The organism is Paenibacillus paridis (genome assembly GCF_006345825.1).
Taxonomy (GTDB): domain Bacteria; phylum Bacillota; class Bacilli; order Paenibacillales; family Paenibacillaceae; genus Pristimantibacillus; species Pristimantibacillus paridis.
In genome coordinates, this window is sequence record NZ_VCIX01000081.1 from 115,343 (window position 1) to 173,013 (window position 57,671).

The window sequence follows — 57,671 nt, forward strand, 5'->3', positions numbered from 1 at the left end:
TCGTACGCTAGCCGAGTGAAGGTCAGCCTGGGCAAGAAGGCGGATATTCCGGCTGATAGCTTGATCCGCGTTGGAGATAAGGAGTACAGCTTGTCTGTCCTTTGGGTTGCAGCTGATTAACGAAATGAAAGAGTTAGATTAGTCCCAGTGCAAAAACAGTGGCAACGATAGACGAGATAGGTCTTCGGTTGCCACTGTTTTTTTATTTAAAGCAACTAGACAATTTAAACTGGAGGGCAGGAAAGCGACGGAAGGAAAAGGGGCAGTATTTCTCCTTCTATACGGGGAATTGTTCACTTTTTCATTGGCTTTCCATATCTCACTAAAACATGCCAGAGTAATTTTAATTCTTGCAAAACTTCTTTGTAGGTTCCTCTATCGCTCCAATCACTTGGATTTCGTTTCAAGTCCATGGCTGCAGAGCCAATCATGTTTACATCAATATAATCACTATGCGCAATTCTTTTGGCAAGTGAAGGCATAGAAGGACCTCTAAAATCCATAGGAACCTCATCAACCAAAAGTGTAAATCCCATGTGCCAGTGGAGATCAATGGAATACGTTAAACACATCTGTTCTAAGATTCGTCCTGTAGGAGTTCCTTGTAAGGATGGATCGGCAACAAGCATCTTTACGTCTTTTTTAAGAGAAATGTCACCGTGAACCTGAGCTTCGATATAGTGGTCAAGATTTCGGTTGGGCTCTTGGGTTGATGGATTTTGGAGTGGTTTCTCAAGATTGACGAGCATATGGCTGATTAACTTTTGAACCGTCAGGTTACTTTCACCGATGGCAAAACCACTATAGTACGCATCCCTCATGAGAGCAGCCAAAATGAGGTCAAATTCCTCATATGTTCCCTTTTCTATGGGGTCTTGGTGAGAATCCAAATAAGTATACGTGCAACGACGAGAGACATCGGTGGATAAAAGGAAATAACATGAACCAAAACGTGGAGCAGGCCCATCGGGATGCAACATGACATTAATTGCGAAGCGTTTAATGAAGAAAACATTAGAATTGTCGTCTACATTAGTTTCTACCTACATGATTAATCTCGTATTCCACATCATCCTTATTATAGTTTGGGTATATTACTGCATTAATGTTCCGCTTGGCTGGGGGATTGAAACCTTACCTATTGGAGGAATTATATTAGGTTTAGGATCAATGGGTTTTAGTACAATAGCAATAACTATTGTTTTGCTTCTTTTAAGACGTAATTGGTTAAACAATGTAAATAAAAAATATGAATAGACTCAGCTAGCGGGCAGAATCGTTTCAATATATGGTGATATATGGAACTATAAATAGTTTATTTATGAGAATGTTACTTTAAGGTTGGAATAGCGTTTAAATCTCATTGATTGGAATCGAGACGTGATGTTAAACTACCGCATAACGATAGTAGAATACAGCTATCTTCATCAATTCATTTTTGGGAATTTTGGTCAAGAACCGACACATAGTCCGTGTGCAGGTCAGATTATCATCAGCTTCACCTACAAGTGTTGAATGGCGATCTTCAACAAGGGGGAATCATCAAAGGCATGTTTAGTTTTTTTAAGCACAAATACAAAGTTTCCAAGCCTTCGCAAGTCCGTATTTCGATTGAAGAGCAGTTCGAAGAATTAGATAAATTAGGGATTAAATTAAAAAGGGAAATGGAAATCAGAGAAATATTAGATATGAAAATCAGAGATTATGAGGAACGCCCTTACATTCATCTCCTAATGAGTATGGGGAGGGAAAGAGACCGCATAGAATCTAACATGGATTTCTACCCGACTAACGACGTTTGGTGCTTCGATCGCGAATGTATTGAGGATCACGGGGATTATATTCAAAGATTAAAACGGATTGCGGTTATGGTTGACCCGATAATAAGCGTTACCAATATTCAGGATTACGTGGATATTGAAGCCGGTTAGGTGTGGATTGCCTTTAAAGCTAACGGTACGAACCGTCGCTATTCGCTTTCCGCGCATAGCGATTGGCTGAGCCTCGAAATTTTCACGATCTTTTCTGATTTGCTTGCTGCGAGCGGCAGCAGAAAAAGATTCTTCTTCGCGGATACTGGTAATGAAATATTAGTCGTACTTATTGAACCGGACCAGTTTCAGCAGTTGAACAAGTTAATAAATATCTTCATTCCATTTACCTAAGCGTAGAAGATATGTTCATTGGAGAGCTCAACTAACGGGACATGTTATTTCAATGAATTAGCGACAGTCTAGGAAGCTAATACTTAGACTTTGGCTGTGGTTGTTTTAAAAGCAATAATTACACTTAATCTAATATTTTATTTTAAATAAATAAATGTTGACGAATTTATGATTTATACTATAAGATACATAATGCAATACTGTGATAATGATTATCATTAGCGATTATTATACGACGTTAAAAATTATCTGTTTCTAAGAGCGGTTTTTTTTTGGTCAATTAATGAGAATGATAATCATTAATGATTCTAATTGTCACCAGTATTTATTTTCTACATAAGGAGAGGTTAACCGAAATGTTGGGTAGTTTATTTGAAACAAATGTGAAACAAAAGGTTTCTATCGTGGTTTTGATCTCATTATTATTTTCTCTACTTTCAGGTTTTTCAGCAACGGTGCATGCAGCGCAGTTAGAGTTAACAGCTGTGACATTGAATTACGTCAAAAATTCGGACAAAAATGTATCGTATGACAGTACTGTAGGTAGCAACTACTACGATGCGAAAACCTATGAATTTAATGGACAGAAGTATTTGCGCGTAAGCGTACTGGAATCAACGATTAATTTAAAACTTGTCATTGACGGCGTAATTCCGACAGAAGTGTCCTCCATTTATAATGCTGAAGACGTCGTCATCGCAAAAGTGTTTGATTATGCCATCGATAGCTTTACCGCTCCAATCGTTGGTCGAATTACGTACAGTGCAGGCGGCTTCCAGGGTAATCACCCAACTTATATTATGATCAATCAAGATGCTACTGCTCAAACGAGAGCGGCATTAAAAGCTAAGCTAGTAGAAGCTAACGCTTTGGAGAACAAAAGCGATGCGCTAACCCAAGCCATTGCAGCAGCAAGTGAAGTCGACCATTTGCTATCGCGTGAAGCTGAACTTCAAGCGCAGCTAACGGCGCTAACTGCAGCCATTGCCAAAGAAACAATGGAACTAACCGCAGCGACGTTGAACTACGTGAAGTATTCGGACAAAAATGTATCGTATGACGGTACCGTAGGCAACAACTATTACGATGCAAAAACCTATGAATTTAATGGACAGAAGTATTTGCGCGTAAGCGTTGTGCAATCCTCGATTAATCTGAAGCTTGAAATGGACGGCGTAATTCCGACAGAAGTGTCCTCCATTTATAATGCTGAAGACGTCGTCATCGCAAAAGTGTTTGATTATGCCGTCGATAGCTTTACCGCTCCAATCATTGGTCGAATTACGTACAGTGCAGGCGGCTTCCAGGGTAACCACCCAACTTATATTATCATTAATCAAGATGCTACTGCTCAAACGAGAGCGGCATTAAAAGCTAAGCTAGTAGAAGCTAACGCTTTGGAGAACAAAAGCGTTGCGCTAACCCAAGCCATTGCAGCAGCAAGTGAAGTCGACCATTTGCTATCACGTGAAGCTGAGCTTCAAGCGCAGCTAACGGCGCTAACTGCAGCCATTGCCAAAGAAACAGTGGAACTAACCGCAGCGACGTTGAACTACGTGAAGTATTCGGACAAAAATGTATCGTATGACGGTACCGTAGGCAACAACTATTACGATGCAAAAACCTATGAATTTAATGGACAGAAGTATTTGCGCGTAAGCGTTGTGCAATCCTCGATTAATCTGAAGCTTGAAATGGACGGCGTAACTCCGACAGAAGTGTCCTCCATTTACAATGCTGAAGACGTCGTCATCGCAAAAGTGTTTGATTATGCCGTCGATAGCTTTACCGCTCCGATCGTTGGTCGAATTACGTACAGTGCAGGCGGCTTCCAGGGTAACCACCCAACTTATATTATGATCAATCAAGATGCTACTGCTCAAACGAGAGCGGCATTAAAAGCTAAGCTAGTAGAAGCTAACGCTTTGGAGAACAAAAGCGTTGCGCTAACCCAAGCCATTGCAGCAGCAAGTGAAGTTGATCATTTGCTATCGCGTGAAGCTGAGCTTCAAGCGCAGCTAACGGCGCTAACTACAGCCATTGCCAAAGAAACAGTGGAACTAACCGCAGCGACGTTGAACTACGTGAAGTATTCGGACAAAAATGTATCGTATGATGGTACCGTAGGCAACAACTATTACGATGCGAAAACCTATGAATTTAATGGACAGAAGTATTTACGCGTAAGCGTAGTGCAATCCTCGATTAATCTGAAGCTTGAAATGGACGGCGTAACTCCGACAGAAGTATCCTCCATTTATAATGCCGAAGACGTCATCATCGCAAAAGTGTTTGATTATGCCATCGATAGCTTTACCGCTCCGATCGTTGGTCGAATTACGTACAGTGCAGGCGGCCACCAGGGTAACCACCTAACTTATATTATGATCAATCAAGATGCTACTGCTCAAACGAGAGCGGCATTGAAAGCTAAGCTAGTAGAAGCTAACGCTTTGGAGAACAAAAGCGATGCGCTAACCCAAGCCATTGCAGCAGCAAGTGAAGTCGACCATTTGCTATCACGTGAAGCTGAGCTTCAAGCGCAGCTAATAGCTCTAACTACTGCAGTTACGGATGAAACAAATCCAGGAACTGATCCAGGAACAGATCCAGGAACAGATCCAGGAACAGATCCAGGAACAGATCCAGGAACCGACCCGGGTACAAACCCAGGAACTGATCCAGGAACCGACCCTGGCACTAATCCAGGACCAGGTTCAAGTACAGGCAACACAGGTGGAAATACCACAACTAATCCTGGTGAAGATTCTTCAAACAACGAAGAAAATCCAGGAGAGGTTAAACCAACTCCTACTTTTAATGATGTTAAAAGCCACTGGGCTGCAAGTGTGATTGAGCGTGCTGTATCTCTAGGGATAGCTAATGGTTATGCAGATGGCACATTTAAGCCGAATGCTTCTATTAACCGCGCTGAATTTACAACACTGATTGCTCGTGCTTTCAAGCTCGATAAGGCAACAGAAACCGTTACTTTTGCTGATGATAATAGTATCCCAGCTTGGGCTCAGTCATTGATTCAACAAGTTGTTGCAGCAGGAATTATTAGTGGTTATGAGGACAACACATTCAGAGCAGCCTCAAATATCTCACGTTCTGAAATGGTTGTAATGGTGGTTCGTGCTCTCGGACTTGAACTGGAGTCTGCGGATTCCTTAACGTTTAATGATTCACAAAACATTCCTCAATTTGCGAAAGCATATGTTGCTACAGCTCTGAAGCATGGTTTGATTAAGGGGAAAACCGAAAATGAATTCGGAGCAAATCTTGAAGCATCAAGAGCTGAAGCATTAACGCTAATTCTTCGTGCAATTGATTATGCTGCACCTGTCGAAAAATAAGCCACAAACAACACGAATATCGTTTGTATTAATAATAGATGAACAGTGTATATCGTAAAAAAGGAAGAGAGCAAATCATAACGCTCTCTTTCTTTTTTTACTAATAACAATGTGATAAGCATCGTCACGGTGGTGAGTTATTCGTACAAGAAGATGGCACAACAAATCATGAATATGGTAATATTTGCAACAAGTTTATATCTGCTCTGGGATGCCAATTTGGCATCCAGTTTGAATATTTTGGCATTCCTCGGTTCTTTTTTGCTCAAAAACAACCTCATTGATCTGAAATGCGCAACTATTTCCTATTATCGCCGTCTAAATGCTAGGCGGAAATAAGAGGAGGACATTCTTTTGAAAAGATTATACGCTGTTTTATTCGCGTTGCTGCTTGTTACTGCAGGCTGCGAAGCAAAATCAAACTTGAATATAGAATCCGATACGGATCAACATATAGAAACAACTAAGGCACCAAACAAAATGCCGAAGGACATGCCCAGCACATTTAATTTCATGGTTCGCTTTGGTATCGGGACGGTCAACAAAAACGAGATTAACACGTTTCAAGGAACGGTTACAAAGGATTTGATCGAGAATGGGACTGCATCAGCGAAAATTAAATTTACAAAAGAAGAGTTAAACAGCATATATTTGAAAATGAGAGACATCAACATTATGGCCATACAGAATCTTTCGCCAGCAGTGAGCGGCTGCGAACGTGTACCTTTTAGCGAAGACATGTGGGAAATTAGCATTAATGGAGAAACGAATACCTTTACGTGGACGGATAAACATTGCAATTTGACGGATGAAGCTGAGCAGGTACTAGAGCTGCGGAGGCTTATCCAAGATATCGTAGAGGAAAAGCCGGAATATATAAAGCTGCCTGAAGCGGAGGGCGGCTATCAATAACGAAAAGTACAGCGAAGATACCGGGTGTTACTTATCCTCAGGCTGGTTAGAAATCATGGAGAGGAGGGCTCATGATGGGATATATCCAAGAGCTTAGAAAACTCGTGGGTACAAGGCCGCTTATTATGGCAGGAGCCTGTATTTTGCTGTGCGACGAAAGATCTTTGCTCTTGCAGCGGAGGTCAGATAACGGTTTATGGGGCCTGCCCGGAGGAGCGATGGAGCCAGGGGAATCGTTAACTGAGGTGGCGAAAAGGGAGCTTTTTCAGGAAACGGGACTGATTGCAAACAAGCTGGCTCTGTTCGATGTTTTTTCGGGTATTGAGTTGTATTACAAATATCCTCATGGTGATGAGGTGTTTAATGTCGTTACAGCCTATGTTTGTGTGGACTTTGAAGGGACGCTTGCGGGAGATGGCGAAGAGGTTTTGGATTTGCGGTTCTTTGATTTTGATGACCTGCCAAGCGAGCTTAGTCCGCCAGATAAACCTGTGATTGTTCGTTTTCTTGATCATGTAAAAGCTTCAGGGATTGTTCCATTAAGGGGGGAGTAAGCTGGGAATTGTAATTATCATTTTATTAGTGTTCATTATTGTGCTGCTGCTCCGTATGAACTCGAAGCTACCGAGCCGCGATTTGGCCAAAGAGGCCATAGAGCGTTACGAGGCGAAAAAGAAACGGGATCGCTGAGCTGACAATAAGCTGTTTTTATTCGTTTTTCGAGTGGCTTATTGAGTTATACGTAGTGACCTTGATTTAGAAGGAATTCATCCTTCTAAAATGGATTTATTTTATATTTGTATAAAATAGAAGGATTTTTTCCTGTTCATTTAACCAATTTCGGTTGTATTCAGCTGATTTGGCATTATTAACAGGAGAAAATCCATCTAAATGTCTCTAAATTCGAAAAATCTTTAAAATAGTGGGAGAAATTCCATCTAAATCAAATGAACAGGAGCGATGATTCTATCCGATTCCATGCCATGCCTAATACTTCAGCTTCAATAGATTCCGCTCGGTCATGAAGGTTGTTGTGTTAAAGAGCAGCAGTACGTCTTTGATCCCGTTTTGCTCCATGTATTCGCTGATGCTGCCGTTGTAGTAGCGAATGTCGATGACGTGGATATCCTTTACGTGCTGCGTAAGGAAAGGCAGAAAGCTGTGCGCGTAGGAATCCTTGATGACCAGCAGCTTATCCAGATCGGTTTTCTCTGCGGGCAGCTCGCTGTGAAGCGTCATTAGGGCATGAACGCCGCCGAGAAAGTACGAGTATTTGTCTTTTTTGGCTAAGTTGCTCTCATCGTACATGCTTTCGTAAGTTTGATCGGTATCCGCGACATACATCTCCGTTGCCAGCTTGTTTTTGGCCTTGTAGGCTTGAATCGAATCGGGCTTTAAACCGCTGAACTGGCTGCGTGTATGGTAGCTGCCCAGAAAAGAATTCGTTACGGTCTCGATGTCGAAGTCCGTCTCGGCTGCAGGAGTCCATCCCATTTGCTTAGCATAGGCGTCATAAGCGAGATAAGCGCCATATGTGGACCAGTGATGATCGGTTTTGTAATAAATGGGCTTGGAGCCGCTAGCTGCTGCACCTAAGATATCAAAACCGTCCATAAAAGAAAGACTGCTATGCAACTGCTCGCCGATTATGCTGTTTACCTTCGTTTGCGGATAGGCTTCTGCGAGCCAAGGCAAACGCTCAGGATACAAACCGATCGAGGTAGGCGCTAGCAAAAAAGATATTTTCGCATCCAAATGATTGAGGGCGAATTTCTCAACTGCGGCCGTGTATTCTTCAAGCTCGGTATAGTTGGGCTCGTTAAATTTTTCGAACAAATAGCCGTCCGAGCCTTTGTAAATGCCGTTATTCTCCTGCTGCAGGCGGAGCTGCTCTAGCAATGATTTCGTTGCTACCCAGCCGTTCCGGAAGGGGAAATGGTCGGTCACATAGCTTTCCGATTCATCGGAAAAGGTCTTAGACCAGAGATTGTCCCAAGTTAGCTTGGGCGCTTTCTGAAGCGTGCGATTCTCTACGTCAGAGAACACCTGCACAGGCAGCACGAAAAACAATAACGACAAGGCAAATAGAATGCTGACGAAGCCCCATACAAAAACGCGGTCCGTTTTCTTGTTCACCTCTATCAGCCTCCTTCACATTTAAAAACGGAAATATAAAAATGGATTGAACGTTGCGTCAACCAAATAAGCGACCGACATCAAGAACAGCGCAGCATGCCAGCCAAGCTGAACGGACGGCCACAAGCCGCGGCCTTCTTTCCGCTTCGGCATAGACGCCGCAACGAGCAATAGGATTAATAGGGCATTCGTATATAACAGGTAAAATGATTCTTGATTCCACAATGAGTTAGCCCCAAACATGGCAGCAAAATAAGCACCCATTGCTGACAGCTCATCAAAGGCGAAAAAGACCCAGCCGATCAGAATGAGCAGCAGCGCATAGAGATGCCTTACTGCCGCTGGCATCCGTTCAAGCCAGCGCAAGCCGAGCCATTTCTCGAACACGAGAATCACCCCGAAATACAATCCCCACAGGAGAAAGTTCCAGCTAGCGCCATGCCAAATGCCGGTCAGCAGCCATACAATCATAATGTTACGGAGCTGCTTCCACGGTCCTTTACGATTGCCGCCAAGCGGAATGTACACATAATCGCGGAACCAGGTACTAAGCGAAATATGCCAGCGCCGCCAAAAGTCGGTGATGCTTTGTGCCGTATAGGGGCGGTTAAAGTTCTCGTTAAAACGAAAACCAAACATTAAGCCGAGACCGATAGCCATATCGGAATAGCCGCTGAAATCAAAGTAGATTTGAAAGGCAAAAGCGATAATGCCTAGCCAAGCAGTCAAGGCAGGCAGCGTATCGATGCTGGAGCTGGAAATCGTATGCCAGAGCAACCCGATGTTGTTGGCCAGCAGCACTTTTTTGGCGAGTCCAATAATGAATCTGCGCACGCCCTCCGCAAATAGCTCCGTGCTGACGGTGCGGTGGCGCAGCTGTTCCGCGATCGTCGAATATTGAACGATCGGCCCGGCAACAAGCTGCGGGAACAGGGCAACGAAGGTCGCGAAGTCAAGCCAGTTGCGCTGTGCTTTCGCGGTTCCTTTGTAAATATCAATAATGTAGGACATGGACTGAAACGTATAAAAAGAAATGCCGATAGGCAGCGCAAGCTCGGTTAACGGGATTTGCGTACCCAGCAGTCCATTAACGTTTTGTATAAGGAAATCAGCGTATTTAAAATAGCCGAGCAGCGTTAAATTAACGGCAATAGAGGCGACAACAATCCATTTTCGCTGCAGGCTGCTGCGCTTCGGATTGCTTAGCAGCAAGCCGAAGCCGTAGTCCGTAACCGTGGAAAGCAGCATGATCGCGATATATACGGGCTCGCCCCAAGCATAAAAAATGAGGCTTGTCACGAATAAGACGAGGTTTTTCAGTCTCCACGGGGATACGAAATAAAGCAGCAGCACAGCAGGCAGAAAGAGAAAAAGAAAGAGAAGGCTGCTGAATACCATACTCGTTATTTTTGCTCGAAGTAGGAGTCGAATTCAGTTACAAACTGGTCGGCACTTTCGGAAATAACAAAAAATACGTAATTGCCTTTGGTTACGAGCTTGTAGTTTTTGGCATTCTCATATTGGTCTTGGAGATACGTTTCGAACGTTTTTTGGATGTCCTCCGCACGCTTCTTAATGCCAGCCTCAACGGCAGCGATATCCTTGGCATCCTTGACTTTGAAAATAGCGACCTCGTTTGTCTTGACGTTCATCATCGGCGACATAATCGTATACTCCTCAAGCAAAGCGGGGTCGAAGTAATACATTTGCTTAACCATATCGCCTGTCATTTCGATTAACGCAGGCTGCTCAATTTTGGCAAGCATGCCGTCAACCATCTCTTTAGTTGTCTTCGATGTTGTAAATTGGTTTTCTTTATGGGCGGATGAATTGGAATTGGCATCGGAATTTTTGGACCCAGAGCATGCGGTTAGAACGAGCCCCAGCGCAATCACGAGCATAAAAGCAAAATAACTTTTTTTCAATGTAATCAATCTCCTCGGTGTTTATTATTTTGTTTTTCAAAAGGTAAAAACGGAAATTAGCCCGTTAATGTTGCAGTTTATATTATTATGGTAAAAAATAACGAGAGTAATGCATCGGCTATTTCCTCGTTTTTACATATCTAATTCATTGATCGATGCTGTTTCTTGATTTAGATCGTTTTAAATATGTGAACGATACACTGGGGCATTATGCCGGAGACTTATTGGTTCAGGAGGTTGCCAGCCGTTTGCAGGCGCAGGTAGGATTAGAGCAGTTTCTAGGCAGACGAGGCGGTGACGTCTGCTCAGACCATGAGGGGATATTTTGGTTGTGGTCAAGCTTTCGATATAAGCAATAAAATATGGATAGTAAAAATCTCAAACAAGGGGAGTAGCCTGTGTTGAGATTTTTTTTAGTTAAACTAGTAAAAAAACAAGGGTTGCTTAATTTGCTATGAGTTATAAGTTACAGGATATGATGGAGCTGAAACTAGCTGCTGCAGCTATGATGGGCAAGTTTGCGTGCCCGTGTAGCGACCTATTTGTCATGCGTGGAATAGCGAGCGTATTTCTGAAGGTTGAGTGATTAGTTACTCTTTTTGTCTGAGCATGCAAGGTAGCTGGGTTGTTGGTTAGAATTTGTGAAATAGATGGAATTTCTCCCGCTAAAATAGCAAAATTCACTCGAAAAATGAATTAGATGGAATTAGTCCTGTTAATCTAACCGTCATACGTCACTTTAGGGGGAATCCTGCGAAATAACGGGAGAAAATCCCGCTAAATGTCCCGAAAATCTAAAATCCATTGAAATAGCGGGAGGAATTCCTGCTAAATCAAATAGAGTGTATCGAAAAGTAAAGAAATATTTACATAAAGGTAATTTTGATTAAGTGCAGCAGCAGTTGCCGTAAGTTTCCTATACAAATTGAACTTAAAGAGTGAAGGGTTAGCGAAGGGCGAGGATCGTTTTGGAGAAACGTAATTTTCTAATCAGCTTATAAAGTTTCAGTCGTCAAATCATAAGTTACTATTTGAACATACATGGTTTCAGCAGATTTGAGCGTTATTAAGAAAATTGGGGCAGGGAGTGACCAATAAATAAAACATTTTCATCGTTTAGCCTGCTTCTCCTTGCGTTCGTTCCATGCATTCTATTTATTTTGATTGATTAACCGCTTACAGGGCTTTATATTATTTAGTAAACATAGTAAAAATACGAATCTGCTTAAGGGGCGTCAGGTGAACATGGTTAAGCAGTTTAAACGATTCGAATGGTTCAGGAATTTGTTAATCCGCAATAAAATCACGCTAGTTTATGTTCCGCTCATTATTATCCCGCTCTTTGTACTCGGCTTCGCGTCCCATCATATTTACACGAATGCGATTGTTGAGAAAACGGTAAAAAACGCTTCTGACAATTCCTCGCTCATTATTACGCAAATTAATGGGATTTTGACGAACGCGATAAGCTCGGCCAATATGCTGACGTTGAATTTAAATAAGGTGCTTGTAGAAGAACAGACGAGGGGTCAAGTGTCGGAGTTGCAGCAGTACACGAAGATTACGAACCAGCTCAGCTTTGCGCTGGTCGTCTTCCGGGATGTGGAATCGGCTGCTTTTATCGATCAGGAAAACCGGATCTATGGCTCGAATCTTGCAATGGAAAGCGAAGCAGAGCTGGCAGCCAGCAGCGCGATGCTGCAGCGGCTGAGGCAATCCAATGGCGCTAATTTGTGGTTTCCAATGGAGCGAAGAGAGTATTTGGTCACGGACAAAGGCGAGCCCGTCCTTACGCTTGGCAAACGAATCGTCAACATAAATACGGGAGCGCCGTTGGGCTATATTATTTTGAACATCCGTGAGAGCGCTTTATCCGCAGTGTATAGAGATATAGGCTCGATTAAGGAAGGGTCCTATTTTATAGCGGACGGAGAAGGGCGAATCGTTTCCTCACAAAATAAGGACGCGGTTTTGCAGCAGATTGAAGAACCGGGCCTGCGGAGCTGGGTCGTGGAAAGCGAGGAGCTAACCGCTGTTCACACCACAGAGCAAGGCAAGATGCTGCTGATCAGCACGGCGATTCCTAGCTTGAATGGACGGCTGATTTCGATGGCGCCTTATGCTTTGCTGACGGAGGATACTGGCAAAATTACAATATTGATTATATTAATCGGGCTTGTCTGTTTTGTCTTTGCCTTAATTGGAGCACGGCTCCTGTCCAATGTCATCGCGAAGCCGATTGTTCATTTGTCGCGGCATATGAAGAAGATTAAGGAAGGCAATTTGGATCAGCAGCTGGAGGTGGGCTCGGGGGATGAAATCGGTTTGCTGGCTTCAGGCTTCAATACGATGATGGGGCGCATCAAAGAGCTGCTTATGAACATAAACGCCGAGCAAAGGAAGAAGCGCGAGTACGAGCTGGCGCTTATGCAAGCACAGATTAAGCCGCATTTCCTATACAACACCTTGGATGTCATTTATACCTTATCGGAGATGGGACGGACGAGGGATGTGCAGCGGACGACAAAGGCACTGGCTGACTTTTACCGTGTGGCGCTAAGCCAAGGAAAAGACCAAATTCGGCTGGAGGATGAAATTCGCAGCGTAATGGATTATTTATCGATTCAGCGGATTCGGTATTCCGATGTGTTTGATTTTGAGATTAATGTGGGTCCTGATGTGTTGAATTGCACCATTCCGAAGCTGACGATTCAGCCGCTCGTCGAAAATGCGATCTACCACGGTTTGAAAAACAAACCGACCTTCGGCCAGCTTACCATCGAAGCAAGACGCGAGGAGCAGAAGGTTATTTTAACCGTTAAGGATGACGGTGCGGGCATTACGGAGGAGCGTCTCCTGCGGATTAAGGGAAGCTTGAATGATTCAAGCCAGCAGGTTGGCTATGGCATATGCAGCGTGAATGAACGAATCAAATTGTATTTCGGAGAGCAGTATGGCTTGCTCATCGATAGCGAGAGCGGGCATGGCTCCGTGGTAACCGTGGAGCTTCCATACCAGACGAGCGATTGAAGGGGACGAGGGAATAGATGCAAAAAGTAATGATCGTGGATGACGAGCTTATTTTTCGTGATTACTTGAGGACGGTGCTGGATTGGGAGACGCTTGGTTTCACAATCAGCAAGGAAGCAAGGAATGGAGTCGAAGCGCTTGCGCTCATTCATGAGGACTGCCCCGATATCGCCTTAATTGATATTACGATGCCGTTTATGGATGGTCTGGAGTTGTCGGAGAAGCTGAAAGAGCAATATCCCGAGGTGAGCATCGTGCTCATTACCGGTCATAACGAATTTGAATATGCCCGCAAGGCGCTCAAGCTCGGTGTCGAGGATTATATTTTGAAGCCCTTCTCCAAAGACGAGCTGCTGTTGACGCTGGTCAAGCTGCGTCAGCAATATCAGAAGGCGCAGGAGGAGAAGCTGACGCTGCGGGAAAATACGGAACTGATGAAGGAGAGCTTTCTTGGTCAATTGATTAGCCGTGAATACGCGCTGTCGGAGGAGGAGACGATCAGGCGGCTTCAGCAGCTCGGCTTTCAAGCGGAGCCCGGATTTTATGTGATCGCCTGCGTGGAGATTGATCATATGGACCGGAAGTGGGGCAAGGCAAGCGATCGGCTGCTTATGAAGTACGCGGTGACGAATGTCCTGAATGAAGCGATGGAAGAGAGCGGCAACCATTTGATTTTTAACGGTCCGGAAGGGCGCATTCTTTGTTTGGTTCGGCATCAGGGCGAGCAGGGGGATGTATTGCCTTCATTGGAAGGCTACAAGAAGCTTTGTTTTCTAATTAAAAAATATTTGAAATTTACGATTACGGTTGGCGTTGGGCGCAGCAAGGAGGGAATCAAGGGGGTTCACGCCTCCTATGGTGAAGCGCTCGAAGCGCTGCAAAACAAATTTGTGCTGGGGCATGACCGTGTGATTGCCTATGGCGAGCAGTTGCCAAACAGCGTCAATGAGCCTTTTTATCCTACCGAGGCTAATGAAGAGCTGCTTGTCCTGCTTCGGCTGAACAGCTGGGAGCAGCTCGAGCGCAAGTTGGATGATCTATTTCAAACGATACGCGAGCGGCGGCTGTCCATTGATTATATCTATGTCATATGTATGGGGCTTATATCGGTGAACCTCTCCTACTTCGAAGAGTCGGGCCATCCGATTGCAGATTGCTTTGGGGAGCAGTTTTATCCGTATAACGAGATTCGCAAATTCGAGTCGGCAGAGCTGACGTTTGATTGGATCAAGGAGCTGTTTCACAAAGCGGTTGTATATAACAGCAAGCATCGCAACACCCGCTCATCCAAAATAGCCAAGTCGGCGAAAGCGTATATCGAGCAGAATTACGCTGATCCGAGCCTACAGCTCGAGCAAATTGCGCAGCATGTGTTTATTAATGCGAGCTATTTGCGCGCGGTATTCAAGAAGGAGATCGGCATTACGGTTAGCGACTATTTAACCCAATACCGGATGCAGCAGGCTAAGGAGTTGCTCGCTCGCAACACGGTGCGGCTAACGGACATAGCGGAGAAGGTCGGATATAATGACCCAGGGTATTTTAGCAAAAGCTTCAAAAAGTTTTATGGATATTCGCCCAGCGAATACGAGAAGAGCCGCCAATAGCGGCTCTTTATTGGTTAAAAACTGCGGATTTTACCAAAAGTGCGCAGTTTCTTCATTATCTAATGCAGTGGAATTCTTTATACTCGGAAATGTAAAGAAACGCAGAACGAGCAAGCAGAGGCTTCTAATGTGAGCGTACAGAAAGCGTACAAAAAGCGTACAAAAGCGGTGTTTGCCAGACTAAACTTTAGGGGGAAAAGCAATGAAAAAGATGGCTATTTTTATGATGAGTCTTTGTTTGGTATTCGTGGCTGCCTGCGGCTCCGCGGGCAATAATGAGGCAGCTAACAACAAAACGACCGATGAAGGAAATAAAGAGACGGCGACGAATGCCGCACCGGAAGAGACGAAAGCGGAAGAGGCCAAACCGGTTAAGCTCCGTATTTACGCACAGTATGCGGATGACGACACGAAGCTTCCTTATGATTATGCAGTAGCAGAGTTAAAGAAGGAAATGCCAAACGTGGAGCTGGAGCTGGAAGTGCAGGCGCAGGATGACGGCCAAAAGCTGAAAACCTATGCGGCAACAGGCAACCTTCCTGACATTTACCAAGCGGGTCTGGATATCATTACGACGTTCAAAAAATCCGGCAATATTTTAGAACTGGATTCCTATGTAGATGAGCTGGGCTTCAGAGACAAAATGTATCCGAGCACGATGAACACGCTAGTGGCAGACGACGGCCACACGTATGCTTTCCCTTACGCGGGAAATGAATTTGTATTGCTTTATTACAACAAAGAGCTGTTTGAACAAAATGGCGTGAAAGTGCCAACGACTTACGATGAGCTGATGACGGCTGTCAAAGCGTTTAATGCAGCGGGCATTACGCCGATGTCTTTATTCGCCAAAGAAAAATGGCCAACGGTTGCCTTGTTCGATATGTTCGTGACCAGAAACGAGCCGCAAGGCATCTTGAAGCTTGATAAAGGCGAGGCAAGCGCAAGCGACCCTGCTTACAAAGAAGCTGCTGACAAAATTATTGAGCTTGTTAAAGCCGGCATGCTTCCGAAGGGCGCAACGAATCTAAACTATGACCAAGCAGCTGCTCTATTCCACCAAGGCAAAGCGGCCATGTTCCTGAACGGACAATGGGAAATCGCAGAATCAACGAAGCAGCTTGGCGACAAAGCTGGCTGGATGTACTTCCCAGGCAAAGATGCTGCGAACTACGAAGCTAGCAAATATGCGTTCAGCGGCGGCGGCGGTCCTGGCGGCTATGCGGTAAACCCGGATACGAAGGATAAAGATGTGGCAGCGAAGGTTGCAGCGTTCCTATCCCTGAAATATGCAGAGTACAAATATACGGAGCGCGGCAATCCGCTCGTATCGACGAAGGTTGATAAAGCGATCGTTACGGAATATCCGCCAATGATGAAGCAGTTGTCCGATGACATTGCTAAGATTACAAGCACTACTTCGTTTGCATGGGGCTTGTCGGATGCGAAGTTCAAAGCAGCGATCGAGGATGCGTCGCAAAGCTTGATGACTGGCGCATACAGCTCGGAGCAATTCATTGAGGATGTAAACAAAGCCATTCCGGCGGCAAAATAAACAACGGCTGCGGAATGCGGAATAGCGGTTAAGCGGGATAGAACTCACTCCAATTAGGGCATGGGGTGGGTTCTAGCTCTCTCTAGCCAAAGGACTGCGTCCAAACCAAGTCAGACTAGCAGAGGAAGTGATGGAATGAACAAATTTCTAGGAAACAAAACAGCAATTCTATTGTTTATATTGCCGGCTCTTCTTCTGTACACCGTCATGGTATTTTATCCGATTGTACAAACCTTTTTCCGCAGCATGTACGAATGGGATGGACTCTCGGAAGGCACTTTTATTTGGTTCGACAATTATACGAGGTTGTTCCAAGACAGCTTGTTTTTCACTTCACTCAAAAATGGCCTTATCTTCGCTGTCATTATTACGGTAACGCAAATTGGGATCGGTTCGATTCTTGCGTTCGCTGTTGCAGATGCTAAATTCAAGGGTCGCAAACTATTGCGCATCAGCTTTTTTATACCGGTGGTTCTTTCAATCACGGTTGTATGTCAGTTATGGCTATCCATTTATAACGGTGAGTATGGACTAATCAATAAGATCTTTGAAATGATTGGACTTGAATATAAGCAGGATTGGCTATCCAGCAGCAAGTCGGCGATTGTTGCGATTGCATTCGTCAACGCTTGGCAGTATATGGGCTATCATTTTGCCTTGCTGCTTGCAGGAGTGAAGTCTGTCCCTGAACAATATATGGAGGCTGCCCGCATCGACGGCGCTACTAAGCTGCAAGCCATATTGAAAATCAACATTCCGATGATGGCGGAAACCTATAAGTTTTGTCTCGTGTTTGCGATTACGGGTGGGCTTAACGCTTTTGCCAATATGTACATTATGACTAGCGGCGGTCCAGGAACATCGACGTATACGCTCACTTATCTCATGTATCGTTCGGCTTTCCGCGTAGGAGAGTTTGGTTACGGCAGTGCCGCGGCAGCGATTCTCGTCATCGAATGTCTCATTGCGACGCTGATTATTAACCGGCTGATTGCCAGGGAACGAATTTCTTACTAGAGGAGGTGGACAGAAATGACGTGGATGATGAAGTTAAGGAAAAGCAACCCAGGCATGCCCATCTTTTTGTGGCTGTACGCGATATTGTCCGTATACCCGCTCGTTTGGATGATCTTTTATTCCTTGAAAAACAATGATGAGATCTTTGTTACGAACCCGTTTGGTCCGCCTATGCATTTGCGGTTCGAAAATTATGTAGAAGCATGGTCGAAATACAATGTTCCCGTTTATTTCATGAACAGCCTGCTCGTAGCGGTGGCTACAGTTGCGGGAGCGATCCTGCTTGCGGTCATGTTCTCGTATGCGGCTGCGAGGCTGCGCTGGCGCTTCAGCAAGATTGCCCATACGTATATTCTCGTAGGCATGTTTATCCCGATTCAAGTGATTATGATTCCGCTGGCGATTTTGGTGAGGGACTTGAATTTGGCGAATACGTACGGCGCGTTAATTGTTCCGTACATCGCTTTTAATATTTCATTTGCATCTATGGTGTTCTATGGCTTCTTCCGGAGCATTCCGATTGAGATGGAAGAGTCGGCTTGCATTGACGGAGCGAGCATTTACCGAACGTTCTTCAGCATCATGCTGCCGATCATTAAGCCTGCGCTGGCGACAATGGTTATCTTTATTTTTCTAAACTCCTGGAATGAGTTCACGATGGCCGTGATCCTTATTACGAAAGAAACGTTAAAGACGCTGCCGCTTGGTTTGCTGTTTTTCCAGGGGCAATTTACGACGGATTGGGGCGCTATGGGGGCAGCGATGACCATTGCCAGCTTGCCCACAGTATTGATTTACATTCTGTTTAGCGAACAGGTTGAAAATGCGCTTACCGTAGGCTCGGCTGTAAAAGGCTAATGCTGGTCTTTGCTATTGGAATAAACGCGGTCCTCGGAGTTTCCGTTTACGAGCTCGCATAAGCCTGAGGCTGCCAGCTTGTCCAGATATGCCGCGACAGCGATGTATATGGCGGGTTTGCCCGTAGACATTCGCACATCCGCAGTAAGCTTCTGCTCGATCATGAAATTGGAGATGGCGAGCGTGCTGATTCTTCCGTATTTCAAAGCATCATCGACTACGCGCTGCGCCGATTGCGCCAGGTAGAATGGGCTTGAGCTCTTTGCTTGCGAGCCGCTGAGCTCCGCTTCTCGCAATGCGGCGGCTCCCAGCTTCTTGCCGGCCTCCTCAAAGGTGCGAGCATCGCGAGAAGCTGAGGCGGCCGCTGCTGGCGGCTCGGAAGAGGGCTCGCCAAACACAAACGCCCCTTGGCTTTCCTTAGCGTCATCGAATACGAACGCCCCCTGATTGTTTTCTGCCTCATCGAATACGAACGCTCCTTGTCCACCGCCGGTTTCCTCAAAGCTGAAGGCGCTTTGGGAAACGCTGGATGGATCAAAACGGAAGGAGCTTTGCGCAACATCAGCGTCATCAAAGGAAAAAGCACCTTGTGCTGCCTCAGGTTGATCAAAGAGGCTTCCGTCTTCGTAGGCGGGCTCAGGCTCATTGGGTTCAGGCAAGGGTGGCGCTTCTTGATTGTAATAAGTTAAAGCGGCTGCCAGCCGTTTTTTTCTGCTTGCGAGATCAAGCTCATGGAGCCTGCTGCGCATGCGGGCAACCTGACGATCAAGCAGCGGAAGCTTGGCGTCCATATGCGCCTGGATATCCGCAGGAATTTCGAGTTCCGCAGGGAGCGGCAAAAACAAATGCTGATCAAGCTGCCAGCCGCCCTGATATTTGCATAACATTTCATTTAGCTCGCCATCGAGCACGTCAAAGCCCTTCATAATGTCCGAAATCGCTTTTGCGTCGATGCCCGTATGGAGCTGTAAATGCTCGATGCCGAAATAACGGACGGTATTCGTTGGCAAATGAAGCACTTGATGCTGATAGCGCAAGGAGCGCCCGCATTCGCATTTCGTATGGGGCGACACCTCGCCGCTGTCTGTAAAGCCGATATAGTCCCATTCCTCTATGAAAGCGGCAATGTCCTCAAATTGAGCATCCTCAGGAATAAATTGGCATTTTTTTCTCGCAAGCTGCCTGGCAAACAACGTTCTTCTGCCCCTAACAAGCTCGTGATGCAGGAAATGCCGCTGGTCCTCCGTCAGAGTCCCCATGATATGGTCGCGCTGCTCCAGCGTGATATCGTATTTCATCTCGCACCTCGATTCTGTCCAATCACAAAATATTTGCTTAGTTGAATATTGAATTGTTTATCTGCTATTTCGAATCAATGATTTGGTTTATTCGGAGAGTAAACCTCCATTTATTCACATTATAGATGGGGAGCGGGAAGAAGTCATTAGCGATATCGAGCCATCTCCTAATTGCTTGTCATTTCCCCCGAACGAAGGCTGGAGGGCTATTATCTCATTTTATGAATTTGAGAGGAATGGGAATGTAAGGTATGATACGAAGTAGAGCATTTCTTACGATATTCAAAGGTTTCTTCCCACCGCTAAGGCTACTTCATTATAAAGGCAGGTTACCGAATCCTATGACCAGTAAAAGAGAGAAAATAGAGTCTCCCAAAATTCCGGACCAGCTCCAAGCCCTAGACGTCCCCGATTATGAGTGGTCGGATGATTATGAAATTAGCGACAGCATCATTCAGGATTGCGGCATTCACAATCAGTCGGCCTATAAGCCTTGCTTCGACCGGGTCGTGTTCAATAATGTGGTATTCCGGGGGACAAGCCTACGCAAAGCGGAGTTTACCGATGTCCGCTTTGAAAACTGCGATTTAGCCAATATCGAGCTAAGCGAGGCAATCATGCACCGCGTTTCCTTTCACAATTGCAAGCTGCTTGGCATGGATCTTACAGGAGCGACGCTCCGCAATGTTCGTTTTGATCAATGTATCGCCGATTATGCGGTCCTTCGGTTTGGGAATGCGAAAGGCGTTAAGCTGGAGAAAAGCTCATTTGCCAAAGCAGATATGTCTAATATGACCTTATCCAACTTTTACTTAACGGAGGTAAATATTGATCAAGCGCAGCTGTCTCAGACGAAGCTTGGCGGGATTGATATCAGTACCTGCGAGTTCAATGGTCTTGGAGCGTCGCTTGAGGATTTGCGCCGCTGCATCATATCGCCTGCACAGGCAATCACATTCGCAACGATTTTTGGGCTTGTGGTGAATGACGGCACGCTATCGTAAGCCGAGCCGCTCAACTGAAGCATGAAATGAAGATGACACTCGCAAAAAGGCGGCTGTCATCTTTTTTGCTTTCTAATGAGAGTTCGGAAGGAGTGCAATAAACAAACCTCAGTGAACATATCTGTACCGAAATCCCTGAGAATCAAGGCACTGCCTACAGTTCATTGCGGTTGTTATTGTTCAGTTGAAGAGGTGCGGCAACTCCGTTATCATTCGGGGTGACGTTCTACATACAAGGTTGAAAGCGTATTCAGGGATGGGCGATCAACAATTTTAAAGGAGGAGTATCTTTGTTTACAAAAAAGAAATGGTTGTCTATGATGCTATGCGGTACGCTGCTTGCATCGTTCCTAACTTCGCTAACGCCTGTCTATGCAGCGGACGGCGGAACGACAGTAGCATCAGGCGAATTTACGGAGCAGGAGTTGAAGAATAACGACTATATTCTGTATTTCGTCAATGCAGGTGACACTACGCCTGCGACGGTAGAGAGCGGCGATAAGCTCGGGTTATATAGCTCTGTGACGGAGCAGATGTATGGAGTGGATCCAAAAACGTCAAAATCTTGGGGCTTGGTCACGACCACTACTGGGACGAGCGTTCGCGATGCGGCTGCAAAGATGGGGTCACTGAGGTATTACAACGGGACACAAGTAAGAGACAAGGCGATTGCTTATAACTTCGAGCTGCCTTCAGGCGATTACGATGTGACCTTCGGTTTCAGCAACCCATGGAGCGGGAGAAGCGTGAATCTGCTGCTGGAAGGCAATAACGTATCCAAAGGAGACCTCGACATTGGAGCAGAGGGGGCGGAGAAGGTTGTCACCTATCGCAAAATAAGCGTCACAGACGGTCAGCTGAATGTCCGCATCCAAGGGCCGGCATCGGCAGCGCTGTCTAACTATAATGATCCGCTTATTAACTATTTGATCATTCGCTTGAACGTTACGGTTCCGCTCTCTGATCTGGAGAGTAAGCTTGCGGCAGCCAAAGCAGAGATCTTAAATCCAGACTATACGCCTTATAGCGTGGCTGAACTTAACGCCGTGATTAATGACGGAGAGGCGCTAGTCGAATCGCTTCGTAACAGCGGCGCGGATATTACGGAGCTTGCGGTTCAAGAGCAGATTATTGCAGCAATTGCAGCCTTGAACAAAGGGATATCAGAGCTTGCGGCGAGTGAGGTATATGATTCCTTTAAGCCGGGTGCGGTATGGAGAGATACGAATGGCGCACTGATCCAGGCGCATGGCGCAGGCATGATGTACGATGAGCAGACGGAAACCTATTACTGGTACGGCGAGGATAAAACCTACGGCTATTTGCCGGCTAGAGGCGTGCGCGTGTATGCGTCGAAGGATTTGTACAATTGGGAGGACAAGGGACTTGCGCTAACCGCGATTGCGTCTGCGGATTCTTTTGTCAATGACCCGCTTATTTCGGAGTTGTATCAAGGCAGAACGGACCAAGCGGATATTTTGAACGATATCGGCATCGATCGGATTATTGAACGCCCTAAAGTCATGTATAACGATAAAACGAAAAAATACGTCATGTGGATGCATACCGACGGTCCAAGTGCGACCTCGACGGCGAACTACGCCAAGGCAGAAGCGGGCTACGCGCTTAGCGATTCGCCTATCGGACCGTTTGTCTATCAAGAGAGCCACCGGATGGATCAAGCGCCGGCAGGCGCGACAGACAATGGCCAGCCAAGCCAGCCAGGTATGGCACGGGATATGACCTTATTCAAGGATGATGACGGCACCGGTTATTTGGTTTATTCAAGCGAAGAGAACCTGACGATGTACATTTCAAAGCTGAACGACTCCTATACGGATGTGGTCGGCTGGCACAAGGATGGCAATGAAGAGCGGGATACGGTTTACAAAGCAGTGCATGGCGTAGATTATGTACGCGTATTTCCACTAGCGCAGCGCGAGGCGCCAGCACTCTTTAAGTATCAAGGCAAATACTACATGATTACGTCCGGTGCAACCGGCTGGGACCCGAATGTAGGCAAATATACAGTGGCTGACAACATCATGGGCCCATGGAAGACGATGCGCGACGTTGCGCCGGAGAGCTCGACAACCTTTGGCTCGCAGAGCACTCAGGTGATAACGGTGGATGCGGCAGCAGGTAAGTTTATTTACATGGGAGACCGTTGGAATAAAAACGATTTGGCGAATTCCCGTTATATCTGGCTTCCGATCGAGTTTGGCCAAAATGACGAGATCACTCTTCGCTGGCATGACGAATGGTCGCTCGATTTGCTGGATGGCATGGGAAAGGTAGCGATTAATACCGCGCTTCCTACGAGCACAACCATAGACAAAGCGCCGGCACTCCCGGCGACAGTCAATGTCACGTTATCCGATGGCACGAAGAAGGACACGCCGATTGCTTGGTCGGTAAATGCCTCGTCATTCTCGAAGCCAGGCGTGGTCCGCATTGTGGGTACGCTAACGGAGCTTGCAGGCAAGAAGATTGAGCATCAGCTGTATGTCATTCCGGAAGGCAGCGCTTATTTCGTTAATGCCGGAGGAGCCGAGACATCGGATTATAAGGATATCATCGCTTTGATGGGCGAGGAGAACGTTCTTAACGGAACAGCTATCGACCAAAAGTATGATCCGGCGAATGGCCAAAGCTGGGGGTATGTCGGTGAAAATACAGACACCGCTGGCACGAGCAGCGGGAATATTTTTACTTCTTTGCGGTATTTGAAGAGCAATTCGGGTAATGACTTGACTTACCGGTTCGATATCGAAAATGGAGATTACGATGTTTATGTGGGCTTGTATGATCCATGGTCCCAATATTCGAACGGTAAGCGAATTGCAGATATTATTGTAAACGGATCGGTCAAGACAACCGGTTATGTCTTCACGGCAGCAAGCGATGTGCTGGGTTACGCTGATGTCGCGGTTGATGCTGGCAAGCTGGAGCTGACGGTACACCGCTCGGCAAATGCAGGCACATCCAGCTCCGATCCGCAAATCAGCTGGATTATGGTGACGGAGAAGGCGGGCACTGTCGTTGAGCCGACGCCAACGCCGACGACGAGCCCGTCACCAAGCCCAGAGCCGACGCCGACGACAAGTCCGTCGCCAAGCCCAGAGCCGACGCCGACGACAAGTCCGTCGCCAAGCCCGGATCCGACGCCGACGACAAGTCCGTCGCCAAGTCCGGATCCGACGCCGACAACGAGTCCGTCGCCAAGTCCGGATCCGACGCCGACGACAAGTCCGTCGCCGAGCCCGGACCCAACGCCGACGACGAGTCCGTCGCCAAGTCCGGATCCAGTGTCCACGCCGACAACGAATCCAACGCCAGGTCCGGTTTCGACGCCGAGCCCGGCGCCAACATCAACTGCAGTGCCAAGCCCAACGCCAGAGCCGGTGATTAGCTTCCCTGATACTTCGGGACACTGGGCAAGCGAAGCGATAAGCAAGCTGGCGGAGAAGGAAATACTGGGAGGGTTCCCGGATGGCAGCTTTATGCCGAACAAGCAAATGAGCAGAGCGGAATTTATGGCCGTCATGTATAGAATGCTTGGTTTGAATAGCTCCGAGAAGAAATCAAGTTTTGGAGATGTGCCTGAAGCAGCTTGGTATAACAAGTATGTGAATGGGTTGTACGAAGCCGGTATCGTTACGGGCTTCCAGGACGGCAGCTTTAAGCCAAACCAAGAGATGACGAGAGAGGAAGCTTTTGTTATCTTGCATAGAGCGCTGAAGGACCAGCTGCCGACAGTTGCAGATGCAACGACATCTTCCTTTAAAGATGAAGCGGGCATATCCAGCTGGGCTAGAGAAGCGATAGCTGCGTTAACTGAAGCGGGTATCATTAACGGCTACGAGGATGGAACCTTGCGTCCGAAGGACAACATTACACGCGCGGAGATCGCAGCAATCGTAGCCGGTTTTGTGAAGTAGCGAATAAATAGGTAAGACTGATTGTTAATGATAGGGGCTATTTCCGAAGCAGTTAATACTGCTTAATGGGATAGCCTCTATTATTTTGCAATGGCAGTAGTCGACTTCTTTTTTTGCAAGATGCCAACTTTGTTTGAAACAGCGATTCCCTCGGCTATCCTGCACGCCTGCATTAACTTCGACGTTTTCGTACTCTTGACTAAATTTATATTGCACATTTGCAGGAACTTAACGGGTCTTAGCACCAATTCAGTCACGACGAGTGGCCTATCTTGTATGGAATACAGGATAGCTGCAGCTCAGTCTCATTAGTTAGCTCCTATATTGTGAATGTGCAGGATAGCCCGACTAGATAGAGCCAATTGATGTGCAGGATAGCCCGACTGGATAGAGCCAATTGAATGTACAGGATAGCCGCATTAGATGAAACCTATAATGTATGGATGCAGGGTAGAAATCCAGTAAGTGCTTGCTATCAAGCTGAGGCGCAGGATTTGTTCATCAGGAGTTTGGTTAGCAGGCATTAGAGAGTTCCTTGTGTTGCTCCAACGTGTCTGGCATGCTCGAGAGAGCTTGTACGTATTTAAAATTTGAATCCGCCATAACCAAAGGCTGTCTTTCGTTTATTTTTAGGGGATAAAAATGATATAATGGAATGAAAAGATTCGATTATTATGGAAAACGATGATATGATTTAAATAACGAAATTGACGATAATTGTGCGCATGTAGGAGGCTATTTACAGATGGAGTACATCAGTACAAGAGGCAATGTAGGCAAAATTGGATTTATTGACGCGTTTATGATGGGCCTAGGCAACGATGGAGGCCTGCTTGTTCCAAGCGAAATTCCGGTTATTTCAGCAGAAACCTTGAAGAAGTGGCAGGAGCTTAGCTATCAGGATCTTGTGCTTGAAATATTCTCGTATTACACGAATGGCGAGATTCCCGAGCAGGATCTGAAGGATATGGTCTACGCGAGCTATTCGACCTTCCGTCATCCGGAAGTGACTCCGGTCCATAAGCTGAAGGATGATCTTTATTTGCTTGAGCTTTTTCATGGCCCAACTTTTGCTTTTAAAGACATTGCCCTGCAATTCATGGGTCAGCTGTACACCTATGTAGCCGCGAAGCAAAACAAGAAGATTCACATCCTAGGAGCTACTTCGGGCGATACTGGCGCATCGGCGATTGAAGGGGTCAAAGGCAAGGACGGCATCAAAATTTGCATTTTGCATCCACATGGCAAAGTAAGCAAGGTGCAGGAGCTGCAAATGACGACGGTACAGGAAGACAACGTACTGAACTTGTCCGTAGATGGCAACTTCGACGATTGCCAGCGGATGATCAAGGATTTGTTCGCTGACCTGGACTTCAAAGCGAGCAACCATTTGGCGGCGATCAACTCGATTAACTTTGTACGGATTTTGGCACAAACCGTTTATTATTTCTATGCTTATTTTCAAGTTGCAAAGCAAACGGATGCTAAGCAAGTAAACTTCAGCGTACCGACAGGCAACTTTGGCGATATTTTCGCGGGTTATCTGGCGAAGCGCATGGGATTGCCGGTTGGCAAGCTCATTTTGGCAACCAACGAAAATAACATTTTGGAGCGCTTTATCCTTGAGGGCGTGTACAAGCCGGGAGATTTCCGCAGTACGTACAGCCCATCGATGGACATCCAAGTAGCAAGCAATTTCGAGCGCTACTTGTATTACGTGCTTGGCGAGGACGCTGCGCAAATTAGCACGCTAATGGAGCAGTTCAAATCCGAAGGCCAAATTGTTATTTCCGGCGAAGCGCTTAGCAAAGTGCAAGCGGAATTTGGCGCGCATGGCGTACAAGGTCAAGAATGCTTGAGCACAATCAAAGCCTATGAAGCAGCTAACGGCTACCTGCTCGACCCGCATTCCGCATGTGGTGTAGCAGCGGCTGACAAATACAGTGATGGCAAGGAAATTACGGTCTCGCTTGCAACCGCTCATCCAGCCAAGTTTAACGAGGCTATTGAGCTATGCGGCATTGAGCAGCAATTCCCAGAACAAATCGCGTCGCTATTCAGCAAAGAGCAGCGCCAGACCCGTGTAGACGGATCGCTTGCGGCGGTTGTTAGCGAGTTGGAAGCTTTTTATAACGCGAAGTAGTCGCAATTTAGCGATGTGATACTGCAGCAAGAGGGAGAAATCCTTCTGCTGCAGTTTTTTTGTGTTGTTCCAATGAACATGGTAAATTTAGAGTATATTTTCCAATTCATGCGGTACAATTCTACAATGCTTACGGAGGCAGCAGATTTGAAATATTTCACAATAGAGCGCTATAAAGAAATGCAGGTCAGGGGTTACTTGGTCTTTCCGGAAACAGAAATGGACTGGTTGAATGACTTGGCATGGTACGAAGCAGAGGGCATTAATATTGCAGCGGTATCGATGGAGGATTTAGAGCAGCGCAAGCCAGATTTGCTTACCTTCTTGCCAGAGGTCTTCCATCCTTACATCCATGACGGCACACTTAAATCCAGCTATCCATCCGCAGAGCTCAGAGCGATTGCTCAGCAATGGAACAAAGATTATGATGCTCGGACGAAAGAAGTTGGGCTGGCATACCGAAGCGCTTATTCTCAGATTAGAGCCAAGCTTGCGGAGAGCGCAGTACAGCTGCATGAGAAAACGTTGCATGATGCGAATGTGAAAGCATTGGAGCGACCGTCGCCGGATATGTTGATTCTGATATTGGATTGCAGCGGTTGTTATCATTATTTCACTGATGTGAAAATTACGTTCTCTGGCGTTAAGCTGCACCAGGTCCCTGATCAACTCGTTGGTGCATACTGGCTATATGACGAAATTTATGCGACTGAGAATGGCTTCGAATTGCATGTGCTGTTCGATTCCCCTTTGTCAGAGCTGACGCTTGCGGCTGAAGCGGTCAGCATTGAAGTGCTGTCGTGATAGCATCCATATAGAAAGTTGATGGAAAATAAGAATATTATCCTCTAGAATTTGATGGAATTTCCTGAAAGGTGAGGCTGAATACGAAAAAGTTATGGATAGTTATTTCTTCATTGGTCATTTGTATTTTCTCATTTCTAGTGTATCAAAATCTTAGCTACGAATTTGAATTTGAAAAGGGAGTTAAAGATAACGAGCTGGTCTCACCTTCTGGGGACTATACAGCTCAGGTTTATTATCATTATTACGGTGGTGCTGCTGGCGGCGTAAATGTGTCTGTAAACATTATTTCTCACAAGGAAAACAATGCTAAGAGTACTGTATATTATAGTGATGCAAAATCAGATTTTCATATCGATTGGACCGAGAACAACAAGCTATATGTTAAAAATGCGAACGGTGCTGAGGATCGAAGTATAATCCTGGCCATTGGTAAAGATATCTACGATGAGAGCGGGAATGCTTGTTTCAAATATAAGATCAGTAAGAAGTATTCTTGTTACAGTAAAAAATCTAAACACATTCCTATGGTCAATTAGAATGGGATAAATAGCTAGTAAGACACAACCATTTTTTAGTCGTCTGCTGAGTCCTTATCATTCTCTTTAGTTTACCTATCCACTTGAATTACATGGAATTTCTCCCTCTAATTCGAAGGTATTTAGGCTTTCTGGGCAATTAATGGGAATTTCTCCCTAAAATTCCGGATAATTTGCCTAAATGGACGTAGAACGGCTACATTAACAGGACAAATTCCATCTATTTCATTTATTCAGAGAATATTGTTAACTTAACGGGATAAATTCCTGCTAAATCATAACCATTCTATAGTCCTACTTGTAAGACAGAGGATACGACCCTGATCGCTATATCCAGGAGGGACATATGATCGTGAACGACAAGTTTGTCGATAAGGAGAAATGGCAAAACGTTCGCGCACGGGGCAGGATGCTATATGCGATGCGATAGACCTTATATTTCCTGCTGTTTTACGCGGTTCTTCAATCGGGATTGTTCTTCTTTAGCGATAAGAAAATAGATCTAACAGGTCTAGCAGCTATACTTGCGATCTCTTTCGTTATGGGCATAGTTGCTTCTATCATCAAATGGTTTGAGTATGTGCGGAAATATAAAGCGTAATAGTGCGGGCAATAGCTAAATAAACGGGCCCTTTGAGCAATTGACTTATGGATCAACAAGTAATAGTTTATTATCCGTAATAAATTTCATGCCCGGATGGGCGCTGTAAATGACCGTGTAATCGGAAACGGCACTGCTTCCCTCAAATTCATCCCCAGCATTAAAGACCAGGAACGGTATATCGTAATTGTAACCCAACTCTATCTGGAGCTGAAAGTAATAACGCTGCGTGCCCTCCACTTCCAAAATAAAACCGGGATTGCGTTGTTCACCATACTTGGCTTGCAACCATTTACGATTGATTTCCAGCTCCATCCCGTTCCAGCGATAGTTTTGCGAATCGGTGCCGCTTAACACGAGGTTCCCGGGACTGGCACTATAGTTGCCATTAGGAGTTGGTGTGGCTTCAGCTTCGTAGAGATGAAAGTTCAGCTCCGAAAACTCATTGTGGATTCGTTTGGCCTTAACGATCGTTTTAGTCGAATCATTGACTTTATAGCTGATGAGGTAAGTGTAGAACGGCGAAAACTCGTCGGCTTCGTCAGTAGCGAGTATTAACCTTTCCAAAGTGCCGTTGTTCTCCCGTATCCCATTTACTTCTCCATACCTCATATAAAGTGAAGGGCCGTTCGCGTTTTCGATAAAGACAGTCTCTCTCTCGCGGGGCCCAAGGGAAAAAGGATCAAGAGAACTAAGCACGTTTATGGCTATAATAACGATAACCATAAGAAATATAGCGGCCGGGACGGCAAGAATTAAAACAGCATGCACCAGGCAAGATTTTTGTTTTTGCGAATTTTCATTTACAGTATTCATATCATCCCCCCATTGAGCCGTTATGCCGTCGGTCATCACCCCGACTCTTTGTTAACGCTATCAAATGTTTCTTTTTATTTATATATTATACTAAAGACCCACGAAATGGATATCTAGAATAAGAGGTGATTTTACATGCGTATTCTATCTCTAACGGAAGACAACAAGATTATGCAAGAAGAGGCTGCACGATTGCTGCTCGAAGGTTTTGCTCATGCTTGGAATGACTGGAACGAATGTCTGCTCGAAGTAGAGGAGTCGTTGCAGGAGGATCGAATTAGTAGAGTAGCTGTGCATGAGAATGGACAGGTCGTCGGCTGGATTGCAGGAGCAAGCAATTACGGAGGAAACGTATGGGATTTGCATCCGCTAGTTGTTCATAAGGACTATCAAGGCCAAGGGATCGGCAGAGCTTTGGTTGCGGATTTTGAAAGCTGTGTGAGTGAAAAAGGCGGCATGACGATATTTCTCGGAACCGATGATGAGGACAATGGAACGTCGCTCTATGGACAGGAGCTTTATCCTGATGTGCTGGAGAACCTAAAGCAGATTCAAAACCGAAATCATCACCCGTTTGGCTTTTACGAGAAAGCAGGTTTCACCGTTGTAGGGGTATTGCCGGACGCGAATGGCTTTGGAAAACCGGATATTTTCATGGCGAAGCGCGTAGCTAAATGAGATAAAGCGTAGAGGGAGGATGGCTATGTCAGCAGTGATAGAGACAGTTGGTACAGGCTTTCGCGTTCGGCTCGAGCGCAGACCAGAGCATACCGTGGAGGAGGTTTGGTCGTGGCTGACCGAGAACGATAAGCTTTCGAGATGGTTCCCTGAGCTGCGGGTCGAAAACCTGCGAGAGGGCGGTTTGATCATGTTCGATATGCAAAACGGTACGTTTGAGCAGATGGAGATTACAAAGCTTATCTCGCTTTCCGTATTGGAATATACGTGGGACGAGGATCGGGTCCGTTTTGAGCTGTATCCGGACCATAATGGCTGCCGCTTGGTATTTACCGAGGAGCTGAACCGGGTGACAGAGCATACGCCAAGGGATATCGCAGGTTGGGATGTCTGTCTGGACGTTATTGAAGCGTTGATGAACGGCCGAGAGATCGTTTCGCGGAAGGACATCTGGCAAAGCAAATATGAGCGTTATGCTAAGGTTTTTAAAGAGCTATAAAGCAATATTACTTGATCATCCCTGCGTATGCCGATTTACAAAAGGGCATAGTATTTGTTAACATAGATAAAATATCAAAAAGGCGATGACGAGAAGAGTAAATAAAGCCATTCCTGCACAGAGAGCCCCGGCAGCTGAAAAAGGGCAAGGCATGCTTTATTGAAACAAGTCTCTGAGCATCACACCGGAACCTGCGAGTAGGGGATGCTGTGACGGGAGCTCCTGTTATAGAGCTAGAGTATAAGCATCCATTGGTGCCGTACTTGAAGAGGTTCATATGGCGACATATGAACGAATCTGGGGTGGCACCGCGAAAAGCTTCGTCCCCAAGACGCAATGTCTTGGGGGTGAAGCTTTTTTTTTGTTTTTCGCAGGAGGTCAGAGAGGACAGTTCCGACCACTAAGGAGGTTATGCCATGAGCAGCGAACGGGAAGCGAATACGGAACATTTTTTGGATAAAATCATTCAAGAGGATCTTCAAGCAGGTGTGTTTGGCCGTGACATGTGCACGAGATTTCCGCCGGAGCCTAATGGTTACCTTCATATCGGCAGCGCGTATGCGATTCATACGAACTATGCAATTGCGCAAAAATACAAGGGGCGGTTTCATTTGCGTTTCGACGATACGAATCCTTTAAAGGAGGATATCGAGTATGTGAACGCGATTATCGAGGATATGAACTGGCTGGGCTACAGTCCCGGCAGCCATATTTATTACGGGTCCGATTATTCGGAAGAGATCTATGAGGCGGCGATTACGCTGATCAAGAAAGGCAAAGCATATGTATGCGAGCTGCCGCCGGAGGCAATGGCCGAATATCGTGGCACGCTTACCGAGCCAGGTACAGACAGCCCCTACCGTAATCGTTCCGTAGACGAGAATCTAGAGCTGGTCGACCGGATGAAAAATGGAGATGAACCGGCCGGCTCCATGGTGCTGCGTGCTAAAATCGATATGAAATCGCCGAATATCACGTTAAGGGACCCTGTGATTTACCGCATTATTCATGCCGAGCATTACCGTACCGGAAATGCTTGGTGCATGTATCCGATGTATGATTTTGCCCATCCGATTCAGGATGCGATTGAAGGCATTACCTATTCGTTGTGCTCGATTGAATTCAAAGACCATCGCCCTTTATATGAATGGGTCATGCGTGAGCTGGACATTGCAGAGCCTCCCAAGCAAAGGGAATTTGGAAGATTGAATCTGACGGGTGTCGTCACGAGCAAACGCTATTTGCGCCAGCTGGTTGAAGGCGGCTTCGTGGACGGCTGGGATGATCCCAGATTGCCTACGATCCGGGGGCTTAGGAGAAGAGGCATTACCCCGGAGAGCATTCGGACATTTATAGAGGATATCGGGATGATTCGGGCGCAAAGCTCGGTGGATATCGCAATGCTGGAGCATGCCGTAAGGCAGGACCTAAAGCCGAAGGTCAAAGGGGTCATGGCTGTTATCCGGCCGCTAAAGGTGGTCATCACCAATTATCCGGAGGGGGAAACCGAGCTGCTTACGATCGCTAACAGCAGCGAAAACGAGGCGCTGGGCAAACGGGAGGTCCCTTTTTCCAGAACCTTATATATCGAAAAAGATGATTTCATGGAACATCCCGTGAAAGGTTTCCACAGGCTGGCACCCGGCTCAGAGGTGAGGCTAATTGGAGCCTATTTCATTACCTGCGAAGAGGTGGTCAAGGATGAAGAGACGGGAGAGGTAACCGAGCTTCACTGTACCTACGACCCACAGACCAAAAGCGGCTCCGGATTCACTGGCCGGAAAGTAAAGGGCACGATTCATTGGGTATCGGCGGAGCACGCGGTGAAGGCGGAAGTGAATCTGTATGAAAGCTTGCTGCTTCCCCATGAAGAGGCGCCAAAGGATGGCAGTGAGACTGAATGGAACAGCATTTTGAATCCAAATTCGTTGAGTGTGGCCAAGGATTGCTTGCTTGAGCCGTTTGCCGTCAGACCTCAGAAGGAGGATAAAATCCAGTTCGTGCGGCATGGTTATTTTTGCGTGGACCATCGGCATACGACGGAGGAGAAGCTGGTATTCAATCGTATTGTTCCTTTAAAAGATACATGGGCGAAAAAATAAGGACCGTACGATCGGAGGCGGGCGGCGGCTTGGCAAGCAACCCTGATCAAATTCCGAAAGACATATTCCGATAAGGATATGTCTTTATTTTTATTGAGCAGTCGGAAGGGGAAGTGGTAAAATCATACAAGGAAGCGCGGAATTTGAAATCGTTATGAGATGAGGGGGAGTACGATGAATTTAACCAAAATACGTTCGTTGCTGCCCGTGATCCTCCTCCTATCCCTGCTCCTGCCGGCTGGGGCTCATGCAAATGGAGGACCGCTTTATTATCCGGCTGACGGCTACGGTTTGCTGCGAATGGACGAACATTCTAATATTAGCTTAGTTCGAGAGAGGGTTATGTATACGGTCTCTAAAGGGCCTAATGACCATGGAAGCCGTGCGGAAGTAAGCGTGGAATATGAGCTGCATAATCGAAATAACGCCAATAAGGACGTTGAGGTTTTGTTTCTGACGCCATCTCGAGAATCATTATCCGTAACTGAAGGGGGCGAGCTCATCCCGACGAGCCTGGCGCCTGAATTGCGGCCGGTAAACTGGAAGCCTCTAGTGAAAAATACAGTCATAGAGCCTTTAAGCGGCAAGGAATTAACTCTATCCCACTATGGAGACGGTCATAGCCAGACACTAGGAACACGGTTTCCCTTATCTTTCAAAGAGGGGGAGATCAAAAATATCGTTGTTCGTTATGTGGAGCAAGGAGGGATGTATGAGAAGGGCGTGATTCAGACGATCTATTCCCACTTGTACTATTTAACGCCAGCTGAATTTTGGGAAGGGGAGCCTCAGGTCGAGTTGGAAGTGAAGTTATATGCGCCAGACAGCAAGCTGCATTCGAATTTGCCGATGGAGCAAACGGGGCCAGCCACTTATAAAGCGACTTTCAGCACGCTGCCTAGCGAAGACTGGTATTTTTCGTACATCGTTCCGAAACGGCTCCTCTTTCCAACGAATATGGAGATGGACCACAATCTGATGGTGCTTGGATCAGTTGTCCTGATGTCTGCGATAGCGGCAGCGCTTGCACTTTATTTGCGGAAAAGCTACCTGTTCACCATTAGTTCAATTGGAATTTTGTCGTTTACGGTCTTTTATATATCCAAATTAGGCGGTTATCCGTTTAACTTTATTTTTGTTACCTTTATCGATCTTTTGGTGGCGGCAGGCCTTCTGGCTTGCCAGATTTGGATCGGGAAGAGAAATAATCGCTATCGCCAGATTTCGTTAAAAGATGACAAGTGAGCCGCTTTCTTTTAAAATAATGAGATTCGACGTAAACTGTAGGAAACGCCAGAGGAGAGAATGAGATGACAAACGAAGCAATCGCAAACCAGGCCGATCTATTGGCTGACCTTGAGTATCGGGGGCTGGTTTCGCAATTTACGAATCGCGAGGAATTACATAAGAAGCTTGCTAATGAACGCGTAGTGCTATACTGCGGATTTGATCCTACGGCTGACAGCTTGCATATCGGAAGCTTGCTTCCTATCTTGTGCTTGCGCCGTTTTCAACAAGCGGGCCATATTCCGCTAGCGCTGGTCGGCGGCGGAACGGGTTTGATCGGAGATCCGAGCGGACGCTCCTCCGAGCGTTCGCTTAACACCTCCGACACAGTGGCGGAGTGGACCGAGAGCTTGAAGCGCCAGCTGTCCCGTTTTCTGGACTTTGAACTTCCGGAAAATCCAGCTAAGCTCGTAAGCAACTACGATTGGATTGAACCGCTGGATGTCATAACCTTCTTGCGGGATGTAGGCAAAAACTTTACCGTTAATTATATGCTGGCGAAGGATTCGGTGGATTCCCGCTTGTCGTCGGGCATTTCTTTTACCGAGTTCAGCTATATGATTTTGCAGGCTTACGATTTCCATAAGCTGCATGAGGAGCATGGCTGTTCCTTGCAAATCGGCGGAAGCGACCAATGGGGCAATATTACGGCGGGGCTTGACCTGATTGGCAAAATGGGCGGAGGGGATGCCTATGGCATGACGATGCCGCTTGTGACGAAGAGCGATGGGAAGAAATTCGGGAAATCCGAGTCTGGCGCGATTTGGCTGGACCGTTCGAAAACCTCAGCCTACCAGTTCTACCAGTTCTGGATCAATACCGAGGATGGCGACGCGATCAAGTTTCTGAAATACTTCACCTTCCTCTCCCGTGCGGAGATTGAGGCATTGGAAGTCGAGCTGCAGGAGCGTCCGGAGAAACGTGCAGCACAGCGCGAGCTGGCGCGCGAGATTACACGTCTTGTCCATGGGCAAGAGGCGCTCGATAGCGCTGAGAAAATTACGCAGGCGTTTTTCTCTGGCGATGTGAACCAATTGAGCGAAGCAGAGCTGATCGAAGCTTTGCAGGACATGCCTACTACGGTGCTTACGAATCGCGAGGAGATTGCGCTTATGGATCTGCTGATCGAATCGGGTGCAGCGCCATCCCGTCGCCAAGCGAAGCAGGATATCACGAGCGGCTCCATCTCCATCAATGGCTCGAAGCAAAACGATGTTGAGGCGATCATCGGCAAGGAGCATAGATTGTATGGTAAATTTGTCGTGCTGCGGCGCGGGAAGAAAAATTATTTCTTGATCCGTTTTGAATAGAAAAGCAAGTGAGCCAGGCCGCCAGTGGCGGCTTGGCTTTTTTTTACTGCGAAAGTAGAAGGGATTTATACGGCTTGCTAAAAAGCTTATGCACAAAAATGGCCTGCATCGCCCCTAAGCGGAGATGCAGGCCATTACTTTTATCGAAAAGGTGTTACGAACTCGCCTTGATAAGGCTGCTTTTTACAGCTTCGCGACGTGTTCGCGAGTGGGAAACGCCGAAGAAGGTGGCAGCCGTTGCTGCAGCTAGTATAACACCGGTTGCTCCGATCCAACTGATGGAAGTGAGCGAGACTTGCTCGACGACTACACCGCCAAGACCTGCGCCTGCTGCCATGCCGAGCTGCAATACCGAGCTATTGAGACTAAGCATGATGCCGGAAGCTTCTGGAGCAAGCGACATTAAGTGAAATTGCTGCGTAGGACCGGATGACCAAGCGGTAAATGCCCAAAGCATCAACAGAGGAAACACGATGTATGGCGAATGTCCGGCCAACGAAAGCAGGACAAGCGCGATCGTATGAAATAACATTCCGCTGACTAACGTGCGGGGCGCTCCCCATTTATCGGTGCTGTAACCGCCGAATTTGGAGCCAAACAAGCTGGCAATGCCGAAAGCGAAGAGGCCAATGCTTACGCCTTGCTCGCTTAGTTTGGTTACGTTCAACAGATAGGGTGAGATATACGTGTAAACAATGGAGTAACCGCCGATCCACATGAAGGTAACCGCTAAGGCGATCGCAATTTTGGGCTGTTTAAACAGCGCAAGCTGCTTGCGGATGGGTACTGGCTCCTCACCGTCGGAACGCGGAATGGCTAGCAGGATAATCAACATCGCGAATAATCCCAGCAGACCAATCACTCCGAAAATCAGCTTCCAATCATAGACGGAAGCGGCGACTCTGCCAAGAGGCACGCCAATAATTAAGGAAGTGCTAAATCCCATGACAAGCGTTGCAATTGCGCTTCCCTGTTTACCGGGAGCAGCAAGCTTGGCGGCAACCGTTAATGCGGTAACTACGAATACGCCGGTGCTAAGCGCGAGAACGATACGGGATACGAGCAAAAACGAAAAGCCAGGCAAAGCGATAGCGATTAAGTTGCCAACCGCGAATACGCCAAGCGCATAGAGCAGCAGCTGCCGCCTTTCCATACGTGCAGTGACGGCCATGAGAATCGGCGTGCCGAACGCATAAGCCAGCGAAAATACGGTGATCAGCTGCCCGGCGGCCGATAATGAGACTCCTACGTCAGCAGCCACCTTATCCAGAATGCCTGCAATAATAAATTCGGATGTCCCGACTAGAAAGCTGATAATGGCCAGCATATAAATTTTCAAAGCGTTCGACATGCTAGTAAAGCTCCTCTCCATATTCCAATATTTTTATATTTCTAAGTTTATAGAAATAAGGATGAAAAAAAATTACTCCAGCAAATAAGGCGCGTACTTTTGCGCCATTTCGCGGTTTACGCTGTAGTAGATATACGTTCCGTCCTTGCGGAGATTCAGCAATCCGCATTCGGTCAACTGCTTCAAGTGATGGGAAAGCGTTGAACCGGCTACCGATTCCAGCTTAGTGCCAATATCAGAGCAGCACAAATTTTTCTCCTCCGTAAGGAGAAGAGCGATTTTGATTCTTGTGGGCTCTCCGAGCGCTTTATACACTTTGACAGCTTGACGTACGTCCGCATTTTCTTCTACCATCGTAAATTCACCTTTTTTCCAACTGTAGTTATTTCTATATGCGTAGAAATAAGATAGCATACCTTTTTTTGAAAGTAAACAGGGAAAATGATGGTTTATTTTGTTTCGATAGCAGAGTCACATCCAAAATAGCTGCATGAAGAGACCAAAGGCAGCGGACAGCCTATGGTCTGCAAGGCATGCTAAAGCTGATAGGCGTTTGCCCATGAAGCTAGAAACTTGAGCTTTCCGTCAAAATAACCATTGTCCTGCCAAGCTCCCCATACAGCGCTTTGCCCCGTATGCAGCCCCATGAGCCATATTTGCCTGACGGCGACAAACACGGGAATCATCGCAAGATCCTCTTCGCTTAGGGCGCGCTCCTTGGTATAGGCTTCAAGAAAGAGACGCCAGCACTCGTCCTCGAAGCTGCTGCTATCGGGATTGCCATGAACCCGGTCCCATAGAAATACGGATAGATCGTATGCGCGCCAGCCGATTCCACAGCAGTCAAAATCAAAATGGGTCAGACTGCCGTCTTCTTTATGAAACACATTCCAGCCATGAAGATCGCCGTGGCAAGTTCCCCAGTCATAGGGGTTGCCGGAGGCTGCTGTCAGGCGCAATTTCAAGCGATCAGCAATTTCTTGTACGAGCTTAGCGTCAGCCGGGCGATGCTGCAAAAACGGGAGCAGGTGCTGAAGCGGCTCGTCGAGCAGATGCTGGGTATCCAGCTCGAAGCGATCATGCTCTGGCGTGTAGTGATCCATGGCTTGATGAAGCTGGGCGACGGATGTACCGAAGGTGACGCTGGTGGATGCATCAACTTTGCCGATGCCGTCCGCATGGGTGAATAAGACTGCGTAGCGCTTGCCTTCCGGAGTGTCGAGCTCGGTCAGCCACTCGCCGTCGTGTCTTGCGATGGGGTAGGAGATTGGAAGCGCGCGGCTGTTTAAGTAAGCAAGCAGATCAAGCTCGAAGCGAATCGCGGATTCGGTTCGCCATTGATGCTTGTAAATGCGCAAAATATATTTTCCGGAATCGGTATCAACCGCATATGTATCATTTAGGCCATTGGATAAGAAGCGGGTTTTGACCGGTTTGCCAATCGAATAGAAGGGCGCGATCGCTTCAAATAATTGATCTTTGTTAAAGATGGTATGCAGGGGCTGTACAGCTATCATATCGAAATCATCCTTCAATTCGTATTAACGGTACTAAAGGATATCGTAACGCAAAGACGTGCAAAAGGTGATGTAAATATCAGCTATAACCATTTTTTACTTGATTGGAGATTGGAAATCATGCAACTTTGGAAACTTCGAATAGCAGAAGCGAATCTTAAAGTTATGTCTCCAAAGGTGGAAAGGAGTGAAAGAGGAGAAGCGGAGAAAAGGAGAAGAGGAGAGGAGGGAAAGAGAAGAGGAGAGGATGGAAGAGGTCTGAAAAGAGTTGTACTCTTTTAATTTTGCTTTTTGCGGAACGGATGGCGTGTACTCACCATTTGAATTAGAAGGAATTTCTCCCGCTATTTAGGCGCTTTTCGGAGTTTGGGGGCATTTAGAAGGAATTTCTCCCTCTAATACCAGCGTTTTGGCTGAAAATGACTTCATACGCTCGGATTAACAGGAATATTTCCAACTAATTCATTTGCCATATGAAAAATGCTAAATTAGCGGTATTAATTCCAGTTAATTCATAAAGCTTGACGAAAACTCGACAGGTGCGCCTGAAAAACGAAAAAAACATAACTGATTTCCCTATCCCCAAAAGTTTGTTCTTTATATTTCATAAAGCTTGACGAAAACCCGACAGGTGCGCCTGAAAAATGAAAATAACATAACTGATTTCCCTATCCCCAAAAGTTTGTTCTTTAAATTTCCAAAATTCTAACTAACCATTCAATCGGCTTTCCTAGAACCGCTAAAATAACTAACTGCTATCGGTATTATCTTACGTTTTTCATAGCAATGAGAAAAAGCCCTTCAGGCAGCTCTAGCTGCTTGAGGGGCTTAATGGGTTTTCCTTTTATTGGCCGTGCTAAACGTTTACGGGAGTAGCTTCTACCATCCAGTCGAGCGGGTCAGCAAGTTTGCCCATTTGGATGCCAGTCAACGTATCGTAAAGCTTCTTGGACAGCTCGCCGGTCTGGCCATCGTTAATGACGAGTACGTCATCCTGCCAGTTGAGCTCTCCAATTGGTGAGATAACCGCTGCCGTGCCCGTACCGAAGGCTTCTTCGAGCTCGCCTTTGCGGCTAGCTTCATACAGCTCCTCGATCGTAATCGGACGCTCCACAACCTCGATGTTCCAATGACGGAGCAGCTGGATAATGGAATTGCGGGTTACGCCATCCAAAATGCTGCCGTTCAAAGCCGGCGTATGCACGACGCCATTCAGCTTAAAGAAGACGTTCATACTGCCGACTTCCTCGATATATTTGCGGTGCACGCCGTCAAGCCAGAGCACTTGGGAATAGCCTTTTTCCTTGGCTAGCTCCTGCGCTTTCAAGCCCGCCGCATAGTTGCCGGCTGTCTTCGCTTCTCCGACTCCGCCCTTTACGGAACGGACGTATTCCGATTCGACGAATATTTTGACCGGATTCACGCCTTCCGTATAATAGGCGCCTACAGGCGACATGATGATGATAAACTGGTAGTGTGTGGACGGGGCTACACCAAGCTGCGGCTGCGTGGCAATAATGAATGGACGAATATACAGGGAGGTGCTTGGCGCCGTTGGAATCCAATCCTTATCAACCGCAATCAGCTGCTTCAAGGCTTCGATAACGGTATCGATATCCAGCTCAGGCACGCTTAGACGCTCGTTCGAGCGGTTCATTCTTTGTATGTTTTTTTGAGGCCTGAACAAGAGTACCCGGCCATCGTCGGTTTTATACGCTTTCAAACCTTCAAATATTGTTTGACCATAATGAAATACTTTAGCTGCGGGATCTAGAACGATCGGCTGGTAAGGAATAATGCGCGGCGTATGCCAACCGTTGTCTGTCGAATAATCCATAATAAACATGTGATCTGTAAAATGGTTGCCAAACCCCAGCTCGTCTGCAGCTGGCTGTTGTTTTTTGTTTTTGGTTAACTCGATTTCCAATGATTGAAGCAATTGGCCCATCTCCCTTTAGTGATCGATAATTGAATGCTAACACTTCATACGATATATTTAAAATATCTATTTTATTGAATGTCTATACCTTTAAGGTATGGACGATCGGAGTGAGCCACATGGATATGCGTCAACTCAAATACTTCTTAACTATAGCACAAGAAGGACAGGTTACGCGCGCTGCCAAGCTGCTGAATATGGAGCAGCCGCCGCTGAGCAGACAGCTCAAGCTTATGGAGGAGGAACTCGGAGTCAAGCTGTTCGAGCGGGGCGGCAAAGGCTTGATGCTGACCGATGCCGGGGAGCTGCTTAAGCAAAAAGCTGAATCGCTGCTTGTGCAGTTTGACGAATCGCTCAGGGAGGTAAAGGGAATGGAGGAAGGGAACCGTGGCGTTCTATCCATCGGATCCGTCGTATCCTGCATTTCCCTGCTGCCGCAGCGAATTCAATTATTTAGGGAGAAGTATCCCCAGGTAACGTTCAAAATATCGGAGGGTGACCATTTTTACCTTGGTGAGCAGCTGGAGAGGAGGACCATCGACTTAGTCGTCGCGCGGCTTCCGTTTGAGGCGCAGAAGCATCCTCAGCAATATACGGTATTGCCTCTGCCTTCGGATCCGTTTGTAGCCGTTATTCCAAGCTCATGGGAAGCCTATTCGGGCAAGGAAACGCTTTTCATGAAGGAGCTCGCCCATTTTCCGTTCCTCACGCTGAAGACGGACAAAACGACGCGCATGCATGAGCAGGTCGTTAATGAGTGCAAACGGCACGGATTCGAGCCTAATATTATATGCGAATGCTCCAGTGTTGCGATTATTATGTCGCTGATAGCAGGAGGGATCGGCGCGACTGTATTTCCGAAGTCCGTCATGTCCTCATTCCCTGGCACGGTGGTCAAAATGCTCGATATTGAGGATGCGGATTTTCAATCGGATGTCGGCATTCTTTGGCTAAAGGATCATTATTTGCCCAAACGCGCACAGCAATTCATTGAGAGCTTTCGCTCGGACATGTAGAAGGAGGAGAGCCTATGGAGGAGCTAACACGAACTGCGGAGGAGAAGCTTCGTACCTATAATCAAGTCCATTTGATTGAGCGGCTTCAACGTTTGCCCGAGAATAAGAGACACAAGCTGGCAGAACAAATTAAGCACATCGCGCTTGACCGGCTGTTTCAATCACTGGAGAAGCAGGAGCTGGCAGAAGGGACGGCTGACGCCTCGATCAAGCCGATTGCCTATGAGAGCTGGGAGCAATATGGGAAAGGTGAGCAGCAAGCCTTTGCCGACCGAGGCTGGGAGCTGCTGCGCCGCGGAGGGGTAGGAGCCATCGTTGTTGCGGGGGGCAACGGCAGCCGATTGGGCTATGACGGTCCAAAAGGAACGTTGGATATCGGACTGCCTTCCGGCAAGTCCTTGTTTCAGCTTCAAGCGGAGCGTTTGCTTCATTTGTCGAGAGATGCGGGCAGAGTCATTCCTTGGTATGTGATGACAAGCGAGGACAATCATGAAGCGACCAAGGCTTTTTTTCATGCCTCCGGCTATTTTGGTTATCCGGCTGAGGATTGCTTTATTTTTCAGCAAAATAGTATGCCTGCTGTAGGCCATGATGGCCAATTGCTTCTGTCCGCGGATGGAGGAATCAAGCTTGCGCCAAGCGGACATGGCGACTGCTTCGCCTCATTGAAGCGTACTGGCGCGCTGGATGACATGAAGCAAAGAGGACTGGACTGGTTATTTTATTGCAACGTAGACAATGCGCTTGTGAAAATGGCTGACCCGGCGTTTATCGGCGTCGCTGCTTATTATAATAGAGACATCGCGGCCAAAGTGGTCGAGAAGACGGATGGGCAGGAGAAAATCGGCATCGTGTGCGAACGGAACGGACGCCCCGCGGTGCTTGAGTATAATGAGATACCGGACGAAATAAGCAACGCCCAATCGGCGGATGGTCATTTGCTCTACCATTTGGGTCACATTTCTATTCTTTTATTCAAGCTTGATTTCATAGATAAGCATGCAGATGCAGACATTCCTTATCATATGGCTTCCAAAAAAATGGACCACCTGGATGCCAATGATCAACTCATTGTACCTGATAAGCCGAATGCCTATAAGTTGGAGCGTTTTATTTTTGATTTTTTTCCGTTTGCGGAACTCATTACGGTATTGAAGGTGGAGAGGCAGGAGGAGTTCGCTCCTGTCAAAAACAAAACGGGCGTGGACAGTCCGGGTAGTGCCTGCAGGCTTGTATTGGCGCTACATCGCAAATGGCTGATTGAGGCTGGCGTACCGCCGGAGAAGCTGTACGGGCGCGATATTGAGCTATCGCCTTTGCAATCTTATGGCGGAGAGGATCTAAGCGCGGAAGCGTGGGAAGCGGGTTTGAACCGATAGGTTTAGCCTATGCGGCAAGAAGGAAAAAGTTTGCAATGGGAACATATGTGCGCTAAAATGGAAATAGGTAGCTATTCGGCAATATCTAGGAATAAGCTATTTACTTCTACTCGGATGGGGATGGTTCGATGTATTCGGCAAGCTTAATGTCAAATGAGCTTATGCACCGAGATCTAGACGAGTATTGTACTTCTCTTGCTCATGCGGGCCGTCTTAACGGCAGTGTTCTCGTAGCCTCCGAAGGGCGAATTATGCTTAGCAAAGGCTACGGAATGGCTGACTTCGTGAACCGTATACCGAATGCACCGCAAACGATGTTCAAGATCGGCTCCATGGGGGATCAATTTACAGCAATGGCTGTCATGATCATGCAGGAGCTTAAGCTTATAAGCGTGGACTACCCGGTTTCCAAATACCTTCCAGCCTACCCTAACAGTGACCAACTTACGATTCATCAACTGCTTTCTTACACATCTAATTTATATGGTCAATCAAGTTATTTGCTGTTGCGTGATATCATTGAGCGAATAACGGGACGAGCTTATGAGAATTACATCTTTCATGCTATTTTCAAGCCGCTTGGAATGATCAATTCAGGTTATAGCATACCCCATGGCATGTATTCCACGATCGAGGATTTATATCTTTGGGGACTGGCGCTGCATACTCAGCGCCAAATTAGCGAGCAAGCCTACCTTCGCATGACAACACCGCATCATGCTCAATATGGCTATGGTTTATTTATAGAACAGGAAGAGATGCTCGGCAGGACTCGGAAGGCGATAGGCCATGCTGGCAGCGAGAGCGGCTTTATGTCCATCATGAAGCATTACAAGCATGAGGATTTGACGGTCATCATATTATCCAATCAGGCATCGGCGCAGGTGGACGATATTAGCTGTCAGCTTGCCGCCATAGCTATTGCCAAAGCCTGAACGATATTCAAGGGGGAAGCTGCTTTGCTGAAGGAACGCATCGATTTCTTGTGCAAGAAAAGAGAGTTAACCAGGAAAGAACTGGTCGAAGGGCTTGTGACACAGGCTCATTTTGCCAATATATTAGCTGAGCGGTACCCACTTGTTGACGATTTGGCGGAGCAAATTGCCGAGCGCTTGCGAGTGTCTGTATCGTATATCCTTCATGCGGCGGCCAAAGATGAGAATTCACTGGATAGGGCGAATCATATTTTTAATGAGCTGGCCAAATCGGTTAGTTCAGAGACGGAGCAGTTTGTCGACGCGCTGGTGGATAAGGACGATTCACTGGTGGTTGAGCTTACTACCGCTCTTATGAAAGCTGTTTATTATCAGCAAATCAATGACGGCGATGCACATCGTTATCTGCACCACTCCTATTTGAATTTTTATTTGGAGAAGATCGGCAGGCCAGATGAAGCAGATGTGCCTGCGCCGCTAAAGAAAGCCTTGCTGTTTTACAAAATCCAATATTTCCGCTCTCAAAATCACTATTACGATGCTCTCAGCCATATCCATCGATTGATCGGGCTAGTCGAGACTGGCACAGAAGCATGGCTAACCGTACAAAATATGCAAATGGAAGCCTGTATTTACTTGAAGCAATTTGAACAGGCCAAAGCGACATTCGATCAAACCATGAAGACAGTGTATGAGGAGCGCCTGTTTCACCGTTTGCCTGCATTATATGTTTCCTATAGCGGATACTGCTTTGCAATGGGACTATATCAGGAAGCACTTCTGGCCCTTTCCATGGCGGAAGCCAATCTGGTGTATGCGGATAGTCCCGGAGATATCATGACAACCATTATGAACAATCGGATCGTTATGCTTACGATGACAGGAGAATTGGATAAGGCCGCGGAGGAGATCGCACGTTTCGAGGAGCTTGCGCAGCAAGAACCTGACGATATCCGTCAGAAGCTGATGCTTATTACTTTGATTTATAGATGTGAAGTAGCCTACACTCTCAAAAATTGGGCAATGCTCGCCGATCACCTTGCCGGTTTCGCCAATGCTGATATAACGGCAGACCAACAGATGGCTATTTTGTTCTATAGAAGCCAGCTTGCATTGTCCCAAGAAGACAAATCAGAGTTTATGGAGCTGGCCCTTGCATGCGTGCCTTACTTTGAATCCATTCAGCATGTGCCGAGGCTGGAGCAGCTGTATGAGTGCCTAGCGGTCGTATCGGAGTCGGGCAGGCGCTATAAAGAATCGACCGTCTATTACCAAAAATTAGTGTATGTATTAAGAAATCGATAATTTTACCGTTGAAATGACCGATTAGGCGAGCCTGATTGGACAGGACTATCACAAACAATTTAGAAATAAGACGAACGGAATAACTTAAATCACCCGAAGTTTTGTCGAATAGCTCCTTTTAACCAAATCCTAAGCTTAAAATCAACGCTAAAGACATGATTTTAACCATTGTTTTAGATATGGCTGAATCTATTGTCAGACGATTTCCAGCTCCTGTATACTTTTGGTATAGCTAAAATAAACCAAAAGAGGTGCATGATGATGGGACTATTCGGAAAGAGCAAGAAACAGAAGGATCCTTTGGAGGAAGCGGACAGAATCGCGAACAAAGGCTTTACGGGCTTGATGATGAAAGGATTTGTACCTAAGCAGCACCGCGATTTGATTAATCAAAGCTTATCGTCTGCCAAGCAGGCTCAAATGGCGGCGAGCGGAGGCGTAACGCTGGCCGCAACGGCTATCGTTCAATCCGTAACCGATACAGGCAAGCTCGTTAATTTTGATCCCATTGTTGTCATTGTATTGAATGTAACGGAAACGAATGGAAGCAGCTACCAGAAGACGATGGAGACCCTTGTATCCAAGCTGCAAATTCCACGTCCGGGCGATACGGTCGGTTTAGGCTATAACCCGGCAAATCCTGTTGAACTTATTTATATGGGCCTATTGGCATAAAGATAAAAAAGATAACCAAGCAAATAAACCGGATCACGGCAGAAGAAATATTCTGCGGTTGATCCGGTTTATTTGTTTGGCCTGTTTTCCTCACGGGGCTCGCTGTTTTGTGATCCGGAAAGAAGACGATCCGTAACGAACAATGAGAGGAGGATTGGGAATAGCGTAATGGCATTCACACTTAAAAATCCCCAAGTACCAATAGCAATTTGTTGATACCAATCGTAATCCGACAAAAAAACATAGACTAGCAGCAGCCAAGTCGCAGGAAAAAGATAGGCAATAATCGTTGCTTTCATATCGGACACCTCCTTGCTATTATTCCATGCTCGAAGCTTCTTTATGCAATGCATAGTTTTCCAACCGCAGCGCATACTGAAAGCATCGGTAAGGGAGGTACAATATGGATCGCCGTATCACAATCAGCAATTTTCAATTAATGGCCCTAATTGTTATTTCTACGATTGGAACCTCAAGCTTGTATGCACCCGCGACATTTGCCCATTATGCAGAACGAAACTCTTGGTATTTGGTAGTGGTTGGAGGAATAATGGGCCTTCTGAATCTTTTGGTTCTTTTAAAGCTGAATAAATTTTATCCCGATAAAAATATTTTAGCCATTTGCACTCATTTGCTCGGGCCTTGGTTTGGAGGAGGGCTTGCCTTTTTATTTGTTTTTTATTTTTTGGATTTATCCTCATGGATTTTACGTGAATTTTCGCAATTTTTTATTATTGCCTTAAATCCAATCATCCCCCAGATGTGGTATTTGATTGCCGGAGCCATTATGTGTGCCTATGCGGTTTATCATGGGCTTGAGGTAGTTGCGCGAGTCTCCGAGATTGTATTCATCGTAACGGTGACTACTTTTTTAGCGATTTATGTAATGTTAATCAATCAATATCATCCAGAGTATTTACTTCCTATATTGGAGGAAGGATTGATTAAGCCGCTCAAAGGGCTAATGCTTTCCATGTCCTGGTTTGGGGATTTAATGTTTATTTCCATGATTATTCAATACGTCCGCAAGACGAAAAGCACAACGGCATATGCGATGGCCGGGGTTGGAATAACCTTTTTGCTGCTGCTGATGTCCGTGCTTTCCTGTACGATGCTGTTCGGAGGAGAAGCAACGGCAACCTTTACCTATCCAAGTATCAGCCTTATTCAAAACATTCGGTTATTCCGCAATATTGAACGATTTGATGCCGCTCTAGTCGTCGTTTGGGTCATGAGCTCCTTTACGAAAATAACCGCTTATTTTTGGTCAGCATTCCGTGGGCTGTCAGATTTACTGAAGCTTAAACAGCCAAAGAGATGGATTATTCCGATGGCGGCGGCATTTGTCATTTGTTCACGATACAAGGTATGGGGGTTAGTGGAGCTAACTTCTTTTTATGACCATCAATCTTGGTACTTTGTGTTGTTCCAGCTTTTTATTCCAACGATGCTGCTCTTTATAGCATCAATAAAAGAGAATATGAAAAAGAGCAGGTGATGGCTATGGATAACAATAAAGCGATGCTTACTTGCGATGAAGATGAAAATAAACGGATATTGCGGGAATGGATGCAAAATACGGATGATTTGGTCATGGTCAGCTCAGCTATTGATCTGGGCCAATCCGTAACCGTTTGTTATTTGGCAGGTTTGATAGACGGAAGGCAGCTTGATCAAATGCTGCTGCTGTACAAGGAGGACAAGGACCGTCTGCCTGCATTTCAAGTAGATGCGAAAGTTCATACGTTTGAAGAGGTAGCGAATGGCTTGGCATCCGGCATGTCGGTGTTGTTGTTTGACAGTGATGGATACGGCATTACTATTGATACGCTTGGCGTGCAGCTGCGAAGCGTAGATGAGCCGACGAGTGAAGCGACGGTGAAAGGTGCTCGCAGCGGATTCACGGAATCACTGCAAAATAATATTGCCCTGGTGCGTTATCAATTCGCATCGCCGAGCTTAAAGGTTGAATACCGAATCGCAGGTCAACTCAGCAAAACGAAAATGGCCATTTTATCGGTAGGCGGCATAACGAATCCCGATATTTTACAAGAGGTGCATCAACGGATAGATGAAATACCTGCAGATGCGATACTTGGGAGCAACTACATCGAAGAGTGGATTACCGACAATCGCGGGACCTTGTTTCCTCTGCTTGAATCGACAGAAAGACCTGATCGGGTCATTGGTGCGCTTCTTGACGGCAGAATCGGGATTATCGTGCAAGGAACGCCTTTTGTATTGCTGCTGCCCTTTGTTTTTCTTCAGGCTTTTCAGGTCAGTGAAGATTATGCATGGAGCTACTATATTGGCTCGCTTATGCGTTTGATTCGGTTATTCAGTGGAATGGTAGGTCTGCTGCTGCCTGCCTTTTACGTGGCAACAGTAACATTCCATCATGAGCTTGTTCCAACAACGCTGCTGCAAAGCATTGCGTCTGCCAAGGAGCCGGTTCCTTTTCCGGCCGTTGTCGAGAGCTTCATGATGATGATCGCCTTTGAGATTATGCGCGAGGCGGGCATTCGTATGCCCAAGCAGGTTGGCCAAGCGGTCAGCATCGTAGGTGCGCTCATTTTGGGTCAAGCAGCCGTTGAAGCGGGAATCGTGTCCCCCATAATGGTTATTGTGGCTGCCTTAACCGGGATTTGTACGTTTACACTGCCGCCAACAGCGATTAACTATGTGATTCGCATCTTACAATTTGTCATGACGCTGCTTGCGTCACTGCTTGGTTACGTAGGCATCATGGTAGGCATAATCATGCTGCTCACTTACTTAGCCTCACTTCGTTCCTTTGGCGTCCCTTATTTAGGGCCAGCAGCACCCTTCAATCTGAGTGAGCTAACCGACGTTATTGTAAGGCGACCGCATACCAAAAATAACAAGCGGCCCAGCTTATTCCGTGTTATTCATAACACCCGCTTTCGGAGCAAATCATGAGCTGGTTGAAAAAACAGCAGCTAGCCACCTTGCTTTGTCTATGTCTTGCCGTAACGGGCTGCAAGGGAAGCATGGAGCTTAATGAGCTGCATATTGTCCATTCCGTGGCGATTGACCAAGGAGAGGATGGAGGCGTTAGAGTAACGGCTGAGATCGCCAAGCTATCGACAGGCGGACAGCAGCCGAAAGGGATGCAGGAGAGTACGTTTTATTTGACCTCCGAGGGCAGCAGCCTGTTCGAGGCCGCCCGATTAATGCGAACGAAATCGGATCGGACGCTGCTTTGGGGGCATACGACAGCCATTATTTTCAGTACGGACCTAGCGAGAGGCGGTATAGGGAAGCAAATAGACGATATTCGCAGGCTCAGGCAGTTTCGTAATTCAACGTTAATTTACGCGATGGAAGGGAGAGCTTACGAAGCGCTGAAAGTATCCATGCCCAATTTATCGATTTCCTCCCAAGCGCTAAGGGGACTCTCGGAAGGTGGGGAAAGCACGGCATTAACCGAGCAAACGTCGCTAATCGATGTATATCAGGAATTGATTAACGGATACAAGGATATCAGCTTGCCATCGGTAGAGGTAGTGAAGGACCAAGTTGACAACAAGCTCAAGCTGCTCCAAACGAAAGGTCTGTACGCATTCAAAGGAGACCATCTTATCGCTCTTATGCATGCCTCTGAAACGAAGGGCTACCTGCGAGCTGCCGCGAAGATGAATGGCTCTATTGAAGCGGTGGCATGCGACGCCAAGCATAAAATAACCTTTGAGAACATTAGCAACCGAAGCGAAATCGAGGTCGATCTTAACAAGCAGCAGATGCCTGAGGTGAACATCGAGATTTATGCTGATTTGGATCTGGTAAGCGTGCAATGTGACAAGGTTAAGGTTGATCCGAGAACAATCGCGGGTTGGGAGAAGGAAATCAATCACAGTATTACGGAAGATCTTGAGCGCTATATTCGCTTCTCGCAGAAGCATAAGGTTGATTTGCTAGGCATCGGGGAGATGATTCATCGCAAGCATCCCAAGCAATGGCGCAAGATGAAAGAAGAATGGGGAACGATTTATGCCGATACTACGTTTACGTTGAAGGTGCATGGGCGAGTTGACCATACGAATTTTACATTTTGATGCGTTTGTGGTTAAGTTGAGGTCAAGGTCCCCGATTAGGGAACTTGGCCTATTTGCCTTCTTATAAGGAAAAATGATAGAAAACTGTAAATATGCTTATTGGAATTTTGAATTAAAATTCGTTAAAATGTATTATTATACAAATTATAAAATGGGAATCCGTAGGTATGCCGTTGACCCTGAGAGCAAGGAGAGTTTGGAATTGAGAATTTCGTTAGAGCTTGTCCCAAGAGATCCTGTTGGATTAAAAGCGGAGCTTGAACTGGTAAGACAACAATTTCCAGCCATTAATACGATTAACATACCAGATTTGACGAGATTTGATCTCAGAAGCTGGGAAGCGACTCGTTTATCCAAAGCTTTTTATAATGATAGCATTCCGCATATTCGCTCCATGGACTTTGATGCTGGCGACCCGTTCTCTTTAATTCATTATTTGAATGAGCATCAGATCTCGGAAATACTTGTAGTTACAGGAGATTCGCCTAAAGAAAGCAGCAAGCCGGTTTATCCGACTACTTGCATCGATCTGATTCACAAGCTGAAGCGGGAGCATTCCCACCTGAAAATTTATGCGGCGCTTGACCCTTACCGGAACAGCGTACGCAAGGAATATGAATATGTGCAGCAAAAGCTAGATGCCGGCGTAGACGGGTTTTTCACTCAGCCTTTTTTTGATTTGCGCTTGATGACGCTTTATTCGGAGATGCTGGAGGGAGCGGATGTGTTTTGGGGCGTGGCACCTGTCGTAACGGAATCCTCCAAGCGATATTGGGAAAGCAGAAACCACGTCGTTTTTCCAAAGGATTTTCAGCCTACGCTGGAGTGGAACATCGAATTCTCAAGGCAGGCTTTGGCGTATACCGAGCAAACGAAGGGCAATATTTATTTTATGCCGATCAAGGTAGACTTGCAGGCTTATTTTAACGGCGTATTCAGTAAGGTATTCGTATAACGGTTTCATCTATGAGACTAGTGCAGCATGGGCAACCTTGATGAGAGGTTGCTTTTTGTGTTGAAAAAACGGCATTGGCTGCATTTTTGGGATAATGTTACAATTGTTAGAGTGCTTATTGCGATTCCGAAGGAATGGCGTGTGCTGGCACAATTATATCGAAAAAGTGAGTGATTCCCGTCATTGCAACACGAACATCCAAAATGATTTTTTGCTTGCTTCTCCTCATGGGCTTGCTCTTGCGCTGTTATTATATCGATTGGAATAAAGAGCTAACCGGCGATGAGGTCGGCTATAACAAAATGGTTTTGCAACTGCTCCACGAAGGCATTTACGGCTATGCGCCGTATGCTTCTTCAGAGCAACCCAACGCGTTCACAACGCCGGGTTATCCCCTTTTTCTAGCAGGCTGTTACCTCGTGTTTGGTTATGCGAATGATCAGCCGCCTATTGTCCAAATTCAAGCGCTGCAGCTGCTCATTCAGCTATTATGCGCTCTACTGATGTACCGCATTAGTAATCGGTTATTTGAGCACAGCGGGATCAGCCTGTTTGTTATGGGATGCTTCCTGCTTCATCCGACCTTTATTCTATCGCCATTGTTTCTCTTAACGGAAACGCTGTACGGCTTCTTTTTCCTGCTATTTGTCTATTTTCTGGTCATAGCCATGCAGAAAGGAAGACTCCGGGAATACTTTTGGATAGGCATCTTATTTGGCGTTTGTATATTGATCCGACCGACGATCGTCCCATTTATCCTCATCCTAATTGCAGGCATCGCCGTTAAGCACAGGAGGGGCGGCATTGTTCAAGTGCTGAGGCCGGTTTGCCTAGTAGTGGCAGGCTTTCTTCTGATGCTGCTGCCGTGGTGGATTCGGAATGTGATGAGTCTTCACAAAATCGTGTGGTTGGCGGAGCAGTCAGGCAATCCGCTGCTTTGGGGCTCCTTCCCTTTTACTCGGCGACCTGCCGTTGATCCAACCGAAGACCCTGCCGAGATGGGCAAAATGGCGTACCAGCGTATCATAAATGGATTCAGAAGCGACTTTTTCACTTATCTGAGCTGGTACACCTGGGGGAAGATGATGTACTTCATCCAGAATATATTTCCTAGGCTAGGTTTTATAACGGAGAACCTCGTCATTCGAATGATCATAAGGACGATACATGTGGCAATGGCTCTCGCCGGTTTTGCCGGGCTGTTGAAGATGCTGGTTCATGAACGGCGTAACGGAAGCTATCTGCTGCTCGCGCTGCTCGCATTTTGCAGCGTAGTGCTCTACCTTCCATTTTCACCTACCCCTCGGTATTTTTATCCGACGCTGCCGCTTTGCTTTTTGGGGATGGGGTATCTGATTTTATGCATTCAAAGAAGGAGACGGAAGTTATGATTTATCGTAAGCATAAAAATGCCATTTGGTCTTTAGTCATTGTAATAGTGGTTATGGGCATTGCTTTCTACCGGTCATCCCACGCATACGAATCAATAACGGTGGCGATTGCCTATTTGATGGAAATTGACTCGGATAACGGAACGATTACGATAGGCGGGATGGGTAACGGGAATCAGAAGCTGAGAGTGAAACCTCAAGATCTAGACCGTATGGAGCTAGGCAAAGATTATTTGTTTGAGTACAAAAATTTTAAGACCAAAGAGCCGCTGATGGTGGGCTTTAAATAGGGTTAGAAATCTAGTTGAGGATAATGAAGTAAGGCTAGTAGGCGTGAGAATAGACTTATGAGCACGAATGGGTATGACGAGCGTAAGGATACAAGGAAAAAGGGGGAGCGTTATTCGTGATTCAAGAGCTTCGAACGGTTGAAAGCTATGAAATAATAGAACCGCTGCTGAAGAAATATGGCAGCACGGTGGTCATTCAAGGGGTTCTAGAAGGTAATAATTTAGGGAGGATATATGTTGATGATCCCTCTGCGCCAACAGGGGCTTTTGTTTGGGCAAAGAATGAGATGTTTTATATAATCGGCGAACCGAATCCTGCGTTTACGGCGCAGTTGGAGTCTATGCTGCTTTCTAGTATTAAGCGGGAGGCTATGGAAATCGGAGAGACACATTTTAACCTGGAAGTGCTATCAAGCGAACATCCCGATGACTTGGTGGGCCGCCTCTTCCACCATCGGTTTCAGGTAGGCGAGCGAGTGCCGTTTAAATTTCAAAATTCGGCATTTCTGCAAAAAGGGCTTACCCCAAAGGTAGCGAGCGGATATGAGCTGGTGAGGATTAATCCGAGCGTGATTGAGCGGGATACCGCTCAGGTGCTGACGAGAGAAATCGGAAATTTTTGGGGAACGCTGGATAAGTTTTTTGCCAAAGGTATCGGTTATGCAATCCTCCAGCAAAATAAAGTAATCGGCAGCTGCATTTCGGTTTTTGTCGGCGGCAGCGATTATGAAATCGGCATTCATACATATGATGACAAGCATCGCGGTCAAGGGCTGGCTACTGCGATGGCTGTCGCGCTTGTCCAGAATTGTGTAGGGCGCGGTGGCGTACCGCATTGGACGACAGAGGGCTTTCGCAAGGATTCCATAGCCATTGCAAGAAAGCTAGGCTTTCAGCAGTTGCCCAGCTACTCTGTGTATTATGCTGCTTTTGAGGATATGGATCGTTATTTGGTTGACTGAATTTAATTGCTAATAGGGGTATCATGGACTTATTAGATGGTTTTGAAATTACAGCTGAACGGAACGACGATATCATTTTATCAAGAGGGATCTACTTAATAGATGCTTTTGTAATTCGCGATTTCCGCTCTTATCGTTTATTCTATTGGTAGTGCAGTTGCAGCGTAAAGCGAGGTTTTGAATTGAATAAAGGTGGTCATGAACAAGGATGGCAAAAGGAAAATATTACGTCGTTTGGGTAGGCAAAAAAACAGGGGTATTCTCCACGTGGGCGGAATGCCAAGCGCAGGTTAGCGGCGTGAAGGATGCAAAGTTTAAATCCTACGAGAGCAAGCCGCTTGCGGATGCTGCTTATAAGGACGGCTGGCAAAAGCATTGGGGGCAGGGCAGCGCCTCGGCCGCAGCTGGAGCAAAGTCGGGTGCAGCAGTGGCTCCGCGCGTCAAGCAGCCGGTTTTATTTGGCGAGGAAGAGTCGATCGATTACGACAGCGTTTCCGTAGACGTCGGCACGAGAGGGAATCCTGGGCCCGTGGAATACAAAGGCGTAGATACGCAGACGGGCGATATTTTGTTTTATGTCGGTCCGATCGCGAACGGGACGAATAACCTGGGCGAATTTATCGCAATCGTCCATGCGCTTCGGTACTTAAAAGAGAAGGGCAGCGAGCAAACGGTTTACACCGATTCCAAAACGGCATTGAGCTGGCTTCGCAATAAGAAAGTTGCATCGACGCTCAAACGGGACGCTTCTACCGCAAAAATATGGGAGCTCACCGATCAGGCAATTAAATGGATTCAGACGAACACCTATACCAATAAAGTGATAAAGTGGAATACCGAAGAGTGGGGCGAGATTAGAGCCGACTTCGGACGCAAATAACGGCAAATCTTAATTAGGCTATAGTCAACAGGATTAGTTTCCCCGGAGCGACGACGGGGAAACTTTTTTGTGTTTTTTGAACGTTCGGCTAAAGTAGTAGATGTCGTTGAAGCCCGTGGCAGCTGCGATCTCGGACACCGTAAGCGGCGTATGGCGCAGCATATAATCGGCTTTGCCGAGGCGGGTCATCGTAATATATTCGGTTACGGTATGGCCGCTGAGCTCCTTGAACAAACGGCTGAAGTGAAAACGGCTTAGATTGGCCATGCCCGCGAGCAGAGCGACCGATAACTCCTCCGGATAACATTTCTCAATATATTGAAAGACGGGCGCGAAGCGCTCGACGTTTTTCATCCGCTCGGCATATTCATCCTGCGTCAGCACCGTAGCGACATGTCCGCGCAGCAGCAGCGTCAGCAGCCGATATAGCTCAGACTTGATAGCGAGCTCATAGCCGAATTCCCGATGCTCCAGTTCATGAATAATGGCAAGCATGCTGGCAGTCACCTTGCTATTGCTGCCGATGTCGTTTTGCAGCAGCAGCCGGTTTTGGGTAATCGGGGTAATAAACTTGGTTTCTGCGGCATCAACCGATTGGCTGTGAAGCAGTGAGATATCTGCGATGAGCGCATAGTAGCACAAATCTGAAGACAGACTGACCCCGTAATGCAGCTCGTTGCTGTTCACCACGATAAAATCGCCCGCAGAGGCTCTAATGATTGTTGAACCACATTCAATAATGGCAGATCCCGAAACGAAATATAGAAATTCGAGATGCTCATGAAAGTGGTGAGGAAAAACGACGATGCCCTGCTGATCAAAGGCGTTGCGGTGCACTTTGATCGGAAAATGGGGATCGGGCATATCCATAGGCTCGCGAAGCGCCTCGAATTTTTCCATATGGAGAAACCTCCTAATCGGGGTAGCACAATCGTACAAACAAACCGCACAGCTTTGCATGGAGTTGCGCCTTAAAACCATTATAATACGAAAGTGTAGACGTGCAAAACCTAACTATACTTAAGGAGAGATTGACAATGAAACCGGTACAAATCGCGGTTATTGGAACGGGCTCTATCTCATCACTTCATTTGGAATCTTATAAGAACAACAAAAATGTAAATTTATACGCGGTTTGCGATTTAAACGAGGAACGGGCGAAGGCGGCTGCCGAAAAATACGGCGCGGAGAAAGTCTATACGGATTACCGCGAGCTGCTCGCCAATCCGGAAATTGATGCAGTCAGCATCTGTACATGGAACAATACGCATGCGGAAATCAGCATTGCAGCACTAGAAGCCGGCAAGCATGTGCTGGTGGAGAAACCGCTATGCCGTACGGTAGAGGAAGCGCTTCTCGTACAGGAGGCGGTTCAAAAATCGGGCAAGCTGCTGCAGGTTGGCTTCGTTCGCCGTTACGATACGAATGCGCAATTGCTGCGCGCGATGGCTGACCGCGGCGAGTTCGGCGAGATTTATTTTGCCAAAGCTTCAACGATTAGACGTCTAGGCAATCCAGGCGGTTGGTTCTCGGATATTGAACGCTCCGGCGGCGGGCCGCTGATTGACATCGGTGTTCATGTCATCGATCTTTGTTGGTATATGATGGGACGGCCAAAGCCGGTTTCAGTTAGCGCAAATACTTACCACAAGCTGGGCAATCGGTCGAACGTGGAGCATTTGAGCTTTTATAAGGCGGCAGACTATGATGCAGAAAAAAATACGGTCGAGGATATGGCAAATGCCTTGATCCGCTTCGAGAACGGCGCTTCGCTGCTCGTTGATGTCAGCTTTACGCTGCATGCGAAGTCGAATGAAGGCACGGTGAAGCTCTACGGCGAGAAAGGCGGCTTCGAGATCGATCCGGAAACTGTTATTGTAACAGAGCAAAACAATACGATTTTGAATGTGTATCCGCAAACGGATAACAAAGGCTTCGAGTTCAATGGCGCATTCCAAAATGAAATCAACCATTTCATTGATTGCGTGACAAGCGGTGAGCAGCCGATCAGCCCCGTAGAGGATGGCGTTGAGATTATGAAGATATTGATCGGAATCTATGAATCGGCAGCGAAGGGAGCGGAAGTTCGACTATGAAGCTAGGCATTAGCACGTATAGCTTATATCAGGCGCTTAATTCCGGCGAATTGACGATTCTGGAAGTCATTGAGTATATCGCTTCTCTTGGTGCGGAGCATGCGGAGATCGTACCGCTTGGCTTTAACCTGACTGAAAATCCAGAGCTAATTGAAGCTATTAAGAAGCAAGCGCGCGAGAGCGGCATCGAGCTGTCCAACTATGCGGTCGGAGCCAATTTCTCCGGCTTGAATGAAGAACAGTTCGAGAAGGAGCTTGAGCGATTGAAGAAGGAAGTGGACATTGCGGCAGCGCTTGGCGTGAAAAAAATGCGCCATGACGTGGCTTCGTCCGCGGACCTATCGATTTCCCACTTTTTGCAGGAGCTTCCGAAGCTTGCGAAGGCATGCCAAGTTATTGCCGATTATGCGGCTCCGCTTGGCATTACGACCAGTGTAGAAAACCACGGGTATTATATTCAGCATAGCGACCGGGTTCAGGCGCTTGTGGAGGTCGTGGACCGCCCGAATTTTAAAACGACGCTCGACGTCGGTAATTTCCTATGCGCGGATGAGAACCCGCAGGCGGCGGTAGGCAATAATATTAAATTTGCCTCGATGGTGCATATTAAGGATTTTTATTACCGTTCCTCCACGGACCAGCCTGGCGAGGGGTGGTTTAAATCGGCGGCAGGCAACTGGCTGCGCGGCTCTATCGTCGGACATGGGGATATCGCAATACCGCAGGTGCTTCGTATCGTCAAAGAAAGCGGCTACGACGATTATATTTCAATTGAGTTTGAAGGCTTGGAGCATTGCAAGCTTGGAACGAGGCTTGGCTTTGAATTTGTGAAGCGGGTATGGAACGAACTATAGCTGAAGGAGCGTGGCGAAAATGGCATTGCCGATCATAACGAATAAAATTGGCGTAATCGTGGACAGCTTTCAGGTTGGGGTAAAAGAGGGCTTGCTCAAAGCGAAGCAAGTTGGCGCGGACGGCGTGCAAATGTACGCCGTGCATGGCGAGCTGGATCCGGCTAATCTCTCAGCAGCGGCAAGAAAAGAGTGGAAGGCCTACATCGCGTCATTGGGCCTTGAGATATCGGCATTGGTAGGCGATTTAGGCGGCCATGGCTTCCAAGATCCAGCGGAGAACCGCCAGAAGATCGATAAGTCGAAGCGCATTATGGAGCTCGGTATGGAGCTTGGCACGAACATTATTACAACGCATATCGGCATTGTGCCAAGCGATAAGAACAGCCAAGTCTATGAGACGATGCATTCGGCCTGCGAAGAGCTTGCCCGTTTTGCCAATGACATGAATGCGTATTTCGCAATTG

At 46.7% G+C, this 57,671-nt stretch carries 50 protein-coding genes, 1 pseudogene and 1 other annotated feature (2 of these 52 running past the window's edge); of the genes and pseudogenes, 39 read left to right on the top strand and 12 right to left on the bottom strand.

The window, feature by feature from the left end:
- Window positions 1-120 carry the end of a GAP1-N2 domain-containing protein gene (locus FJQ58_RS10460; RefSeq protein ID WP_139993037.1) on the top strand. 2,940 nt of this gene lie to the left of the window's left edge, so the window shows 120 of its 3,060 coding nt (coding positions 2,941-3,060); the start codon falls outside the window, past its left edge; it ends in the stop codon at window positions 118-120.
- A 173-nt stretch (window positions 121-293) separates the two neighbouring features.
- On the opposite strand, the pseudogene FJQ58_RS10465 reads toward FJQ58_RS10460, so the two are convergent.
- Window positions 294-992 (bottom strand): annotated as a pseudogene (locus tag FJQ58_RS10465) (DUF3626 domain-containing protein); the annotation flags it as partial.
- On the opposite strand from FJQ58_RS10465, the gene FJQ58_RS10470 reads away from it, so the two are divergent.
- The 6 genes from FJQ58_RS10470 to FJQ58_RS10495 all read left to right on the top strand — a co-directional run bounded on the left by FJQ58_RS10470 (window position 979) and on the right by FJQ58_RS10495 (window position 6,990).
- Entirely contained in the window at window positions 979-1,257 is a 279-nt protein-coding gene (locus FJQ58_RS10470) for a hypothetical protein (RefSeq protein ID WP_139993040.1), read from the top strand. The pseudogene FJQ58_RS10465 and the gene FJQ58_RS10470 overlap by 14 nt on opposite strands.
- 293 nt (window positions 1,258-1,550) lie before the next feature.
- Entirely contained in the window at window positions 1,551-1,931 is a 381-nt protein-coding gene (locus FJQ58_RS10475) for a hypothetical protein (protein WP_139993042.1), read from the top strand.
- Window positions 1,932-2,165 carry a hypothetical protein gene (locus FJQ58_RS10480; RefSeq protein ID WP_139993044.1) on the top strand — a complete coding sequence of 78 codons (234 nt, stop codon included), beginning with the start codon at window positions 1,932-1,934 and terminating at the stop codon, window positions 2,163-2,165.
- A 356-nt stretch (window positions 2,166-2,521) separates the two neighbouring features.
- A complete protein-coding gene (locus tag FJQ58_RS10485; RefSeq protein WP_139993046.1) occupies window positions 2,522-5,524 on the top strand; it encodes an S-layer homology domain-containing protein in 3,003 nt (1,000 codons plus the stop codon).
- 354 nt (window positions 5,525-5,878) lie between these two features.
- Window positions 5,879-6,436, top strand: coding sequence for a hypothetical protein (locus FJQ58_RS10490; RefSeq protein WP_139993048.1), 558 nt, complete (start codon window positions 5,879-5,881; stop codon window positions 6,434-6,436).
- A gap of 74 nt (window positions 6,437-6,510) precedes the next feature.
- Complete coding sequence (locus FJQ58_RS10495; protein ID WP_139993050.1) at window positions 6,511-6,990, top strand: NUDIX hydrolase; 480 nt, start codon at window positions 6,511-6,513, stop codon at window positions 6,988-6,990.
- A gap of 433 nt (window positions 6,991-7,423) precedes the next feature.
- Here the strand turns inward: FJQ58_RS10495 and FJQ58_RS10500 are convergent, their stop codons facing one another.
- From FJQ58_RS10500 to FJQ58_RS10510, 3 genes are read right to left on the bottom strand one after another with little or no spacing between them, the layout of a single operon-like run.
- Window positions 7,424-8,572, bottom strand: coding sequence for a DHHW family protein (locus FJQ58_RS10500; RefSeq protein ID WP_139993052.1), 1,149 nt, complete (start codon window positions 8,570-8,572; stop codon window positions 7,424-7,426).
- A 21-nt stretch (window positions 8,573-8,593) separates the two neighbouring features.
- Window positions 8,594-9,970, bottom strand: a complete 1,377-nt coding sequence (locus FJQ58_RS10505; RefSeq protein ID WP_139993054.1) for an MBOAT family O-acyltransferase — start codon at window positions 9,968-9,970, stop codon at window positions 8,594-8,596.
- 5 nt (window positions 9,971-9,975) lie between these two features.
- A complete protein-coding gene (locus tag FJQ58_RS10510) occupies window positions 9,976-10,497 on the bottom strand; it encodes a DUF4358 domain-containing protein (RefSeq protein ID WP_139993056.1) in 522 nt (173 codons plus the stop codon).
- A 155-nt stretch (window positions 10,498-10,652) separates the two neighbouring features.
- On the opposite strand from FJQ58_RS10510, the gene FJQ58_RS10515 reads away from it, so the two are divergent.
- The 6 genes from FJQ58_RS10515 to FJQ58_RS10540 all read left to right on the top strand — a co-directional run bounded on the left by FJQ58_RS10515 (window position 10,653) and on the right by FJQ58_RS10540 (window position 18,564).
- Window positions 10,653-10,856, top strand: a complete 204-nt coding sequence (locus tag FJQ58_RS10515; protein WP_139993058.1) for a diguanylate cyclase — start codon at window positions 10,653-10,655, stop codon at window positions 10,854-10,856.
- Window positions 10,857-11,742: 886 nt separating this feature from the next.
- A complete protein-coding gene (locus FJQ58_RS10520; RefSeq protein ID WP_139993060.1) occupies window positions 11,743-13,527 on the top strand; it encodes a sensor histidine kinase in 1,785 nt (594 codons plus the stop codon).
- Between the two features lie 17 nt (window positions 13,528-13,544).
- Window positions 13,545-15,134 carry a response regulator gene (locus FJQ58_RS10525; RefSeq protein ID WP_139993062.1) on the top strand — a complete coding sequence of 530 codons (1,590 nt, stop codon included), beginning with the start codon at window positions 13,545-13,547 and terminating at the stop codon, window positions 15,132-15,134.
- A gap of 202 nt (window positions 15,135-15,336) precedes the next feature.
- Window positions 15,337-16,689, top strand: a complete 1,353-nt coding sequence (locus FJQ58_RS10530; protein ID WP_139993064.1) for an ABC transporter substrate-binding protein — start codon at window positions 15,337-15,339, stop codon at window positions 16,687-16,689.
- 135 nt (window positions 16,690-16,824) lie between these two features.
- Window positions 16,825-17,706: a carbohydrate ABC transporter permease gene (locus FJQ58_RS10535; protein WP_139993066.1), complete on the top strand. Its 882-nt coding sequence runs from the start codon at window positions 16,825-16,827 to the stop codon at window positions 17,704-17,706.
- Window positions 17,707-17,721: 15 nt separating this feature from the next.
- Window positions 17,722-18,564: a carbohydrate ABC transporter permease gene (locus tag FJQ58_RS10540; RefSeq protein ID WP_139993068.1), complete on the top strand. Its 843-nt coding sequence runs from the start codon at window positions 17,722-17,724 to the stop codon at window positions 18,562-18,564.
- On the opposite strand, the gene FJQ58_RS10545 is transcribed toward FJQ58_RS10540, so the two are convergent.
- Window positions 18,561-19,862 (bottom strand): DUF3895 domain-containing protein, encoded by a 1,302-nt coding sequence (locus FJQ58_RS10545; RefSeq protein WP_139993070.1) that lies wholly within the window; start codon window positions 19,860-19,862, stop codon window positions 18,561-18,563. The genes FJQ58_RS10540 and FJQ58_RS10545 overlap by 4 nt on opposite strands.
- Window positions 19,863-20,203: 341 nt before the next feature.
- On the opposite strand from FJQ58_RS10545, the gene FJQ58_RS10550 reads away from it, so the two are divergent.
- From FJQ58_RS10550 to FJQ58_RS10570, 5 genes are all read left to right on the top strand, one after another.
- Entirely contained in the window at window positions 20,204-20,866 is a 663-nt protein-coding gene (locus FJQ58_RS10550; RefSeq protein ID WP_162341418.1) for a pentapeptide repeat-containing protein, read from the top strand.
- A 290-nt stretch (window positions 20,867-21,156) separates the two neighbouring features.
- Window positions 21,157-24,807, top strand: coding sequence for an S-layer homology domain-containing protein (locus tag FJQ58_RS10555; RefSeq protein ID WP_139993074.1), 3,651 nt, complete (start codon window positions 21,157-21,159; stop codon window positions 24,805-24,807).
- Window positions 24,808-25,552: 745 nt separating this feature from the next.
- The gene (gene thrC, locus FJQ58_RS10560) at window positions 25,553-26,950 is read left to right on the top strand and encodes a threonine synthase (RefSeq protein WP_139993076.1); all 1,398 of its coding nucleotides are present in this window, start codon (window positions 25,553-25,555) and stop codon (window positions 26,948-26,950) included.
- 147 nt (window positions 26,951-27,097) lie between these two features.
- On the top strand, window positions 27,098-27,754 hold the full coding sequence (locus tag FJQ58_RS10565) for a DUF4085 family protein (RefSeq protein WP_139993078.1): 657 nt from the start codon (window positions 27,098-27,100) through the stop codon (window positions 27,752-27,754).
- 71 nt (window positions 27,755-27,825) lie between these two features.
- A complete protein-coding gene (locus tag FJQ58_RS10570) occupies window positions 27,826-28,293 on the top strand; it encodes a DUF5412 family protein (RefSeq protein WP_139993080.1) in 468 nt (155 codons plus the stop codon).
- A gap of 646 nt (window positions 28,294-28,939) precedes the next feature.
- On the opposite strand, the gene FJQ58_RS10575 is transcribed toward FJQ58_RS10570, so the two are convergent.
- Window positions 28,940-29,710 (bottom strand): hypothetical protein, encoded by a 771-nt coding sequence (locus tag FJQ58_RS10575; RefSeq protein ID WP_139993082.1) that lies wholly within the window; start codon window positions 29,708-29,710, stop codon window positions 28,940-28,942.
- A 135-nt stretch (window positions 29,711-29,845) separates the two neighbouring features.
- Between FJQ58_RS10575 and FJQ58_RS10580 the strand changes: the two genes are divergently transcribed.
- The 5 genes from FJQ58_RS10580 to tyrS all read left to right on the top strand — a co-directional run bounded on the left by FJQ58_RS10580 (window position 29,846) and on the right by tyrS (window position 35,586).
- A complete protein-coding gene (locus tag FJQ58_RS10580) occupies window positions 29,846-30,388 on the top strand; it encodes a GNAT family N-acetyltransferase (RefSeq protein WP_139993084.1) in 543 nt (180 codons plus the stop codon).
- Window positions 30,389-30,413: 25 nt separating this feature from the next.
- The gene (locus FJQ58_RS10585) at window positions 30,414-30,887 is read left to right on the top strand and encodes an SRPBCC family protein (RefSeq protein WP_139993086.1); all 474 of its coding nucleotides are present in this window, start codon (window positions 30,414-30,416) and stop codon (window positions 30,885-30,887) included.
- 76 nt (window positions 30,888-30,963) lie between these two features.
- Window positions 30,964-31,218: a binding site (T-box leader), on the top strand.
- A gap of 85 nt (window positions 31,219-31,303) precedes the next feature.
- Window positions 31,304-32,989, top strand: coding sequence for a glutamine--tRNA ligase/YqeY domain fusion protein (locus FJQ58_RS10590; RefSeq protein ID WP_139993088.1), 1,686 nt, complete (start codon window positions 31,304-31,306; stop codon window positions 32,987-32,989).
- 174 nt (window positions 32,990-33,163) lie between these two features.
- Complete coding sequence (locus FJQ58_RS10595) at window positions 33,164-34,234, top strand: hypothetical protein (RefSeq protein ID WP_139993090.1); 1,071 nt, start codon at window positions 33,164-33,166, stop codon at window positions 34,232-34,234.
- 65 nt (window positions 34,235-34,299) lie between these two features.
- The gene (tyrS, locus tag FJQ58_RS10600) at window positions 34,300-35,586 is read left to right on the top strand and encodes a tyrosine--tRNA ligase (RefSeq protein WP_139993092.1); all 1,287 of its coding nucleotides are present in this window, start codon (window positions 34,300-34,302) and stop codon (window positions 35,584-35,586) included.
- Window positions 35,587-35,740: 154 nt separating this feature from the next.
- Here the strand turns inward: tyrS and FJQ58_RS10605 are convergent, their stop codons facing one another.
- From FJQ58_RS10605 to FJQ58_RS10620, 4 genes are all read right to left on the bottom strand, one after another.
- Window positions 35,741-36,937, bottom strand: coding sequence for an MFS transporter (locus FJQ58_RS10605; RefSeq protein WP_139993093.1), 1,197 nt, complete (start codon window positions 36,935-36,937; stop codon window positions 35,741-35,743).
- Window positions 36,938-37,009: 72 nt separating this feature from the next.
- Complete coding sequence (locus tag FJQ58_RS10610; protein ID WP_139993095.1) at window positions 37,010-37,291, bottom strand: ArsR/SmtB family transcription factor; 282 nt, start codon at window positions 37,289-37,291, stop codon at window positions 37,010-37,012.
- A gap of 182 nt (window positions 37,292-37,473) precedes the next feature.
- Window positions 37,474-38,454: a phosphotransferase gene (locus FJQ58_RS10615; protein WP_139993097.1), complete on the bottom strand. Its 981-nt coding sequence runs from the start codon at window positions 38,452-38,454 to the stop codon at window positions 37,474-37,476.
- Between the two features lie 856 nt (window positions 38,455-39,310).
- A complete protein-coding gene (locus FJQ58_RS10620) occupies window positions 39,311-40,402 on the bottom strand; it encodes a branched-chain amino acid aminotransferase (RefSeq protein WP_420799826.1) in 1,092 nt (363 codons plus the stop codon).
- A gap of 110 nt (window positions 40,403-40,512) precedes the next feature.
- Here FJQ58_RS10620 and FJQ58_RS10625 point away from each other — a divergent pair, with 110 nt between their 5' ends.
- From FJQ58_RS10625 to FJQ58_RS10645, 5 genes are all read left to right on the top strand, one after another.
- Window positions 40,513-41,409 (top strand): LysR family transcriptional regulator, encoded by an 897-nt coding sequence (locus tag FJQ58_RS10625; protein WP_139993100.1) that lies wholly within the window; start codon window positions 40,513-40,515, stop codon window positions 41,407-41,409.
- Window positions 41,410-41,423: 14 nt separating this feature from the next.
- Window positions 41,424-42,788: a UTP--glucose-1-phosphate uridylyltransferase gene (locus FJQ58_RS10630; protein ID WP_139993102.1), complete on the top strand. Its 1,365-nt coding sequence runs from the start codon at window positions 41,424-41,426 to the stop codon at window positions 42,786-42,788.
- 128 nt (window positions 42,789-42,916) lie between these two features.
- Complete coding sequence (locus FJQ58_RS10635; protein WP_139993104.1) at window positions 42,917-43,723, top strand: serine hydrolase domain-containing protein; 807 nt, start codon at window positions 42,917-42,919, stop codon at window positions 43,721-43,723.
- 24 nt (window positions 43,724-43,747) lie between these two features.
- A complete protein-coding gene (locus tag FJQ58_RS10640; RefSeq protein ID WP_139993106.1) occupies window positions 43,748-45,028 on the top strand; it encodes a helix-turn-helix domain-containing protein in 1,281 nt (426 codons plus the stop codon).
- A gap of 258 nt (window positions 45,029-45,286) precedes the next feature.
- Window positions 45,287-45,703, top strand: coding sequence for a hypothetical protein (locus FJQ58_RS10645; RefSeq protein ID WP_139993108.1), 417 nt, complete (start codon window positions 45,287-45,289; stop codon window positions 45,701-45,703).
- A 68-nt stretch (window positions 45,704-45,771) separates the two neighbouring features.
- Here FJQ58_RS10645 and FJQ58_RS10650 read toward each other — a convergent pair whose 3' ends face one another.
- Window positions 45,772-46,002, bottom strand: coding sequence for a hypothetical protein (locus tag FJQ58_RS10650; RefSeq protein ID WP_139993110.1), 231 nt, complete (start codon window positions 46,000-46,002; stop codon window positions 45,772-45,774).
- 104 nt (window positions 46,003-46,106) lie between these two features.
- Between FJQ58_RS10650 and FJQ58_RS10655 the strand changes: the two genes are divergently transcribed.
- From FJQ58_RS10655 to rnhA, 8 genes are all read left to right on the top strand, one after another.
- Window positions 46,107-47,201, top strand: coding sequence for a GerAB/ArcD/ProY family transporter (locus FJQ58_RS10655; protein ID WP_139993112.1), 1,095 nt, complete (start codon window positions 46,107-46,109; stop codon window positions 47,199-47,201).
- Between the two features lie 5 nt (window positions 47,202-47,206).
- Window positions 47,207-48,643, top strand: a complete 1,437-nt coding sequence (locus FJQ58_RS10660; RefSeq protein ID WP_162341420.1) for a spore germination protein — start codon at window positions 47,207-47,209, stop codon at window positions 48,641-48,643.
- The gene (locus FJQ58_RS10665) at window positions 48,640-49,779 is read left to right on the top strand and encodes a Ger(x)C family spore germination protein (RefSeq protein WP_139993116.1); all 1,140 of its coding nucleotides are present in this window, start codon (window positions 48,640-48,642) and stop codon (window positions 49,777-49,779) included. Before FJQ58_RS10660 ends, FJQ58_RS10665 begins: the two co-directional genes overlap by 4 nt.
- 202 nt (window positions 49,780-49,981) lie before the next feature.
- On the top strand, window positions 49,982-50,734 hold the full coding sequence (locus tag FJQ58_RS10670; protein ID WP_202915246.1) for a methylenetetrahydrofolate reductase: 753 nt from the start codon (window positions 49,982-49,984) through the stop codon (window positions 50,732-50,734).
- A 203-nt stretch (window positions 50,735-50,937) separates the two neighbouring features.
- Complete coding sequence (locus tag FJQ58_RS10675; protein WP_139993120.1) at window positions 50,938-52,125, top strand: glycosyltransferase family 39 protein; 1,188 nt, start codon at window positions 50,938-50,940, stop codon at window positions 52,123-52,125.
- Window positions 52,122-52,415 carry a hypothetical protein gene (locus FJQ58_RS10680; protein WP_139993122.1) on the top strand — a complete coding sequence of 98 codons (294 nt, stop codon included), beginning with the start codon at window positions 52,122-52,124 and terminating at the stop codon, window positions 52,413-52,415. The genes FJQ58_RS10675 and FJQ58_RS10680 overlap by 4 nt, the downstream gene beginning before the upstream one ends.
- 116 nt (window positions 52,416-52,531) lie before the next feature.
- Window positions 52,532-53,377, top strand: coding sequence for a GNAT family N-acetyltransferase (locus FJQ58_RS10685; RefSeq protein WP_139993124.1), 846 nt, complete (start codon window positions 52,532-52,534; stop codon window positions 53,375-53,377).
- A 208-nt stretch (window positions 53,378-53,585) separates the two neighbouring features.
- On the top strand, window positions 53,586-54,257 hold the full coding sequence (rnhA, locus tag FJQ58_RS10690) for a ribonuclease H (protein ID WP_139993126.1): 672 nt from the start codon (window positions 53,586-53,588) through the stop codon (window positions 54,255-54,257).
- 33 nt (window positions 54,258-54,290) lie between these two features.
- On the opposite strand, the gene FJQ58_RS10695 is transcribed toward rnhA, so the two are convergent.
- Window positions 54,291-55,157: an AraC family transcriptional regulator gene (locus FJQ58_RS10695; RefSeq protein ID WP_139993128.1), complete on the bottom strand. Its 867-nt coding sequence runs from the start codon at window positions 55,155-55,157 to the stop codon at window positions 54,291-54,293.
- Between the two features lie 137 nt (window positions 55,158-55,294).
- Between FJQ58_RS10695 and FJQ58_RS10700 the strand changes: the two genes are divergently transcribed.
- The 3 genes in view from FJQ58_RS10700 to FJQ58_RS10710 are tightly spaced (at most 19 nt apart) and all read left to right on the top strand, a layout consistent with a single transcriptional unit that may run on beyond the window.
- Entirely contained in the window at window positions 55,295-56,353 is a 1,059-nt protein-coding gene (locus FJQ58_RS10700) for a Gfo/Idh/MocA family protein (RefSeq protein WP_139993130.1), read from the top strand.
- On the top strand, window positions 56,350-57,207 hold the full coding sequence (locus tag FJQ58_RS10705; RefSeq protein ID WP_139993132.1) for a sugar phosphate isomerase/epimerase family protein: 858 nt from the start codon (window positions 56,350-56,352) through the stop codon (window positions 57,205-57,207). The genes FJQ58_RS10700 and FJQ58_RS10705 overlap by 4 nt, the downstream gene beginning before the upstream one ends.
- 19 nt (window positions 57,208-57,226) lie before the next feature.
- A protein-coding gene (locus FJQ58_RS10710) for a sugar phosphate isomerase/epimerase family protein (RefSeq protein ID WP_139993134.1) crosses the window boundary here: on the top strand, window positions 57,227-57,671 show its 5' portion. It continues 446 nt past the right edge of the window; the window shows 445 of its 891 coding nt (coding positions 1-445); its start codon is at window positions 57,227-57,229; the stop codon falls past the right edge of the window.

Excerpts from the sequence above, each read along its gene's own strand:
- FJQ58_RS10585 (WP_139993086.1), top strand. The coding sequence starts at position 30,414 with ATGTCAGCAGTGATAGAGACAGTTGGTACAGGCTTTCGCGTTCGGCTC.
- FJQ58_RS10515 (WP_139993058.1), top strand. The coding sequence starts at position 10,653 with ATGCTGTTTCTTGATTTAGATCGTTTTAAATATGTGAACGATACACTG.
- FJQ58_RS10635 (WP_139993104.1), top strand. The coding sequence starts at position 42,917 with ATGTATTCGGCAAGCTTAATGTCAAATGAGCTTATGCACCGAGATCTA.
- FJQ58_RS10580 (WP_139993084.1), top strand. The coding sequence starts at position 29,846 with ATGCGTATTCTATCTCTAACGGAAGACAACAAGATTATGCAAGAAGAG.
- thrC (WP_139993076.1), top strand. The coding sequence starts at position 25,553 with ATGGAGTACATCAGTACAAGAGGCAATGTAGGCAAAATTGGATTTATT.
- FJQ58_RS10675 (WP_139993120.1), top strand. The coding sequence starts at position 50,938 with ATGATTTTTTGCTTGCTTCTCCTCATGGGCTTGCTCTTGCGCTGTTAT.
- FJQ58_RS10540 (WP_139993068.1), top strand. The coding sequence starts at position 17,722 with ATGACGTGGATGATGAAGTTAAGGAAAAGCAACCCAGGCATGCCCATC.
- rnhA (WP_139993126.1), top strand. The coding sequence starts at position 53,586 with ATGGCAAAAGGAAAATATTACGTCGTTTGGGTAGGCAAAAAAACAGGG.
- FJQ58_RS10475 (WP_139993042.1), top strand. The coding sequence starts at position 1,551 with ATGTTTAGTTTTTTTAAGCACAAATACAAAGTTTCCAAGCCTTCGCAA.
- FJQ58_RS10470 (WP_139993040.1), top strand. The coding sequence starts at position 979 with ATGACATTAATTGCGAAGCGTTTAATGAAGAAAACATTAGAATTGTCG.
- FJQ58_RS10625 (WP_139993100.1), top strand. The coding sequence starts at position 40,513 with ATGGATATGCGTCAACTCAAATACTTCTTAACTATAGCACAAGAAGGA.
- FJQ58_RS10575 (WP_139993082.1), bottom strand. The coding sequence starts at position 29,710 with ATGAATACTGTAAATGAAAATTCGCAAAAACAAAAATCTTGCCTGGTG.
- FJQ58_RS10655 (WP_139993112.1), top strand. The coding sequence starts at position 46,107 with ATGGATCGCCGTATCACAATCAGCAATTTTCAATTAATGGCCCTAATT.
- FJQ58_RS10530 (WP_139993064.1), top strand. The coding sequence starts at position 15,337 with ATGAAAAAGATGGCTATTTTTATGATGAGTCTTTGTTTGGTATTCGTG.
- FJQ58_RS10680 (WP_139993122.1), top strand. The coding sequence starts at position 52,122 with ATGATTTATCGTAAGCATAAAAATGCCATTTGGTCTTTAGTCATTGTA.
- FJQ58_RS10705 (WP_139993132.1), top strand. The coding sequence starts at position 56,350 with ATGAAGCTAGGCATTAGCACGTATAGCTTATATCAGGCGCTTAATTCC.
- FJQ58_RS10485 (WP_139993046.1), top strand. The coding sequence starts at position 2,522 with ATGTTGGGTAGTTTATTTGAAACAAATGTGAAACAAAAGGTTTCTATC.
- FJQ58_RS10495 (WP_139993050.1), top strand. The coding sequence starts at position 6,511 with ATGGGATATATCCAAGAGCTTAGAAAACTCGTGGGTACAAGGCCGCTT.
- FJQ58_RS10695 (WP_139993128.1), bottom strand. The coding sequence starts at position 55,157 with ATGGAAAAATTCGAGGCGCTTCGCGAGCCTATGGATATGCCCGATCCC.
- FJQ58_RS10650 (WP_139993110.1), bottom strand. The coding sequence starts at position 46,002 with ATGAAAGCAACGATTATTGCCTATCTTTTTCCTGCGACTTGGCTGCTG.
- FJQ58_RS10645 (WP_139993108.1), top strand. The coding sequence starts at position 45,287 with ATGATGGGACTATTCGGAAAGAGCAAGAAACAGAAGGATCCTTTGGAG.
- FJQ58_RS10620 (WP_420799826.1), bottom strand. The coding sequence starts at position 40,402 with ATGGGCCAATTGCTTCAATCATTGGAAATCGAGTTAACCAAAAACAAA.
- FJQ58_RS10545 (WP_139993070.1), bottom strand. The coding sequence starts at position 19,862 with ATGAAATACGATATCACGCTGGAGCAGCGCGACCATATCATGGGGACT.
- FJQ58_RS10520 (WP_139993060.1), top strand. The coding sequence starts at position 11,743 with ATGGTTAAGCAGTTTAAACGATTCGAATGGTTCAGGAATTTGTTAATC.
- FJQ58_RS10660 (WP_162341420.1), top strand. The coding sequence starts at position 47,207 with ATGGATAACAATAAAGCGATGCTTACTTGCGATGAAGATGAAAATAAA.
- FJQ58_RS10615 (WP_139993097.1), bottom strand. The coding sequence starts at position 38,454 with ATGATAGCTGTACAGCCCCTGCATACCATCTTTAACAAAGATCAATTA.
- FJQ58_RS10595 (WP_139993090.1), top strand. The coding sequence starts at position 33,164 with ATGAATTTAACCAAAATACGTTCGTTGCTGCCCGTGATCCTCCTCCTA.
- FJQ58_RS10700 (WP_139993130.1), top strand. The coding sequence starts at position 55,295 with ATGAAACCGGTACAAATCGCGGTTATTGGAACGGGCTCTATCTCATCA.
- FJQ58_RS10535 (WP_139993066.1), top strand. The coding sequence starts at position 16,825 with ATGAACAAATTTCTAGGAAACAAAACAGCAATTCTATTGTTTATATTG.
- FJQ58_RS10590 (WP_139993088.1), top strand. The coding sequence starts at position 31,304 with ATGAGCAGCGAACGGGAAGCGAATACGGAACATTTTTTGGATAAAATC.
- FJQ58_RS10630 (WP_139993102.1), top strand. The coding sequence starts at position 41,424 with ATGGAGGAGCTAACACGAACTGCGGAGGAGAAGCTTCGTACCTATAAT.
- FJQ58_RS10665 (WP_139993116.1), top strand. The coding sequence starts at position 48,640 with ATGAGCTGGTTGAAAAAACAGCAGCTAGCCACCTTGCTTTGTCTATGT.
- FJQ58_RS10505 (WP_139993054.1), bottom strand. The coding sequence starts at position 9,970 with ATGGTATTCAGCAGCCTTCTCTTTCTTTTTCTCTTTCTGCCTGCTGTG.
- FJQ58_RS10550 (WP_162341418.1), top strand. The coding sequence starts at position 20,204 with ATGACCAGTAAAAGAGAGAAAATAGAGTCTCCCAAAATTCCGGACCAG.
- tyrS (WP_139993092.1), top strand. The coding sequence starts at position 34,300 with ATGACAAACGAAGCAATCGCAAACCAGGCCGATCTATTGGCTGACCTT.
- FJQ58_RS10605 (WP_139993093.1), bottom strand. The coding sequence starts at position 36,937 with ATGTCGAACGCTTTGAAAATTTATATGCTGGCCATTATCAGCTTTCTA.
- FJQ58_RS10525 (WP_139993062.1), top strand. The coding sequence starts at position 13,545 with ATGCAAAAAGTAATGATCGTGGATGACGAGCTTATTTTTCGTGATTAC.
- FJQ58_RS10610 (WP_139993095.1), bottom strand. The coding sequence starts at position 37,291 with ATGGTAGAAGAAAATGCGGACGTACGTCAAGCTGTCAAAGTGTATAAA.